Annotated in this window: 52 protein-coding genes, 1 tRNA gene, 1 other RNA gene and 1 pseudogene (2 of these 55 running past the window's edge); 35 read left to right on the forward strand and 20 right to left on the reverse strand. The window is 66.6% G+C overall.

Annotated elements, in window-relative coordinates; genetic code table 11:
- The 3 genes in view from QMG72_RS01470 to QMG72_RS01480 are tightly spaced (each overlapping or abutting the next) and all read right to left on the reverse strand, a layout consistent with a single transcriptional unit that may run on beyond the window.
- Window positions 1-53 carry the beginning of an NAD-dependent epimerase/dehydratase family protein gene (locus QMG72_RS01470; protein WP_283479434.1) on the reverse strand. Its footprint begins 919 nt before the window's first position, so only the first 53 of its 972 coding nucleotides appear in the window; it begins with the start codon at window positions 51-53; its stop codon lies off the left edge, out of view.
- Window positions 50-2776, reverse strand: coding sequence for an alpha/beta fold hydrolase (locus tag QMG72_RS01475; protein ID WP_283479436.1), 2727 nt, complete (start codon window positions 2774-2776; stop codon window positions 50-52). Before QMG72_RS01475 ends, QMG72_RS01470 begins: the two co-directional genes overlap by 4 nt.
- Window positions 2770-3792, reverse strand: coding sequence for a 3-oxoacyl-ACP synthase III (locus tag QMG72_RS01480; RefSeq protein WP_226776181.1), 1023 nt, complete (start codon window positions 3790-3792; stop codon window positions 2770-2772). The genes QMG72_RS01475 and QMG72_RS01480 overlap by 7 nt, the downstream gene beginning before the upstream one ends.
- A 234-nt stretch (window positions 3793-4026) precedes the next feature.
- Here QMG72_RS01480 and smc point away from each other — a divergent pair, with 234 nt between their 5' ends.
- Window positions 4027-7620, forward strand: a complete 3594-nt coding sequence (gene smc / locus QMG72_RS01485) for a chromosome segregation protein SMC (protein ID WP_283479437.1) — start codon at window positions 4027-4029, stop codon at window positions 7618-7620.
- Between the two features lie 76 nt (window positions 7621-7696).
- A complete protein-coding gene (ftsY, locus tag QMG72_RS01490; RefSeq protein WP_226776179.1) occupies window positions 7697-8908 on the forward strand; it encodes a signal recognition particle-docking protein FtsY in 1212 nt (403 codons plus the stop codon).
- Window positions 8909-9006: 98 nt separating this feature from the next.
- Here ftsY and QMG72_RS01495 read toward each other — a convergent pair whose 3' ends face one another.
- Together QMG72_RS01495 and QMG72_RS01500 are read right to left on the reverse strand one after the other, a co-directional pair.
- The gene (locus QMG72_RS01495) at window positions 9007-10698 is read right to left on the reverse strand and encodes a glycoside hydrolase 5 family protein (RefSeq protein WP_226776178.1); all 1692 of its coding nucleotides are present in this window, start codon (window positions 10696-10698) and stop codon (window positions 9007-9009) included.
- Window positions 10699-10802: 104 nt separating this feature from the next.
- Window positions 10803-12050: an MFS transporter gene (locus QMG72_RS01500; RefSeq protein WP_226776238.1), complete on the reverse strand. Its 1248-nt coding sequence runs from the start codon at window positions 12048-12050 to the stop codon at window positions 10803-10805.
- A gap of 247 nt (window positions 12051-12297) precedes the next feature.
- On the opposite strand from QMG72_RS01500, the gene QMG72_RS01505 reads away from it, so the two are divergent.
- Window positions 12298-13665 (forward strand): ammonium transporter, encoded by a 1368-nt coding sequence (locus QMG72_RS01505; protein ID WP_282360328.1) that lies wholly within the window; start codon window positions 12298-12300, stop codon window positions 13663-13665.
- Window positions 13662-14000 carry a P-II family nitrogen regulator gene (locus QMG72_RS01510; protein WP_175320845.1) on the forward strand — a complete coding sequence of 113 codons (339 nt, stop codon included), beginning with the start codon at window positions 13662-13664 and terminating at the stop codon, window positions 13998-14000. Before QMG72_RS01505 ends, QMG72_RS01510 begins: the two co-directional genes overlap by 4 nt.
- Window positions 14001-14098: 98 nt before the next feature.
- On the opposite strand, the gene QMG72_RS01515 is transcribed toward QMG72_RS01510, so the two are convergent.
- A complete protein-coding gene (locus QMG72_RS01515) occupies window positions 14099-15487 on the reverse strand; it encodes a glucose-6-phosphate dehydrogenase (RefSeq protein WP_226773367.1) in 1389 nt (462 codons plus the stop codon).
- Window positions 15488-15639: 152 nt separating this feature from the next.
- Between QMG72_RS01515 and ffh the strand changes: the two genes are divergently transcribed.
- From ffh to QMG72_RS01610, 19 genes are all read left to right on the forward strand, one after another.
- A complete protein-coding gene (gene ffh / locus QMG72_RS01520; RefSeq protein WP_226773366.1) occupies window positions 15640-17226 on the forward strand; it encodes a signal recognition particle protein in 1587 nt (528 codons plus the stop codon).
- Window positions 17227-17284: 58 nt separating this feature from the next.
- Window positions 17285-18034, forward strand: coding sequence for an alpha/beta fold hydrolase (locus QMG72_RS01525; protein WP_282360324.1), 750 nt, complete (start codon window positions 17285-17287; stop codon window positions 18032-18034).
- Window positions 18035-18072: 38 nt separating this feature from the next.
- The gene (locus QMG72_RS01530) at window positions 18073-19155 is read left to right on the forward strand and encodes an amidohydrolase family protein (RefSeq protein WP_283479440.1); all 1083 of its coding nucleotides are present in this window, start codon (window positions 18073-18075) and stop codon (window positions 19153-19155) included.
- A gap of 102 nt (window positions 19156-19257) precedes the next feature.
- Entirely contained in the window at window positions 19258-20133 is an 876-nt protein-coding gene (locus QMG72_RS01535; protein WP_226773363.1) for a VOC family protein, read from the forward strand.
- A 226-nt stretch (window positions 20134-20359) separates the two neighbouring features.
- The gene (locus QMG72_RS01540) at window positions 20360-20797 is read left to right on the forward strand and encodes a hypothetical protein (RefSeq protein ID WP_283479441.1); all 438 of its coding nucleotides are present in this window, start codon (window positions 20360-20362) and stop codon (window positions 20795-20797) included.
- Window positions 20798-21003: 206 nt separating this feature from the next.
- Window positions 21004-21426: a 30S ribosomal protein S16 gene (gene rpsP, locus QMG72_RS01545; RefSeq protein ID WP_104175432.1), complete on the forward strand. Its 423-nt coding sequence runs from the start codon at window positions 21004-21006 to the stop codon at window positions 21424-21426.
- Between the two features lies 1 nt (window position 21427).
- Window positions 21428-21670, forward strand: a complete 243-nt coding sequence (locus QMG72_RS01550; protein WP_283479442.1) for an RNA-binding protein — start codon at window positions 21428-21430, stop codon at window positions 21668-21670.
- Between the two features lie 111 nt (window positions 21671-21781).
- A complete protein-coding gene (gene rimM, locus QMG72_RS01555) occupies window positions 21782-22414 on the forward strand; it encodes a ribosome maturation factor RimM (protein WP_283479443.1) in 633 nt (210 codons plus the stop codon).
- Entirely contained in the window at window positions 22415-23224 is an 810-nt protein-coding gene (trmD, locus tag QMG72_RS01560; protein ID WP_226773359.1) for a tRNA (guanosine(37)-N1)-methyltransferase TrmD, read from the forward strand.
- Window positions 23225-23454: 230 nt separating this feature from the next.
- Window positions 23455-23814, forward strand: coding sequence for a 50S ribosomal protein L19 (gene rplS, locus QMG72_RS01565; protein WP_226773358.1), 360 nt, complete (start codon window positions 23455-23457; stop codon window positions 23812-23814).
- Window positions 23815-23915: 101 nt separating this feature from the next.
- A complete protein-coding gene (gene lepB / locus QMG72_RS01570; RefSeq protein ID WP_282360317.1) occupies window positions 23916-24596 on the forward strand; it encodes a signal peptidase I in 681 nt (226 codons plus the stop codon).
- Complete coding sequence (gene lepB / locus QMG72_RS01575; protein ID WP_283479444.1) at window positions 24597-25442, forward strand: signal peptidase I; 846 nt, start codon at window positions 24597-24599, stop codon at window positions 25440-25442.
- An 11-nt stretch (window positions 25443-25453) separates the two neighbouring features.
- Complete coding sequence (rnhB, locus tag QMG72_RS01580) at window positions 25454-26119, forward strand: ribonuclease HII (RefSeq protein WP_282360315.1); 666 nt, start codon at window positions 25454-25456, stop codon at window positions 26117-26119.
- A gap of 127 nt (window positions 26120-26246) precedes the next feature.
- Window positions 26247-26573 (forward strand): DUF2469 domain-containing protein, encoded by a 327-nt coding sequence (locus tag QMG72_RS01585; protein WP_226773354.1) that lies wholly within the window; start codon window positions 26247-26249, stop codon window positions 26571-26573.
- Between the two features lie 136 nt (window positions 26574-26709).
- Window positions 26710-27066: a YraN family protein gene (locus QMG72_RS01590; RefSeq protein WP_226773353.1), complete on the forward strand. Its 357-nt coding sequence runs from the start codon at window positions 26710-26712 to the stop codon at window positions 27064-27066.
- The gene (locus QMG72_RS01595) at window positions 27067-28614 is read left to right on the forward strand and encodes a YifB family Mg chelatase-like AAA ATPase (protein ID WP_282360313.1); all 1548 of its coding nucleotides are present in this window, start codon (window positions 27067-27069) and stop codon (window positions 28612-28614) included.
- A gap of 67 nt (window positions 28615-28681) precedes the next feature.
- On the forward strand, window positions 28682-29872 hold the full coding sequence (dprA, locus tag QMG72_RS01600; RefSeq protein ID WP_283479446.1) for a DNA-processing protein DprA: 1191 nt from the start codon (window positions 28682-28684) through the stop codon (window positions 29870-29872).
- A 99-nt stretch (window positions 29873-29971) separates the two neighbouring features.
- Window positions 29972-30898 (forward strand): tyrosine recombinase XerC, encoded by a 927-nt coding sequence (locus QMG72_RS01605; protein WP_283479447.1) that lies wholly within the window; start codon window positions 29972-29974, stop codon window positions 30896-30898.
- Window positions 30899-31254: 356 nt separating this feature from the next.
- On the forward strand, window positions 31255-31758 hold the full coding sequence (locus tag QMG72_RS01610) for a DUF3145 domain-containing protein (RefSeq protein ID WP_056426723.1): 504 nt from the start codon (window positions 31255-31257) through the stop codon (window positions 31756-31758).
- A 123-nt stretch (window positions 31759-31881) separates the two neighbouring features.
- Here the strand turns inward: QMG72_RS01610 and fabF are convergent, their stop codons facing one another.
- The 6 genes from fabF to aceE all read right to left on the reverse strand — a co-directional run bounded on the left by fabF (window position 31882) and on the right by aceE (window position 39931).
- The gene (gene fabF, locus QMG72_RS01615; protein WP_282360310.1) at window positions 31882-33117 is read right to left on the reverse strand and encodes a beta-ketoacyl-ACP synthase II; all 1236 of its coding nucleotides are present in this window, start codon (window positions 33115-33117) and stop codon (window positions 31882-31884) included.
- Window positions 33118-33274: 157 nt separating this feature from the next.
- Window positions 33275-33520 carry an acyl carrier protein gene (locus QMG72_RS01620; protein ID WP_018773434.1) on the reverse strand — a complete coding sequence of 82 codons (246 nt, stop codon included), beginning with the start codon at window positions 33518-33520 and terminating at the stop codon, window positions 33275-33277.
- Between the two features lie 129 nt (window positions 33521-33649).
- Window positions 33650-34711: a beta-ketoacyl-ACP synthase III gene (locus QMG72_RS01625; RefSeq protein ID WP_253032544.1), complete on the reverse strand. Its 1062-nt coding sequence runs from the start codon at window positions 34709-34711 to the stop codon at window positions 33650-33652.
- Window positions 34708-35637 carry an ACP S-malonyltransferase gene (locus QMG72_RS01630; protein ID WP_282360308.1) on the reverse strand — a complete coding sequence of 310 codons (930 nt, stop codon included), beginning with the start codon at window positions 35635-35637 and terminating at the stop codon, window positions 34708-34710. Before QMG72_RS01630 ends, QMG72_RS01625 begins: the two co-directional genes overlap by 4 nt.
- Before the next feature lie 87 nt (window positions 35638-35724).
- Window positions 35725-36969 (reverse strand): PucR family transcriptional regulator, encoded by a 1245-nt coding sequence (locus tag QMG72_RS01635; protein WP_282360306.1) that lies wholly within the window; start codon window positions 36967-36969, stop codon window positions 35725-35727.
- Between the two features lie 181 nt (window positions 36970-37150).
- Entirely contained in the window at window positions 37151-39931 is a 2781-nt protein-coding gene (gene aceE, locus QMG72_RS01640) for a pyruvate dehydrogenase (acetyl-transferring), homodimeric type (RefSeq protein WP_283479450.1), read from the reverse strand.
- A 397-nt stretch (window positions 39932-40328) separates the two neighbouring features.
- Here aceE and QMG72_RS01645 point away from each other — a divergent pair, with 397 nt between their 5' ends.
- From QMG72_RS01645 to QMG72_RS01660, 4 genes are all read left to right on the forward strand, one after another.
- Window positions 40329-40748, forward strand: coding sequence for a DUF3052 domain-containing protein (locus QMG72_RS01645; protein ID WP_283479451.1), 420 nt, complete (start codon window positions 40329-40331; stop codon window positions 40746-40748).
- Window positions 40745-41263: a peroxiredoxin gene (locus tag QMG72_RS01650; protein ID WP_502934638.1), complete on the forward strand. Its 519-nt coding sequence runs from the start codon at window positions 40745-40747 to the stop codon at window positions 41261-41263. The genes QMG72_RS01645 and QMG72_RS01650 overlap by 4 nt, the downstream gene beginning before the upstream one ends.
- Window positions 41264-41294: 31 nt before the next feature.
- The gene (locus tag QMG72_RS01655) at window positions 41295-42188 is read left to right on the forward strand and encodes an NAD-dependent protein deacetylase (RefSeq protein ID WP_502934639.1); all 894 of its coding nucleotides are present in this window, start codon (window positions 41295-41297) and stop codon (window positions 42186-42188) included.
- 133 nt (window positions 42189-42321) lie between these two features.
- Window positions 42322-42397, forward strand: a tRNA-Val gene (locus QMG72_RS01660).
- A gap of 112 nt (window positions 42398-42509) precedes the next feature.
- Here QMG72_RS01660 and QMG72_RS01665 read toward each other — a convergent pair.
- On the reverse strand, window positions 42510-43328 hold the full coding sequence (locus QMG72_RS01665; protein WP_283479454.1) for a bacteriorhodopsin-like: 819 nt from the start codon (window positions 43326-43328) through the stop codon (window positions 42510-42512).
- A 168-nt stretch (window positions 43329-43496) separates the two neighbouring features.
- On the opposite strand from QMG72_RS01665, the gene QMG72_RS01670 reads away from it, so the two are divergent.
- The 3 genes from QMG72_RS01670 to QMG72_RS01680 all read left to right on the forward strand — a co-directional run bounded on the left by QMG72_RS01670 (window position 43497) and on the right by QMG72_RS01680 (window position 45975).
- Window positions 43497-43955: a MarR family winged helix-turn-helix transcriptional regulator gene (locus tag QMG72_RS01670; protein ID WP_283479455.1), complete on the forward strand. Its 459-nt coding sequence runs from the start codon at window positions 43497-43499 to the stop codon at window positions 43953-43955.
- Window positions 43956-44112: 157 nt separating this feature from the next.
- Complete coding sequence (locus QMG72_RS01675; protein WP_282360300.1) at window positions 44113-45603, forward strand: HNH endonuclease signature motif containing protein; 1491 nt, start codon at window positions 44113-44115, stop codon at window positions 45601-45603.
- Window positions 45604-45684: 81 nt separating this feature from the next.
- On the forward strand, window positions 45685-45975 hold the full coding sequence (locus QMG72_RS01680) for a hypothetical protein (RefSeq protein WP_226774957.1): 291 nt from the start codon (window positions 45685-45687) through the stop codon (window positions 45973-45975).
- Window positions 45976-46272: 297 nt separating this feature from the next.
- Here QMG72_RS01680 and QMG72_RS17740 read toward each other — a convergent pair.
- Window positions 46273-47327, reverse strand: a pseudogene (locus tag QMG72_RS17740) (D-2-hydroxyacid dehydrogenase).
- A 63-nt stretch (window positions 47328-47390) separates the two neighbouring features.
- Window positions 47391-48119 (reverse strand): FadR/GntR family transcriptional regulator, encoded by a 729-nt coding sequence (locus QMG72_RS01695; RefSeq protein WP_226774955.1) that lies wholly within the window; start codon window positions 48117-48119, stop codon window positions 47391-47393.
- Window positions 48120-48358: 239 nt separating this feature from the next.
- Here QMG72_RS01695 and gnd point away from each other — a divergent pair, with 239 nt between their 5' ends.
- The gene (gene gnd, locus QMG72_RS01700) at window positions 48359-49795 is read left to right on the forward strand and encodes an NADP-dependent phosphogluconate dehydrogenase (protein ID WP_226774954.1); all 1437 of its coding nucleotides are present in this window, start codon (window positions 48359-48361) and stop codon (window positions 49793-49795) included.
- A gap of 120 nt (window positions 49796-49915) precedes the next feature.
- Window positions 49916-50749: an oxidoreductase gene (locus tag QMG72_RS01705; protein ID WP_283479459.1), complete on the forward strand. Its 834-nt coding sequence runs from the start codon at window positions 49916-49918 to the stop codon at window positions 50747-50749.
- A 40-nt stretch (window positions 50750-50789) separates the two neighbouring features.
- Here QMG72_RS01705 and epsC read toward each other — a convergent pair whose 3' ends face one another.
- The 3 genes from epsC to msrA form a co-directional block, all read right to left on the reverse strand.
- Window positions 50790-51374, reverse strand: coding sequence for a serine O-acetyltransferase EpsC (epsC, locus tag QMG72_RS01710; RefSeq protein WP_226774952.1), 585 nt, complete (start codon window positions 51372-51374; stop codon window positions 50790-50792).
- Window positions 51375-51412: 38 nt separating this feature from the next.
- The gene (gene cysK / locus QMG72_RS01715; RefSeq protein ID WP_283479460.1) at window positions 51413-52348 is read right to left on the reverse strand and encodes a cysteine synthase A; all 936 of its coding nucleotides are present in this window, start codon (window positions 52346-52348) and stop codon (window positions 51413-51415) included.
- A 67-nt stretch (window positions 52349-52415) separates the two neighbouring features.
- On the reverse strand, window positions 52416-52940 hold the full coding sequence (gene msrA, locus QMG72_RS01720) for a peptide-methionine (S)-S-oxide reductase MsrA (protein WP_226774950.1): 525 nt from the start codon (window positions 52938-52940) through the stop codon (window positions 52416-52418).
- Window positions 52941-53019: 79 nt separating this feature from the next.
- On the opposite strand from msrA, the gene QMG72_RS01725 reads away from it, so the two are divergent.
- Window positions 53020-53937, forward strand: coding sequence for a Nif3-like dinuclear metal center hexameric protein (locus QMG72_RS01725; protein WP_502934640.1), 918 nt, complete (start codon window positions 53020-53022; stop codon window positions 53935-53937).
- Between the two features lie 123 nt (window positions 53938-54060).
- A complete protein-coding gene (locus QMG72_RS01730; protein WP_283479461.1) occupies window positions 54061-54798 on the forward strand; it encodes a zinc ribbon domain-containing protein in 738 nt (245 codons plus the stop codon).
- Between the two features lie 59 nt (window positions 54799-54857).
- Here QMG72_RS01730 and QMG72_RS01735 read toward each other — a convergent pair whose 3' ends face one another.
- Together QMG72_RS01735 and QMG72_RS01740 are read right to left on the reverse strand one after the other, a co-directional pair.
- Window positions 54858-55622 carry a YaaA family protein gene (locus tag QMG72_RS01735; RefSeq protein ID WP_283479462.1) on the reverse strand — a complete coding sequence of 255 codons (765 nt, stop codon included), beginning with the start codon at window positions 55620-55622 and terminating at the stop codon, window positions 54858-54860.
- A gap of 59 nt (window positions 55623-55681) precedes the next feature.
- Window positions 55682-56599, reverse strand: a complete 918-nt coding sequence (locus tag QMG72_RS01740) for an alpha/beta hydrolase (RefSeq protein WP_283479463.1) — start codon at window positions 56597-56599, stop codon at window positions 55682-55684.
- A 72-nt stretch (window positions 56600-56671) separates the two neighbouring features.
- Here QMG72_RS01740 and rnpB point away from each other — a divergent pair.
- Window positions 56672-56932, forward strand: an RNA gene (gene rnpB, locus QMG72_RS01745) — RNase P RNA component class A (it continues 133 nt past the right edge of the window).

Below are 56932 nucleotides of genomic sequence, written 5' to 3' on the forward strand. Positions count from 1 at the left end.
CGGGCCACTTCCCCGCCGAGCAGGCCGCTCGCGCCGGTCACGAGCACCCTCAAGGTGTGCCTGCCCGGCCGCCGGCCAGGACTCCGGACGCCCACCGGGCCAGGCGGGTGCGGTCGATCTTGGCATTGTGGCGGATGTCCGTCGGCTGGGCCCGGACCACCAGCACGGCAGCGACGTTCACGCCGTCTGCCCGGGCGGCCGCCCGGACCCGCGCTGCCAGTTCCGGTGCCGCGGGGCCGGACCGGCGCGCGGGCGGGACGGTCTCGACGACGGCCACAACGGCCTGCGTTCCCGCCGGGCCCACTCCGACGAGGGCGGCAGGCCCGACGCCGTCCAGCCGTTCAAGGGACTGCTCGGTGCCCACGGGGGTGAGAACGGCATCCGGGCCCGTCACAACGTGTGCGAGGCGGCCTTCCACCCAGAGCCGGCCCGCGGCGTCGAAGTGCCCCACATCGCCGGTGCGGTGCCACCCGGCGGTGCGGGCACTCTCAAGCTGGGTCAGCCAGAGCCTGTCGTAGCTCTCTTTTACGTGCGGGGCGCTGACCAGGATCTCGCCGGTGACTCCCGGTTCCGTGACCGGGTTGTCTCCGGGGGCGGTGCCGTCGGCAGCGAGCGGGATCAGGGCCACCCGGGCGCCGTAAACCGGCTGTCCCACACACACGCCGTTGCCGGCGCCGGCCATGGTTCCGGCAGCCGCGTCCGCCCCGGCGTCGCGGATCTGTTCGAAGCTGATGTCCGTGACGGGCAGCGCTTCGGTCATTCCGTACGGGGTATGCAGCGAGGCGTGCGGCAGCAGCCGCTGCACGCCGGCGAGGAGGGCTTCGGGAACGGGGGCGCCGGCGGAGAGCAGCAGCTCCACACGCTCCAGCGCCCGGTGCCCCGCGGTGCCCAGGCCGTCCCGGGTGGCGAGGACGTTGCGCAGCGCCGCCGGGGAAGCGAAGACCACTGTGGCGTCGATGGCCGCCGCGGCGTGTGCCAGTGCCTGGGCGGTCAGGGTGCCCGGAGCCGTGACGTCCATGGCGGGCGTTACGGAGACGGCTCCCAAGGCTGGTCCCAACAGTGCGAACGGCGCAAAACCCGCCACCAACCGCGCGCCCGGGCGGATCTCCAGCGTCCTGGCCACGGTGTCCCGCATCGCGGCCAGGCGCCGGTGCGTGTAAAGCACGCCCTTGGCGGGGCCGGTGGAGCCCGAGGTGAAGAGCACCGCCGCTGGCGCGTCCGCATCCGGTGCCTGCGGTGCTGGCATCCCGGACAGTGCATTGCCCCGGCGGGTGAGCGCAGGGAGGGAGGTTTCCACGGCGAGGAGCCGGCGGCGGGCAGCCGGCAGGTCACGCACGCTGATCCGCCGTCCAGGCCAGCCGAGCACGGCGGCGGCGGCAAGGGCCTTCTCGATTCCGATCAGGAAATCCGGGGTAGCGCCCTTGACGGCGCGGCTCAGGCCGCGGGTGCCGAGGCCCGCGTCGGCCACCACCACCACGGCGCCCAGCCTCAGGCAGGCGTACAGCACCACCGTCAGGTCCACGCCCGGCGGAACCATCAGGCTGACCCGGCTGCCGGCCCGGACGCCGGTGTCCGCCAGTCCTGCGGCGGTGGCTGCAACATGCTGTTCCAGGTCCCGCCAGTTTAATGCCCGTGCCACGGTGCCGTCCGCGGCCATCTCCGCGACGGCGGTCCCGGCGCCGTCGGGTCCCGCCGCGAGCTCCGTGAGCGGCGCCCACAGGGCCGGGGCCGGGATGCCGTGGGCCGGCGTCGGGGCAGGCTGCGCAGCGCCAGCCCCGATCGTTCCAGCCCCGATCGGGCCAGCCCCGATCGGGCCAGCCGCCTCGGCGTTTGCCGGATCGCTGTTGGCGCAGTGCCCGGCGAGCCACTCGAAGATGGGCGTGGCGATGTCCCGGTCCTCGGCGACCAGGTGGCCGGCGCCCTCGAAGCGGTGGACTTTTGCGTGCGGCAGCCGGCCCAGCAGGTCTTTGAGGTACCGGTCGGAGAAGATCGGGTCCCGGGGTCCCCAGAGCATCAGTGCCGGCACGCTCAGCCCGCGCAGGCCCTCGGCAACCCGGTTGAGTGCGGGAAAGCTGGGATGGGACGCGTCGACGGGAATGTCCGCGACGAAGTTTCCCACGCCGTCGCGGCGGCCGGCGCCGCGATAGGGGGCCAGGTAGGTGCTGCGGACGTCCGCGGCCAGCGGCGGGTGCGCCAGGGAGTGCGTCACCCGCAGGAAGGCGTCCGACGTTGTGGTTCCCCAGCGGTGCACGGCCGGGTGCAGGGCAAGCCGCAGCGCCGGCGGGATGGGCGAGTCCGCGGGCTGGTGCACGGCGGTGTTCGTCAGGACAACGCCGGCGAGCTGCTGCGGATGGGCCAGGGCCCAGCCGAGGCTGATCACACCACCCCAGTCGTGGCCGACGGTGACCACCGGACCGTCCAGGCCGAGCGCGGCGGTGAGGTCGCCGAGATCACTGATCCGGTCCGCCAGCCGCCGGAACGTGCCGGTGCGCTCGGAGAAGCCCATGTCCAGCTGATCCACCGCGACCACCCGCCAGGGGTGCGCGGGGTCAGATCCGGCGGCCAGCAGGGTCCGCCACAGGTAGGACCAGGTGGGGTTGCCGTGCACACACAGCACGGTCCCGGCCGGTGTCAGCCCGCGGCGGGAGAGCTGCGCGCCGTTGTCGAGCAGGTGCCAGCGGCGCACCGTTCCGGGCGGATCAGCAGCTGAGCCGGACGCCACCTCGATTTCGCGCGACCATTCCGGGTCGACGCCGGGCCAGCCGCCGGCTACCAAACGATTTCCACCATCGCGGTGTTGAGGCCCGAACCGACGCCCATGCACAGCACACGGTCACCGGATCCAAGGTTCTGCGCCTCGGCGGCCAGGGTCATCGGGAGGGAAGCCGGTCCCACGTTGCCCCAGTGCGGGAACGTGATGGGCACCTTATCCGGATCCAGGTCGATGGCGTCGATGATGGCCTGGGTGTAGGCGGTGCTCACCTGGTGCGTGACATAACGGTCCATCGAGCCCCAGTCCCATTCCGGCTGCGCCTCATGCCAGGCGTCGACTACCAGCTGCAGGCCGCCGTCGAGCAGGCCCTTTGTATCCGTTGTCATACCGTCGATGCCGCCCACACACAGCTCGTGGTGCTCTGTTCCGGCGCGCATCACGCCGCCAAGGATCCGGTGCGCCCCGGGGTGCTCGTCCGCCGGGCCCAGGACTGCCGCAGCGGCGCCGGAACCGAGGGTCAGGGTGGCAAACTCGCGGTTGAAGTCCGCGCGGGTGGTCTCCGGCCGCTGCAGCCGGGCCAGGGTGGCCTCCTGCGTAGCCTGGGCGTCCTCTCCGTTGACAATCACCGCGTACTTGATCTGGCCGGAGTCGATCATGTTGGCCGCCAGTGTCATGCCGTTGACAAAGCCGAGGCAGGCGTTGGCAAGGTCGAAGTTCATCGCGGACGACGGCAGGCCGAGCCCATGGTGGATTTTCACCGCGACCGACGGTTCGAGGTTCCGCCGCGTCACGGAGGTATTGATTAGCAGGCCCACCTCGGTTGCTTCGATGCCGGACTCGGCCAAGGCCTTTGCGCCCGCCTCGATGGCGGCGTCGTCGAACGATGTCCCGGGGGCCCACCACCGCCGGTGGGTGACGCCGGCAACGCGTTCCAGCAGCTTTGGCGGGAATTTCAACCGGCGCAGTGTGGCGGACAGTTTGTGGTCGAAATCCGTGGAACTGATGATCCTCGGAGCTTCGACGCTGGTCACCGAAAGCAAGGCGGTGTTGCGGTGCCGGAATGTTGCATTCCCTATCAATTCAAGCCTCTGTTCGTGTGTGTCCTGCGCTCAGGCGGGTGAGTGCACCTTCAAGCGCAAGCCCAAGAGCTTAACTACGTCCGGTGTCAATCCATTCCTGCATCTGCAGATTGAGAGGCATCTGCGCCGTGGTTGCGGGCCGCTGCACGGAAATGTCACGGCCCCGCAGTAGATTGTAGGTATCCGCGGCTGTCCCCACCATCCGCGTCCGCCGAGCAGGAGACCCGAAACACCTTGCACCTGAAAAGCCTGACCGTCCGGGGATTCAAGTCTTTCGCTTCGGCGACGACTTTCGAATTCGAGCCAGGCGTCACTGCCGTGGTTGGCCCCAACGGCTCAGGCAAGTCCAATGTGGTGGACGCCCTGGCCTGGGTGATGGGCGAGCAGGGCGCCAAGACCCTCCGCAGCGGCAAGATGGAAGACGTGATCTTCGCGGGGACGTCCGGGCGCCCGCCGTTGGGCCGCGCCCACGTCTCGCTCACCATTGACAACAGCGACGGCGCCCTGCCGATTGAATACAGCGAAGTCACGATTTCGCGCACGCTCTTCCGCACCGGCGGCTCCGAGTACGCCATCAACGGCGCCGGCTGCCGGCTCCTGGACATCCAGGAGCTGCTCTCCGACTCCGGACTGGGCCGCGAAATGCATGTGATCGTGGGCCAGGGGCAGCTGGACAAGGTGCTGCACGCCACCCCGGAGGACCGGCGAGGTTTTATCGAAGAGGCTGCCGGTATCCTCAAACACCGGCGCCGCAAGGAAAAAACGGTCCGCAAGCTCGAAGCGATGCAGGCCAACCTGGCCCGCCTGAGCGACCTCACCGGCGAGATCCGGCGCCAGCTCACGCCGTTGGGAAAACAAGCCGAGGTGGCGCGGCGCGCCCAGACCGTCCAGTTTGAGGTCCGGGACGCGCGCTCCCGGCTGCTCGCCGACGACCTCGTCCAGCTGCAGTCGGCCCTGGCCCGGGATATCGCGGACGAAAGCGCACTGAAGGCCCGTCGGGGCGTCATCGAACAGGAACTCGAGCTCGGCAGGCAGCGGCAGGCCGGCCTCGAACAGCGCGCAGCCGAAGCCACACCCGCGCTCAACGCCGCCCGGGACACCTGGTATCAGCTCTCCGCCGGGCGCGAACGGCTGCGCTCGCTGGGTTCACTCGCCGAGGAACGGCGCCGGCTGCTCGGCGATTCCGACACAGTGCCTGACACCGGGCGGGACCCGGATCAGCTCGACCGCCAGGCCGCCCGCGTCCGCGCCGAACAAACCGGGTTGGAGCACCAGATCGTGGAGCGCCGCAGCACCCTGGACGCCGCCACCGCCGCCAAAATCGGCGCGGAAAGTGCCGCCTCCGTCGAGGACAAACGGCTCGCAGCCTTGCTCCGGGCCGCCGCTGACCGCCGAGAGGGCCTGGCCAAGCTGGCCGGGCAGGTCGGCGCGGCCCGCTCCCGGGTCGAGTCCGCCCAGGCCGAACTCGGCCGGCTCCGCGACTCCCTCACGGCAGGGGAGGAACGCCGCCGGCATGCCCACAGCGAATTCGCCGCCCTGGAATCCCAGGTAGCCGGCGTGGAGGACGGGGAGGAGCGCCTCGACGCCGAGTACGAGGATGCCAGCACAGTGCTGGACAACATCACGGCGGAGATTAACGCCTTGACGTCGGCCGAACGCGACGGCGAACGGGAACGCGGTGCCCTGCTGGCCCGTCGAGAGGCCCTCCAGCTCGGATTGAACCGCAAAGACGGCTCGGCCCACGTCCTCGGTTCGGGAGCCTCCGGGGTGATCGGCTCGCTGGTGTCCATGATCACTGTGGAAGCAGGCTTCGAGACCGCCATCGCGGCCGCGCTGGGCGCCGCGTCCGACGCCGTTGTGGTGCAGGACAGCGTTGCTGCGGCCACCGCCGTCCAGCTGTTGAAGGACGACGACGCTGGCCGGGCCACCCTGCTGCTGGTTGGGGAACGCACCGCCCGCAACGAATCCGACGGGAAGCTGCCCGCGGGTGCCCGGTGGGCGTCCCGGATGGTATCGGCCTCCGGCGCCGCGGACGCCGCCACCGGCCTGCCCCTGACGGAGCTGCTGGCGGGCATCGCCGTCGTCGAGTCCCTGGCGGATGCAGCGCAGTTGATTGCAGGCCGCCCTGAACTGACCGCGGTGACCCTTGCCGGGGACGTCCTCACCGCGCTGACCGTCAGCGGCGGCTCCGCAACGGCACCGTCGCTGATTGAGGTGCAGGCCGCCGTCGACGACGCCGCCGCTCGCCTCGAGAGCGTCACCGCCGAGCTGGAGCGCCAACGGTTCGCCCTCGCCGCCGCGCAGGCCCGGCGGGCAGCGGCGCAGGACCGCGCCGATGCCGCCCTGGAAAAACTCCACGATTCGGACGCCCGGCTGGCGGCAGTCGCCGAACGGCTGGGACACCTGAACTCCGTGCTGCGCAGCGCCGTCGGCGAAAGCGAACGCCTCGCCGCCGCACTCGCAAAGGCAGAGCCCAACATCGAAAGCGAACAACTCGCGCTGGAAGCCGTAGCCGCCCGCCTCGCCGCCGCCCAGGAGGCGCCGGCCGAGGAGGAACCCTCTCCGGCGCACAGGGACGCCCTGGCCCTGGCAGCGTCGCTGGCCCGCAGCACCGAAATGGAGGCCCGGCTTGCCCTGCGCAGCGCAGAGGAACAACTCACGGCCACCGGCAACCGGGCAACGGCGCTCGAACGCGCAGCCGCCACCGAGCGCCGCGCCCGCGAAGAGGCAGCCGAACGGGCACGCCGCCGGCGGATCCAGGCCAAACGCGCCGCCGCCGTCCGCGCCGCGGTCACCCAGGTGATGGGCTTCATCGACGTGTCCGTGGAACTTGCCCGGCAGGAGCAGGACGCCGCGGAGGAACGCAAGGAACAGCTCGACGGCGAACTCGCGGCCGTGCGCACCGGCAACGATGCCCTCGCCCGCGAACTGGCCGACCTGACGGACTCCGTGCACCGCGACGAGCTGGCACGCACCCAGCAGCGCCTCCGGATTGAAGCCCTTGAGCTCAGAAGCGTTGAGGAACTCGGACTCACCGCCGAGCAGCTGGTCGCGGACTTCGGCCCCGGGCAGCCCGTTCCCGCGCCCGCCGGGGAATCGGCGGACAAATGGGCTGCCCTGCGCGCCCCGGTGGACGAGGACGGCCGTGAGATCGTGGCCGGCAAGCCCTACGTCCGCGCGGAGCAGGAGAAACGGCTCAAGCGCGCGGAGCGGGACCTCTCCGCGCTGGGCCGGGTCAATCCGCTCGCACTGGAGGAATTCGCCGCACTGGAGGAACGCCACCAGTTCCTCAGCACCCAGCTCGAAGACCTTAAGTCCAGCCGGAAGGACCTGCTGGACATCATCAAGGAAGTCGACGAGCGCGTCCAGGAAGTCTTTGCCGAAGCCTTCGAGGACACCTCGGCGCAGTTCATCCGGATCTTCGCTCGGTTGTTCCCCGGCGGCGAGGGCCGGCTGGTCCTTACCGACCCCTCGGACATGCTCACCACCGGCATCGAGGTCGAGGCGCGTCCGGCCGGCAAAAAGATCAAACGGCTCTCGCTGCTTTCCGGCGGCGAACGTTCGCTGACCGCGGTGGCCCTGCTCGTCGCGATCTTCAAAGCCCGGCCCTCGCCGTTCTACGTGATGGACGAGGTGGAGGCAGCCCTGGACGACACCAACCTGGGCCGGCTGATCACGGTCTTCGAGGAGCTGCGCGAATCCAGCCAGCTCATCATCATCACGCACCAGAAACGCACCATGGAAGTTGCCGACGCCCTGTACGGCGTCACCATGCGAGGGGACGGAGTCTCCACAGTGATCAGCCAGCGGCTCGGCGCCGAGGTCTGAGCGGCCCGAACCTGAACGGTGCCGGCCCCTTTTTCGGTCCCCGCTGGGGCTGTGGGGTTTGTGAGAAGCTAGGGGAGTGAACGACATCCTCCCTATTCTGTTGCCCATTCTCGCCGCCCTGGTGGTCCTCGGCGGGCTCATTCCGGTCCTGATGAAGACCCGGAAGAACGTCACCAGCTACCCCGGGAAGCGGGATGAGAACGATCCTGTGAAGCCCGGTGCCGGCGGTGGAACCCTCCTCGAGGACCGTCCCGCACCCCCGGCTGAGCGCAGTGCACCGGACTCCGTGGACCTGGCGGGCCCGGAGACGGTCGACGTCCCGGACAACGTCGCCGGGCTGGAAACCGTTCCGGTAGACACCCCCCTGCCGGTGGCAGGCCGCCTGATCCGCCTTCGCGAACGACTGGTGAAGTCCAACAACATCCTTGGCAAGGGCCTGCTGGCTTTGCTCTCCGCCGACAAGATCGATGAGAACGTCTGGGACGAGGTGGAGGAGACCCTCCTGCTCGCCGACCTTGGCACCGAGCCGACCCTGCAGCTCGTGGACGCGCTCCGCGAACGCGTCAAGGTGCTCGGCACCCGCTCGCCGGAGCAGGTCAAAGCCCTGCTGCGCGAGGAACTCATCAAGCTCGTCGACCCGACCATGGACCGGGCGCTCCGCGTCGAACGCCACGCCGACAAGCCCGCCATTGTGCTGGTCGTGGGCGTCAACGGTGTTGGCAAAACCACCACGGTGGGCAAACTCGCCCGGGTGCTTGTGGCCGAAGACAAGGACGTCCTCCTCGGCGCGGCGGACACCTTCCGCGCCGCCGCCGCCGAGCAGCTCGCCACCTGGGGCCAGCGGGTCGGCGTGGCCACGGTAAAGTCCGACGTCGATGGTGCCGATCCGGCCTCCGTCGCCTACGAGGCGGTCAAGGCAGGCATCGACCAGGAAGTCGACGTCGTGATGATCGACACCGCCGGGCGCCTGCAGAACAAGACCGGCCTGATGGACGAACTGGGGAAGGTCAAACGCGTCATCGAGAAGCTTGCCGAGGTCGATGAGGTACTGCTCGTCCTCGACGCCACCACCGGACAAAACGGCCTGAACCAGGCCAGGGTGTTCGCCGAGGTCGTCAACATCACCGGCATCGTCCTGACGAAGCTGGACGGAACGGCTAAGGGTGGAATTGTGGTCGCCATCCAGAAGTCGCTGGGCGTCCCGGTTAAGCTCATCGGCCTCGGCGAGGGAGCGGATGACCTCGCCCCGTTCGACGCCGAGAGCTTCGTGGACGCCATCCTGAACTAGTCCCGCAGCCACAACGCCGCTTAAATCCAACTGGCTCCCAGGTGGTGTCGTCCGGGTTCCGGCAACGACACCAGCTGGGAGCCAGTTTTTTTGTGGACCTAGTACGTGAAGTTCAGGACCGTGACAGTGCCCGCGGTCAGCTTGAATTGCTGGGTCGGTGAGCCGTACGCGAAACCTTCGACAGTGGCGCGCTCTGCAATCGGAACCGGCTCGGACTTGGCGCCGTCGATCACTGTGCTGTCCTCAGCGCCAAAGCTCGGCCCGGAGAGCTGGGTCATGGTTCCGGTCAGCGCCTTCCCGGGCAGGGTGAGGGTGACGGCTGCCTGGGCGGCCTTCTCCGGATTGTTCTCGTTGACCAGGACCACTGTGGTGCTCCCGTCAGCGTTCTGCAGGGCGTAGCTGAACATCAGGCCGCCGCCCGTCGAGTCCAGTTTCAGGAACTTCCCGCCTTCCATCTCGGCAACCATGGACAGGCCAAAGAAGTTGGCCCGGCCGGTGATGACGCCGTCCGGCTTCAGGTAGGGGCCGCCGCTGCAGATGACGGACATGGGCGGACCACCCTTGCACGTCTGAAGCGAGCTGTGGAAACCGATCCGGGTAATGCCCAGTTGTGCGGCGTTCAGGGCATAGTCAGCGGTCCAGAGGGCCGAGCCGTGGGTGCGGGAAGTCTCGTTGGACCCGGGACAGGCGGCAATACCGGTCTCCGGAAGCCACACTTCCAGGCCCGCATCGCGGCCGGCCTTGAGCGCGGCCTGCTGGTAGTCTGCCGCGCGGTCATGCATCAGTTTGTTCATCAGGTTGGCCATGGTGGGCGACGCCAACGGATCCACTTTTCCGTCGCAGCTGTACATCGGATAGTTGTGGAAGGACAGGATCTTCTTCTGTGGAATGTCTGCATCAATGAAGGGCTGCCACCACTTCTGGTCGTAAGCGCCCGGACCGGAAATCGGAACGTTCGGCGCCACGGCGTTCATCGCGTTGGCGTAGGCCTTGAGCTCCGTGACGTACTTCTGAACGTTGTAGTCCCCCGGGCGGACGCCGTTGGAGCCGAAGCCGTTGGGTTCGTTGCCGACAGTAAAGCTCAGCAGCCGGGGTCCGAAGATCTGCGCCGCGTGCTTGGCCATATCCGCAGCGCGGTTCGGGTCGTAGTGGCCCAGATCGACGGTGAGGCTGACTGTTGCGTCTGCGGCCACCAGCAGCGTATTCAGGCGGCTGAGGTCCGCGGGTCCGACGGCACGGACCGGGTGGGCGGCATCGCCCTGGTAGCTGGCGGGAACCGGCTCGTTGCTGGAGGTCCAAAAGAACCGCCGGTCGACGGCGTTGCCGCCAAATCGCAGCACCGGCTGGTCGGCCTCTTTGAACAGCTTGACGATCGAGGCGTTGCTGCCGCTGAGGACGGGATCACCGAGGTCGGTGGCCTCAAGCGAGATGCCGACCAATCCCTTGCTCAGGGACGTGCCCACCTGATCCTTGGCAACCGTCACCTTCAAGGGTTCCACCGCTTCCAGCGGTGACCCGGCGCCGGGTCCGGGTTGTTTGTAGTAGGTGACGGCCGGAGCCGGCGGCAAGCTAGTCGAGGGTGTCGACGCCGAACTGGCTGTCGGGGAAGGTGCCGCCGCCGCGTCGCCGTCCCCAGCCGGCCTGAGGAAGAGCACCAGCGAGGCGATTACGGCCAGGACCGCGATGACCGACACCACGGCAGCGGGCCGGATTTTCCTGTGCTTGCTCCCGGCGCCGGCCTCAGGTCTGTCGTCGGGGGCGTTCTCGGTCGAATGTTCTTGGGGGGGCATAACAAACTTCTCCGGCTTCTGGGTGGGGACTGGCACCAGCCTAACGAAGTCCGCCGGTGAGCGTTGACGCGGACCCGGCAGCGGTCCGGAAGCCCTAGCTGGGATCAGGCGCCGCGCGCCGCCGGCCGCTGGAACGTTTCGCGGGCCAGCAGCCAGCCTGCGGCAGCCGCGATGAGGACACCGCCGGTGACCCCAAACGCCCAGCCGTAGCCCAACCGGTCCGCGAGGAGACCGGCCAGGACCGGGCCGATGATCGCGCCGCTATCGGAGGTCATCTGGAAGATTGCCAGGACCCTTCCGCCGGAGCGCTCGTTGCCGATCACATCGGCCATGGCGGCCTGCTGGGCCGGGCCCAGCAGGCCTGACCCGATTCCGGCGGCCGCGGTGGCGGCGAGGAACCACGGCAGCTCGTGCGTGAACCCGATCGTTGCCGTGGCGGTCCCGGTGACCAGCAAGCCGGCGATCATCATCGGTTTGCGGCCCAGGCTGTCCGCGAGCCTGCCGGAGAACGTCAACGCCACAGCGTTGGCGCCGGCGAACATTGCCAGCGCCCAGCCCGCAGATTCCGGGCCGGCGTTCAGGGCGGCGACAGCGAAGAGCGGCACCGTGGCCATCCGGACGCCAAAGGTTGCCCAGCCGTTCGCGAAGCTGGAGAACAGCCCGGCCCGGTAGGCGCTGTCCCGAAGCGCCGCCCCGAGCTCCATCGCCGGCAGCGCGTTCCCGTCCCGGCGTGCGGCGGCCGGCACATGACTTAGCTGGGTCTGCACCACGAGGGCTGCCAGGATCAGGGCAGCCGCGTAGACCAGAAACGGTACCCGCAGACCAAAGCCGGCCAGCAGCCCGCCCACCACCGGGCCGCACACGTTGCCGATCAGGAACGCCGAGGCGTAGGCGCCGGAAACCCGGCCACGGCTCTCCGGCGGCGCCAGCCTGACCACCAGGGCCATCGAGGCCACCGTGAACATCACCGAGCCGGCGCCGCCGAGGCCCCGGAAAACCAGCAGCTGCCAGTAGTCCTGCGCGAAGGCGCACGCCGCCGTCGACGTTGCAACAATCAGCAGTCCGGCCACATAGACCGGCCGTTCGCCGAGGCGCACGATCAACGCGCCGCCGGCAGGTGCGAAGACCAGCCGCATAAAGGCGAAAATACTCACGATCACCGCGGCCGCCGTCGCGCCGACGTCGAACGTGGTGGCGAACTGGGGGAGTACCGGCGCCACCAGGCCGAAGCCCAGGGCGATCAGGAAAGCGGCCACCAGCATCACCTTGATGTCCCGGGGCAGCACCGCCTTGCCGCTGTTCAGGGTGTCGGCCCGGGGCGGTGATCCCGCGGGGCGGGGGGACTTACTCATGGTGGTGGCTTCCTGGGGATTCGGGCGGGGGAGGGCGCGCGGTGGAACGCGTGAAACATAACCGTAACAAGAAGGATTTGCACCATTTACTTCCGGGAGGTTCTTGTAACGCGCCGGCAATCTAAATCCTCTGCCGGCGAAACACGCTCCCGCCAAGATCTTCTTAGAACGCAAACCGCGTTGAGGCACGCGGAGAATTCCGCAACATTAACTTTCCGACCGCATCCAAGCAAGGAGGACGTGCACCATGGAACTTACCGCAGGTCACGTATGGCTAATGGTGGCAGCAGCACTCGTGCTGTTCATGACACCCGGACTCGCATTCTTCTATGGCGGCATGACGCGCGCCAAGGCCGCCCTGAACATGATGATGATGAGTTTTATCTCCATCGGCATGGTTGGTGTCGTCTGGGTGCTCTGGGGCTCCTCGATGAGCTCCGGCGAGGGCTTCCTGCAAATAGTAGGGAATCCTTTTGCCACTTTCGGTCTGGAGGGCATCAACACCCCTGACGGGCTCATCAAGGTCGGCTACGCAGCCACCTTCGCGATCATTACCGTCGCACTGATCAGCGGCGCAATTGCTGACCGCGCCAAGTTCGGCGCCTGGTCCGTCTTCGTCCCCGTCTGGGTCACCCTGGTGTACGCGCCGCTGGCCTACATGGTCTGGGGCGGCGGGCTGTTCAGCGCGGACGGCGCCATCGGCAAGGCCCTCGGCCCGGCAATCGACTTCGCCGGCGGCACCGTGGTCCACATCAACGCCGGTGTAGCAGCACTGATCCTCGTGCTGATCATCGGTAACCGCAAGGGCTTCGGCAAGGACCCCAACCACCGCCCGCACAACATTCCCTTTGTGATGCTCGGTGCCGCCATCCTGTGGTTCGGCTGGTTCGGCTTCAACGGCGGCGCAGCAACGACGGCGGAACAGGGCGGCCTGATCTGGGTCAACACCCTGGCGGCCCCCGCCGCGGCAATGCTCGGCTGGCTCGTCACGGAACGGATCCGCGATGGTCACCCCACCTCACTCGGCGCAGCCTCCGGTGTGGTCGCCGGCCTCGTCGCCATCACCCCGGCCTGCGCCAATGTCAGCCCGGTTGGTGCGCTCTGCCTCGGCGTTGTGGCCGGTGTGGCCTCCGCGCTCGCCGTCGGTCTCAAATTCCGCTGGGGTTTCGACGATTCGCTTGACGTTGTTGGTGTCCACCTTGTCTCGGGCATCATCGGCACCGTGGCCCTGGGCTTTATCGCCCTCCCGGCTGATGGTGTCGGCGGCGGCCTCTTCTACGGCGGCGGCTTCACCCAGCTCTGGGCCCAGCTCGCAGTGGCCGGCATCGCCATCACCTACTCCGCAGTGATGACTTCGATCATTGCGTTTGCGATCCACAAGACCATGGGTTTCCGGGTTTCCCCGGAACAGGAAGTGGTGGGCGTGGACCTGAGCCTGCACGCCGAAACGGCCTACGAATTCGGAGTCGGCGGGCACGGCGGAAGCTTCACGCCGCTGCACGAACTCATTACCGGCAAGGCCCAGGCCGCAGCGGCCCCCGCCGCCCGGACGGTGGACCCGGCAGCCAACGGCAAAACGACCGCAGCAGCGGGTAAGGAAAGTGTGGAGGCATGAAACTGATCACAGCAATTGTCCGGCCGGAAAAACTCGACACTATCCGTGAAGGGCTTGAAGCCTACGGCGTGCAGGGCCTCACGGTCAGCGCAGCAAGCGGCTACGGCCGGCAGCGCGGCTACACCGAGGTGTACCGCGGCGCCGAGTACAACGTGGACCTGCTGCCCAAGATCAGGGTAGAGGTGCTGGCGACCGACGAACAGGCAGACGACATCCTCGATGTCATCATCGCCAGCTCGAACACCGGCCGCGCCGGTGACGGCAAGGTCTGGACGATGGATGTGTTCGAAGCGGTGCGGGTCCGCACCGGGGAACGCGGAGCGGCGGCAATCTAGCCGGGCGCTCAACGAGAAGCGGGCCGGGAACCTGGAAGGGTACCCGGCCCGCTTCTTCTCTGTCCCGGTGGCTCCGGCGGGAAGCACAGCGGCGGCCCTCAGGCCAGCCAGCCCTCCGGTCCGCCGCTTCCGGCTGCGTACTCTTCAAGCGGTGCGCTGTCCCGGTCCCAGGCCTTCAAGACCGGCCCCAGGATGCGCCAGCAGTCTTCGGCAGTATCGGCGCGGACCGAAAGCAGGGGGTCCCCGGTCAGGACCCCTTCGAGCACCTCCCCGTACGGCAGCAGATCGGAGGCGCTGAGCTCAGCCTTGAGGGTGGCGCGGTCCAGGCTGAGGACGTCGCCGGGGCCGTTTACATCGACGTCGAACTGGAGTGTGTCCGGTCCGAAGCCGATCCTGAGCTGGTTGGGGGAAGCCACCCCGCTGAAGCCCTTGGGCAGCTGCGGGACCGGGCGGAAGGTCACCACGGCTTCCTTGCGCTGAGTGCCCAGGGCCTTTCCGGAGCGCAGGATAAAGGGGACACCCTGCCACCTCCAGTTCTCGATCTGCACCTCGACCTCGGCCAGCGTCTCCGTGCCCCGGGACGCGTCGACGCCGTCCTCCTTGGCATAGTCCGGTACCTTCCGGCCGTCGATCGATCCCGCGGTATAACGGGCGCGGCGGGTGCTTTTCGCGAAGGGCGCCTTGATGCTGCTGGCCCGCAGCACCGTCGCCACGGCATCGCGGAGATCGCGTTCATGTACCGAGGCCGGTGGCTCGATCGCCATCAATGCCATGATCTGCAACAGGTGGCTCTGGATCATGTCGCGCAGGGCGCCGGCGCCGTCGTAGTAGCGGGCCCGGCCCTCCAGCGCGAGGTCCTCGTCGAAGACAATCTCGACCCGTTCGATGTGCTCGCGGTTCCACACCGGCTCCAGGAAGGCGTTGGCGAACCGGAGCCCCAGGATATTTAGAACCGTCGCCTTGCCCAGGAAGTGGTCCACCCGGTGAATGTGGTCCTCCGGGACCAGCGCGGCCAGGGTTTCGTTGAGGTGCCGGGCTGACTCCTCGCTGGAACCGAACGGTTTTTCCATCACCAGGCGGGTCCCCGCGGGCACCTGGCCGGGATCCAGCGCCTCGCACGCCAGCTGGCTGATATGCGGCGGCAGGGCGAAGTAGACCGCCACGGGCCCCTGCAGCTCCGCCAGCAGGCCGGCCAGTTGCCCGGCCGCGGTGACGTCGATCCGGCGGTAGCTGGTGGTGCCGCGGATGCGCTTCAGCTCCCGCCGGCCATCTGCACCGGCCTGGGAGTTCGCGTCGGCGAAGGACTCTTCGAGGCGTTCGGCCCATTGGTCCGGGGTCCAGGGATCCGAGCCGGCGCCCACCAGGGTCAGTCCGCCGGCACGTCCCCGGGAGACGAGCCGGGCGAGACCCGGCAGCAGCAGCCTGCCGGTCAGGTCGCCCGAGGCGCCCAGGATGAGCAGGGTCTTTACTGAATTTTGACTGGTCACCTACGTCAGCATGCCATCATCAAGGCGCGTCTTGGTACCCTAGATAGTCGAGTCCCGTTGTCGAGGCGGTTCGTTCAGGCGAACCTCAGTCGCGACACTGGCGAGCCGGACCGGCCGCCAACTGTAGATCCACTGAAAGAAGTGCACGGCGCGTGTTCAATTCACTCTCTGACCGGTTGACAGCAACCTTCAAGAACCTCCGTGGCAAGGGCCGCCTGACCGAGGCGGACGTTGACGCTACGGTCCGCGAAATCCGGCGCGCCCTCCTGGACGCCGACGTCGCCGTTCCGGTGGTCCGCGAATTCACCGGCAGGGTCCGCGAGCGGGCCCTCGGAGCGGAAGTCTCCGCAGCGCTGAACCCGGGCCAGCAGATCGTCAAGATCGTCAACGAGGAGCTCGTCGAGATCCTGGGCGGCGAAACCCGCCGGATCCGCCTCGCGAAGACCGGCCCCACGATCATCATGCTGGCCGGTCTCCAGGGTGCCGGCAAAACAACGCTGGCAGGCAAGCTCTCCAAGCACCTCAAGGCGCAGGGCCACAGCCCCATGCTGGTGGCCTGCGACCTGCAGCGCCCCAATGCCGTCACGCAGCTCCAGGTGGTGGGCCAGCGTGCCGGGGTGCCGGTCTTCGCCCCGCACCCCGGCGCCACCTCCACCGAGCTGGACCACCCGGCCGGCGACCCGGTCGCCGTCGCCCGTGCCGGCGTCGAAGAAGCAAAGCGGACACTGCACGATGTTGTGATCGTGGATACCGCCGGCCGGACCGGCGTCGACGCCGAGATGATGGAACAGGCACGCCAGATCCGCCGGGCCATCGTTCCGAATGAAGTGCTGTTTGTGGTCGACGCCATGATCGGCCAGGACGCCGTCAACACGGCCATGGCCTTCGACGAAGGCGTCAACTTCACCGGTATTGTGCTCTCAAAGCTCGACGGCGACGCCCGCGGCGGTGCCGCGCTTTCGGTAGCCTCCGTCACCGGCAAGCCGGTGATGTTCGCGTCCACCGGTGAAGGCCTGGACGACTTCGAGCTTTTCCACCCGGACCGGATGGCCTCACGCATCCTTGATCTCGGTGACGTGCTGACCCTGATTGAGCAGGCGGAGAAGTCCTGGGACAAGGACGAAGCTGCCCGGATGGCGAAGAAATTCGCCGACCAGGAAGACTTCACCCTGGACGATTTCCTGGCCCAGATGCAGCAGATCCGCAATATGGGTTCCATGAAGAAGATGCTCATGATGATGCCGGGAGCGCAGAACATCCGGCAGCAGCTCGAGCAGTTTGACGAGCGCGAGATCGACCGCGTCGAGGCGATCGTCCGTTCCATGACGCCGCACGAACGTGTCGCACCCAAAATCATCAACGGTTCCCGCCGGGCCAGGATTGCCCGTGGATCCGGTGTGCACGTGTCCGAGGTCAACGGCCTGCTGGAGCGCTTTATGCAGGCGCAGAAGATGATGAAGAAGATGGCTGCCGGCGGCGGCATGCCCGGAATGCCGGGGATGCCGGGGATGGGTGGCGGCGGGGCCCGCAAGGGCGGAAAGAGCGCGCCCAAGAAAAAAGCCCGCTCCGGCAACCCGGCCAAGGCCGCCCAGGAGCTCAAGGACGCCCAGGCCCGCCGGACCGAGGGTGCCAAGGCACTGCCGACCGGTGCCTCGTTCGGGCAGCAGGGCACAGACTTCGACCCCTCCCAATTGAACCTGCCCAAGGGTTTTGACAAGTTCCTCGGCGGCGGCAAATAGGCGCTGGCGGCAGCGATGTCGGCGGCCCGTTGTCGGACCGGTGCCATAGGGTTAGACCATGTTCAAGCAGCGCGTAGTCTTCGTCCACGGGGCGGGCAGCTTCGGCGCTGCCGCGTGGCCGAAACAGCATGGTATGGCGCTGAGCTACGACGCCCTGTTCCTGCGCCGGCACGGGTATGACCCGGTCGAGGAGCCGCTGGAAACGGACTTCTGCGCCGATGCCGCCATTGTGCTGCGGGCCCTGGCCGACGACGGCCGCGGCCAGGCCGGCGGACACGTTGTGGCACACTCCCAGGGGGCCATCGCCGCGATGATGGCCGCCGTCGAACGGCCTGAGCTGGTGCACTCGCTGACCCTGGTGGAGCCGGCCTGTCTGTCACTCACCGCGGAGCTGCCGGCGACGGCAGCGCACCGGGCGCTGATGCAGCCACTCTTCGAGGTCCGCCAGCACCTAAGCGATGAGGACTTCCACCGCGAATTCGTCCGCCGGGTGTTTGCGGCCCAGAGCCCGGCCCAGGCGGGCCTCGGTGACCCGAACCCGGAAGACCAGCGTGAGGCGTGCCGCCTGCGTCTCCAGGCTCCGGCCTGGGAAGCTCCGCTGCAGATCGTCCCCGGTGTCCCCACTTTGGTGCTGACCGGCGGCTGGGAACCGCTGTATGAAGAGATCGCAGGCTATTTGCGTGACACCGGTGCCGTGCACCGCACAGCGGCGGGCGGGCACAGGCCCCAGGACTCGGCGGAGGGAAACCGGCTGATCCGGGCGTTTATCGCCGATGTTGGCCGGCAACAGCACGCCCATGCCTCCTAGCCGTTTCCGGAAGCGCCCTGCGCAATAGGCTTGATCCCATGACCCGCATCATCGAGTTCACCGGACCCATCCTTACCGGCCCCGACCGGGAACGCCGGGGCCTCTGGTCGGTCGACGGCCTGCTGACCTTTGACCGTCCCGCACTCGCCCCGGACCTCGTTCTCGACGGCTGGGTCATCCCCGGGCTGGTTGACGCGCACTGCCACATCGGACTGGGTCCGGGCGGGGACGTGCCGGCGCAGCTGGCGGAGGAACAGGCCAGGACCGACCGTGACGCCGGCACCCTGCTGGTCCGCGACGCCGGAGCCGTCCACGACACCCGCTGGCTCCAGCACCGGACGGAGCTACCGCGCATCATCCGTTCCGGCCGGCACATCGCCAGGACCCGGAGGTACCTCCGTGGCTTCGCCGTCGAGGTGGAGCCCCGGGAGCTGGTGGAAGCCGTGCGCAAGCAGGCGCGCGCCGGCGACGGCTGGGTCAAGCTGGTGGGGGACTGGATCAACCGCGACGACGGCGACCTCGCCCCCTCCTTTCCCGCGGCGGTGCTCAAGGACGCCGTCTGGGCCGCCCACGATGAAGGCGCCCGGGTCACGGCCCATTGCTTCGCCGAAAGCACCCTGGATGACATGCTGGACGCCGGAATCGACTGCATCGAACACGCCACGGGCCTGCTGCCGCGGCATCTTCCGAGATTCGTCGAACAGGGTGTGCCGATCGTCCCCACGCTCATTAACATCGCCACCTTCCCCGACATCGCCGCACAGGCCGAGGCAAAGTTTCCCCGGTACGCGGAGCATATGCGCGCCTTATGGGAGCGCCGGGCAGAACGTGTCCTTGAGGCCTTCGAAGCCGGCGTCGCCATCTATGCCGGGACGGACGCCGGAAGCGTTATTAAACATGGGCGCATCGTTGATGAAATCCAGGCGCTGCACGCAGCCGGGCTGCCGGCCCTTGCGGCGCTCGACGCCGGCGCATGGGCCGCCCGGGACTGGCTGGGCGCGCCCGGTATCACCGACGGCGCCAGCGCCGACGTCCTGGTCTGCACAGAGGATCCACGCGGCAACCTGGCCGCACTGCAGGAGCTGAGGCACATCGTGCTGCGCGGCGAACCGGTCCGTTAGGGATAAACCCGGCTCACTTGGAATAAGTTGAAGCTTCAAGTACTTTAGATATATATCTAGGTCATCGAGCGTCGGTGGCCCTCAAAGCACCGGAGTGATCACATGACCGCAGAAGCCAGCACCCAGGATCTCCTTCCGGCCGCCCTGACGATGGGCGCCGTGATGCTCAAGGTTGGCGACCTGAAGCTTATGACCGACTACTACCAGCGCGCCCTCGGCCTGGACATCGTGGCCGAGCAGGACGGCGGCCTCTACCTCGGGCGCCGGCAGAAGCCGCTGGTCCACCTCGCGCCGGCGCCCGGACTGAGGGCCGCGTCCCGCGGCGAGGCCGGCCTCTTCCACACCGCGTTGTTGTTCGAGGACCAGCAGTCCCTCGCCGCCACCGTCGCCAGCGCCGCGCAGTACCAGCCGCAGTCCTTCAGCGGCAGCGCCGACCATCTGGTCAGCGAAGCCTTCTACTTCACGGATCCCGAGGGCAACGGGATCGAGCTGTACTGGGACCGCCCACGTGACGCCTGGTCCTGGGACGGCAAAAACGTGATGATGGACAGCCTGGCCCTCCCGCCACAGCGCTACCTGGAAGAGTTCCTCACCGAGGAGTCCGTGGCCGGGCAGCGCGAGGCCAGCGCCGGCGTTGGGCATGTCCACCTGCAGGTCGGCGACGTCCGGTCCGCCGAGGATTTTTATGTCGGCACCCTCGGATTCGAAAAAACGCTGGCCATGCACGGCCAAGCACTGTTCGTCTCGGCCGGCGGCTACCACCACCACATGGCCATGAACGTCTGGAACAGCCGGGGCGCCGGACCCCGCCGGGACACCCTGGGGCTCGGCGAGGTGCTGATCGAAGTACCGGCCGGAGACGACGTCGGGGCCCTCGCGGACCGCCTCAAGGCCGCAGGGGTCCAGTCCCACCACACCGGGGCTGAACTGCGCTTCGAGGACCCGTGGCGGAACCGGATCCGCGTCGCCGTGCGCTGAGCGCGGAAGCGGGCTGGGCAAGGCTCTGGACATGTCCACTGGTGGCCGGCAGGGGAGTTGGACATGTCCACTGGTCGCGGCCAGAAGTGGGCATAGCGGGGATATGTCCAGTGGCTGCGGGCGGCGGAGGGCATGTCCATCCCGGGCGCGGCTGCAGTGAAGCGGTTAGGCTGAAGAGACGCCAGCAATGCGGCCCGGCGCCGCCAGACAACTAAGGACGAGCTCCATGGGATTCACCGAAGTCTTTGTCTCCACCCACGATGAAGCCCTCAAACGTGCAGCCGCACTCGACGGCGGGGCTGCAGCCATTCCCGCGGCGGTGCGGATTGCCGAGATTACCGACTTTGAAATAGAGCGCCTCGGCGACCTGGCAGGAACCGCCGTCCACGCAGCCGGCGCCGACTACGAGCTGGCCATGGTGGACGTCGCCAGCGATTCCCTGCTCGGGGTCCCGCCGGCGATGGTCCGCGCGCTGGCGGAACTGCTCAGCTATGAGACCGAAGGTGAAGGCGAAATCCTCGACGACGTCGCCGAAAGCTGGGCGGCCGAGGAGGACATGCCCTTTGGTGCGGAGCAAGCCGTCCGCTATGTCCGCCAGCTCGCCGACCTTGCCGCCGCCGTCGACCCCGCCAGCAAGTCCGGGCTCTACGTCTGGACGTCCTGACGCGCCGGATGTCCTTTGGCCGGACCGGTTGCGGGTGTCAAGTCGAAATCCCCGCGCTGATCTGGCACAATGGACAGGTACTTGATCTGCGTGGCCCCTCTCTCCGCGTCCGGATCTTGTCCTTTTAGAACCCCCTAGTACGGCCCGCCCCACGGGTGCAGAACGCCGGGCTCGACCCCGTTTCAGAAACAGGAGTGACCACAAAAGTGGCCGTAAAGATTCGCCTTAAGCGCTTTGGCAAGATGCGCGCACCGTACTACCGTATCGTCGTCATGGACGCACGCTCCAAGCGTGACGGCCGTGCCATCGAAGAGATCGGCAAGTACCACCCGACCGAAGAGCCCTCGTACATCGAGGTCGACACGGACCGTGCCCAGTACTGGCTCGGCGTCGGCGCACAGCCGTCCGAGCAGGTCGCCGCGATCCTCAAGATCACCGGTGACTGGCAGAAGTTCAAGGGTCTGCCGGGCCAGGAGGGCACCTTGAAGACCAAGGCTCCCAAGGCTGCCTTCGTTACCCCGGAAAAGGGTTCCGTGATTATCCCGGAAGCCATCACCAAGAAGGCCAAGAAGGACGACGCAGCCGAGGCCCCCGCCGACGCAGCAGCAGAGACCACCGAGGCTGAGTAAATTGCTGGCAGAAGCGCTCGAACACCTCGTCCGCGGGATCGTTGACAGTCCTGAGGATGTTAAGGTCAATGCGAAGAACAACCGCCGCGGGGACACCCTCGAAGTGCGCGTTCATCAGGACGACCTCGGACGGGTGATCGGCCGCCAGGGCCGCACCGCACGCGCCTTGCGCACTGTGGTGGCGGCGCTGACGGACGGCGAACCGGTCAGGGTCGACGTCGTCGATACCGACCGCCGCCGGTAACGCTTTCAGCAGCATTTGTCTTGAGTCCGGCCCCTTCACCAGATAATGGTGGAGGGGCCGGACTGTTTTCCCCCGAGATCCACATCCCCATTTACCCGAACAGAGGAACAGATGCAGCTTCAGGTGGCACGAATCGGCAAGCCCCACGGCATCCGCGGCGAAGTGACTGTCCAGGTGCTCACCGATGCGCCCGGCGACCGCTTCATCCCCGGGACCCAGTTTGTGGTGGAGCCGGCCACAACAGGGACGCTCACCGTCCTCAGTGCCCGCTGGAACAAGGACATTTTGCTGCTTGCGTTCGAAGAGATCGAGACCCGCAATGAGGCGGAGACCCTCCGCGGCGCCAAACTCTTTGTTGAAACCGAAGAACTCGACGATGATGACGATGATGAAGGCTGGTACGAGCACGAACTCGAAGGCCTGGAGGTGCGCGTCGGGGACGCGGTGGTCGGCAAGGTCTCCGGCCTCCGGACCCTTCCGGTCCAGGACCTGCTCGTTGTCACCGCTGCCGACGGCACCGAAGTGCTGATCCCGTTTGTGGAGCAGATTGTCCCCGAGGTCAATGTCGGGGAAGGCTACGTCCTGGTCACCCCGCCGCCGGGACTCTTTGAGGTCAATGCCGAGGACGAGGCCAAGACCGGCGACACGCCGGCGTCCGCCCCCGCGGCGACCAATGCTGCCGGGTCGACCAATGCTGCCGGGTCCGCTGCCGAGGGGTCCGACGACGCAGGAGACGTCGCCTAAATGAGGATCGACGTCGTCAGCATCTTCCCCGAGTACCTGGCACCGTTGGAACTGTCCTTGATTGGCAAGGCCCGCCAGGACGGGCTGCTGGAGCTCAACGTCCACGATCTCCGCGGGTTCACCACGGACCGGCACCGAACCGTTGACGACACCCCGTACGGCGGCGGAGCCGGCATGGTCATGAAGCCCGAACCTTGGGCCCAGGCCTTGGCCGCCGTCGCTGCGGACCGGCCGGTCGGCGCAGCGAAGCCGGTCCTGATCGTGCCATCGCCGGCGGGGGAGCGGTTCAGCCAGGCCACGGCCCACAAGCTGGCGGAGGAAGACCGGCTGGTGTTCGCCTGCGGACGCTACGAGGGCATCGACGAGCGCGTGATGGAATGGGCCGCCGAACACTTCGCCGTACGCCCCATGAGCCTGGGCGACTACGTGCTCAACGGCGGCGAAGTGGCGGTACTGGCGATGGTGGAGGCCATCGGACGCCTGTTGCCCGGCGTCGTCGGCAACCCCGAATCCCTCGTCGAGGAATCGCACTCGGACGGGCTGCTCGAGTACCCCGTCTACACCAAGCCCGCCAGCTGGCGGGATCGTGAGGTTCCGGCGGTGCTGCTCAGCGGCAACCACGGCAAGATCGCCCAGTGGCGCCGGCACGAACAGTACCGGCGTACCGCCGAACGCCGTCCGGACCTGCTTGCGGAGTTCGACGCCGGCAAGCTGCCGCGCGCGGACCGTACCGCTTTCGCGGACCTCGGATACAACGTCGTCGACGGCCGCCTGCTGCGCCGCGCCGACGCCGGCGGCCAATCCGATTAACCGGATTGGCTGGATGGCCCCGGGTGTGGCAAAATTAGTCCTTGTGCCTGCTGGGTTGCGAACCTGCCACAGGGGGAGCGTCACCAACAGCGCGGCACCCCGGCTCCGTCAATTCCTGACAGGGCCGGAGCGACACTTTTTCGGCGGGAATTTCCGGGCCGCTCTTGCGCCCGGGCTTGGCCGCCGTGACCTAACGTGAAGGACCTGTGGCGTTCACCAGGAGTGAATCAATGCATATCCTCGATTCCGTAGACGCAGCCTCGCTGCGCACCGATGTTCCGACGTTCCGCGCGGGTGACACCCTCAAGGTTCACGTGAACATCATCGAAGGCAAGAACTCCCGTGTCCAGGTATTCCAGGGCTTTGTCCTGGGCCGCCACGGCGACGGTCTCCGCGAAACCTTCACCGTCCGCAAGGTCTCCTTCGGCGTCGGTGTGGAGCGTACCTTCCCGGTGCACTCCCCGATCATCGACAAGATCGAGCTCGTCTCCAAGGGCGACGTGCGCCGCGCCAAGCTGTACTACATGCGCAACCTGCGTGGCAAGGCCGCGAAGATCAAGGAAAAGCGCGACTTCCAGCCCGCAAAGTAAGTCCTTCCGGACTACTAGTGGTCCACCGACCGTGTCCGGCCAGCGCCGGAACATCCGTGACAGCGCTGTTTGCGTCATAAATGCGCTGGAGGATACGGATCATGGAACACACACAACGCCAGCCCAGGAAACTCGGCTGGCGTTTTGTGTTGCTGGCCGTGTTGCTGGCCGTGCTCATCAGCGGCCTGGTCCGCTCGGTCTGGCTCGACGTCTACTACATCCCCTCCGCGTCGATGGAGCCGCTCCTGCGCGAGGGGGACAGGATCCTGGTGTCCCGAACGGACTTCCGGGCCGAGCCGGTGGGCCGCGGCGACGTCGTTGTCTTCGACGGCCGCGGCTCTTTCGCCCCGCTCAACAGCGGCAACGGCCCGGTGCTGGACTTTCTCAGCGGCGTGGGGCACTGGGTCGGCGTGTCAGGTGCAGATGAAAGCTACGTCAAACGCGTCATCGGCCTTCCCGGTGACCACGTGGTCTGCTGTGACGCCGGCGGCCACCTCACAGTGAACGGCCAGCAAGTTGCGGAACCCTATCTGTACGGGGGGGACGCCCCAAGCGAACTGAAATTCTCCGTGCTCGTTCCGCCCGGCCGCCTCTGGCTGATGGGGGACCACCGCTCCCTGTCCGCCGATTCCCGCAGCCTTCTGGGTGCCCCAGGCGGGGGCATGGTGCCGCTGGAGCGCGTGATTGGCAGGCCGGTTCAGATCATTTGGCCGCTTGATAGATTTGCAGCAGTAGCTCGGCCGTCCGCGGCCACCACCACGACAGCGAAGAACGGACAGTAGATGCCCGAGACCGGACCCCGGAATCCCGATCCGCAGGGCCAGGACGAGCCCTGGATTGTTTCCTCGGCAATCCCAGCCAGGGAGCACGCTGCGGATCTTCCGGCCGCGGGCGGACCCGCCCATGCGGGTCGCGCGTCGAAGCGTGCACGCAAGGCGAAAGCCCAGGAGCGGCACAGTCCGCTGTTCCTTTGGGTGAAGGAAGTGGCCACCGTGGTGCTCGTCGCCATTGTGCTGTCCTTCCTGATCAAGACCTTCCTCTTCCGGGCCTTCTACATTCCGTCCGAGTCAATGGTCAACACCCTGGACGTCAACGACCGCATCTTTGTGAACCTTCTGGTCCCGGAACCGTTCGCCCTGGAGCGCGGCGACGTCGTGGTGTTCAAGGACACCCAGGGCTGGCTGGTTCCTGCGGCACAGAAGGCGGCTGGTCCGTTCAGCTGGGCGCAGGACAGCCTGACATTCATCGGTCTGCTGCCGGACAACTCGGAGCAGCACCTGGTGAAGCGCGTGGTGGGGCTTCCGGGCGACCACGTGGTCTGCTGCGACGCCGGGGGCCGGCTGATGGTTAACGGCGCGCCGCTGGACGAGTCCTACATCAACCCCGCCGAGGTGCCCCAGGCCCGCGACTTCGATGTTGTGGTTCCCGACGGCAAGGTTTGGGTCATGGGCGATAACAGGAATCATTCCGCCGACTCGCGCGCCCACCCGGACAGCAACGGAGGCTTCGTCAACATCGCCGACATCGAAGGACGGGCGGCCGTCATTGCGTGGCCGCTGAACCGCATCGGCGGCCTCGACAACTACCCCGACGTGTTCCGCGACGTACCCGCGCCGGCCGGAAAGTAGCGGCAGCAGCGATGTCCCAAGCCCCCACCCTCGACTACGAGCGCCGCTTCCGAAATGCGGGCGCCCGACTCGTCGCGGGCGTTGACGAGGTGGGCCGCGGTGCCCTCGCCGGACCCGTCAGTGTGGGAATCACTGTGGTGGACCTCGAGCAGCAGGTGCTGCTCGCCGACGTTAGGGACAGCAAGCTGCTCAAGGTGGCGGACCGTGAGCGGCTGGTGCCGCTGGTCCGGAGCTGGAGTGTGGCCAACGCCGTTGGGCACGCCACAGCGAAAGAGATCGACGACGTCGGCATCGTCGCGGCGCTGCGGCTCGCCGGCACCCGTGCCTGGCTCGCCGTCCTCGCCGCCGGGGTCACCCCTGACGTTGTGCTGCTGGACGGCAGCCACAACTGGCTCTCGCCGGTGGCCCAGCCATCCCTGTTCGAGGACGGCCCGGTGGAACCGGGCTGCGACGCGCCGGTGCACACACTGGTCAAGGCGGACATGCAGTGCCTGAGTGTCGCGGCCGCATCCATCCTGGCCAAAGTCGAACGCGACGGCATCATGCGCGGGCTGCACAGCGAATACCCGGCCTTCGGCTGGGACGTCAACAAGGGCTACGGCACGGCCATACACAAGGATGCGCTCCGAGCCGCAGGGCCCACGCCGTACCACCGGGTGAGCTGGCAGCTGCTCTAGTCACCGCCCCGGCGCCGGTTATCAAACTTGCCGCCGGGGCGACTGTGGGACCGCCGGGGAGGGTCCGGGGCCCGCCGCGGGACGGACCGTGGCGCGCGGGCCACGCCGGATGGTGCAAGATGGAACCATGAGTGCCGAGGACCTTGAAAACTATGAAACCGACATGGAGCTGCAGCTTTACCGCGAATACCGCGACGTTGTCGGCCTGTTCAGCTATGTGGTCGAGACCGAACGGCGCTTCTATTTGGCCAACCATGTTGACCTGCAGGCCCGCAGTGCCGACGGCGAGGTCTATTTCGACCTGACGCTCCAGGACGCCTGGGTCTGGGACGTTTACCGCTCCGCCCGCTTCGTCAAGAGCGTCCGCGTAATTACCTTCAAGGACGTCAACGTCGAAGAGCTCCCGCGCAACGAGGAGCTCGGCCTTCCCAAGGTCGGCGACCTGGGGAACTGACCCGGTTTACCGGCGATGACCGCGGTACTGCCGGGGCGGCAGCGCACTCCTCTGTCCACCGCTTTCGCCGCCGTGGTTTTCCACATAGCGTCCTGACGCCCTAGGCTGCCCCGCGGCGCCGCCGCACGCTGGTTACATGAGAGCTAAAGACGTGCTGGGCCGGCGGGGCGAGGAGTTCGCGGCCGGATACCTGGAAGCCCGCGGCATGCGGATCCTGGACCGCAACTGGCGGTGTTCCGAGGGCGAAGTAGACATTGTTGCCCTCGACGGCGACACCTTGGTCATCGCAGAGGTGAAGACTCGCAGCTCCCTGGACTATGGGCATCCTTTCGAAGCCGTCGGCGTGGACAAACTGGCCCGGCTGCACCGCCTCGCTTCCGCGTGGTGCCGCGACCACAGCCGGCGGGCACCGCTGCGCCGACTGGATGTGATTGCCGTCCTCGACGACGGCATCGGCGAGCCCACTGTCGAACACCTCAAAGGGGTGGGGTAGGTGGCTCTCGGGCGGAGCTACTCCGTGGCGCTTGTGGGGCTCAACGGCTACATCGTTGAAGTCGAAGCCGACATCGGCCAGACCCTCCCGGCGTTCATCATTTTGGGGCTTCCCGACGCGTCCCTGAACGAAGCGAAGGAACGGATCCGCAGCGCCGCCCAGAACTCGGGCATTCCGCTGAGCCGGCGGAAAATCACGGCCAACCTCATCCCGGCGTCGTTGCCAAAACGCGGCTCCGGCTTCGACCTAGCCATCGCCATGGCGGTCCTGCTGGCTTCCAATGATGTGCGTTCCACCGGCCGGACAGTGTTCATCGCGGAACTTGGGCTGGATGGCCGGCTGCGGCCCGTCCGCGGGGTTCTTCCCGCCGTGATGGCTGCGGTGCGGGCAGGCTACTGCGACATTGTTGTGGCGCGGGCAAACGCCGCCGAAGCTGAACTCGTGCCCGGCGCGCGGGTGCATGGTTACGCCACCCTGGCCCGGCTGGCCTTCGATTTCGGTGCTGATCCGCAGGATTTGGCCCTCGACTTCGAGCCCGATCCCGGGACCGGCGAACCTCGGGCCGAAGCAGAGGGGCCGAGCCTCACACCACCGGATATGTGTGACGTTTCCGGCCAGGCGGATGCCCGCAGGGCCCTGGAAGTCGCCGCCGCCGGCGCTCACCATCTGCTCTTGACCGGCCCGCCGGGAGCCGGGAAAACGATGCTGGCCGAGCGGCTTCCCGGCCTCCTGCCGGACCTTGGTGACGCCGAGGCCATGGAAGTCACTGCCATCCATTCGCTCTGCTCACTGGCCTCGTCCTCCCTGCAACTGGTGCGCAGGCCGCCGTATGAGAACCCCCACCACACCGCCACCTCAGCGGCCATAATAGGCGGTGGCTCCGGGCTCCCACGGCCCGGGGCCGCTTCCCGGGCGCACCGAGGTGTGCTGTTCCTCGATGAGGCGCCGGAATACGAGCGCCGGGTCCTGGATGCGCTCCGGCAGCCGCTGGAGAGCGGCGAACTCGTACTGCACCGCTCGGCTGGGACAGCGGCGTACCCTGCCCGCTTCCAGCTTGTTCTCGCGGCTAATCCGTGTCCCTGCGGCAAGGCCACTGGCAAAGGAATTGACTGCATTTGTACCCCGACGATGCGCCGGCGGTATCTGGCCCGGATGTCCGGGCCGCTGCTGGACAGGGTCGACATCCAGCTGCAGGTGGAGCGGGTGTCGTTGGCCGATTTCGGCCAGCCCGGGGTGGAGGAGGATACCGCCACCATTGCGTCCCGTGTCCGGGCTGCCCGGACACGGCAGCTTCAGCGGCTGCTGCCGTTCGGCTTGGAGACTAACGCCCAAGTGCCCGGTCGTGTACTCCGGGGCGCCCTCCGCCTCAGTGCTCCCGCAACCCGGATCCTGGACCATGCCCTGGAGCGCGGAATGCTGACCGCGCGCGGTTACGACCGGGTGTTGCGCCTGGCCTGGACCGTGGCGGATCTGGCCGACCACGACATCCCGGCAGCAGACGACATCGGGCTGGCACTCAGCCTCCGGCAGGCAACCCCTGCTGCCTGAGTGCCCCTGCCTGCCGGCACGGTCAAGCGGCAGCCCCTATCCAGCCATCGTGTAAAAGGACGCCACCATGACAGAGAATGAACGGACCGCCCGGGCGGCGTTGTCGCGGCTTTTTGAGCCGCAGGACTGCACCGGCCTGGCTCTGGTGCGCATCGCCGGCGCTGCGGATGCGCTAAGAATTGCTACCGGTGAGATTCACGCCGGCACGGAACTGGAACGTGACATATTTCTCCTCCTGGAGGAGACCGGGTCCGCCGGCGGCTGGACGGGGCTGGCGACGGCCCGGAAGCGCTGGGCACCGCGAGTCCAGGACCTGGCCCCCGAACGCGACCTTGCCACCATCCTGAGGCTTGGCGGGCGCCTGGTCATCCCCTCCGACGAACTATGGCCCCGCCAGTTGGCAGACCTCGGACTGCAGGAGCCGATCTGTCTGTGGTGGCGAGGAAATGAACAGGAGCTGCCGCCGCCTGCCACATCCGTTGCACTGGTTGGCTCGAGGGACAGCACCTCCTACGGCGCCTCCGTAACAGGCGATCTCGCGTATTCACTGGCGCAGCGGGGGTTCACGATTATCTCGGGCGGCGCCTACGGGATCGATGCACACGCCCACCGAGCCGCCCTCGCCGGCGGAACCGACGGCGGCCTGCCTACCATCGCCGTGATGGCAGGGGGAGTGGACCGCTTCTATCCCGCCGGAAATGAGGACCTGCTGCGGACCGTCGCGAACCAGGGGGCAGTCCTGGCCGAGGTTCCGCCCGGTTCTGCCCCGACGCGGTACAGATTCCTGCAACGGAACCGGCTGATCGCCGCGCTGGCCTCGGTCACGGTTGTGGTGGAGGCCCGGTGGAGGTCGGGGGCGCTGAACACGGCCCACCACGCGGAAGCGTTGGGCCGGGCAGTCGGGGCAGTTCCCGGCTCGGTGCACAGCGCCAACTCCGCAGGTTGCCATCGGCTGCTCCGGGAAGGCGGTGCAGTCTGCGTCACTGACGCGGGAGAGATTGCGGAGCTTGCCTCTCCCAGCGGCGAATCGTTGCCCGAGGACAAGACCGGCCACGCAGCAGTCCAGGATGGGCTGACTCTGGAGGACCTGATCCTGCTCGACGCGCTGCCGCTGCGAACCACAACCTCGGTGGACAAGCTCACCACCGTCGCGGGACTCAGCCTCGATTCCGTCCGCGCGGGCCTGGGCCGGCTCGGGCTCCTGGGACTGGCCGAAGCGCACCGCGGCGGCTGGAAGCGGTCCGGGAAGGCCGGGTGAGGGTCCGGGGACATGGCCGGGAGTGCCACGGAGGGCAGCCGACCAACGGCTCGCCGTCGGGCTCCCTGACCACCGGGCGATTACTGCGAGAGTAGGGGAGTGTCCACTCAGCAGATCCCGGCCGTACTGGCCACCGCCGGCCAGCGCTTCGGCCGTTACCTGGAGGCCGAACGCGGGCGATCTCCCCATACGGTGCGCGCCTACCTCTCCGACCTCGGTTCTCTTCTGGAGTATGCCGCCTCTGAAGGAGTGGAGGAGCTGCCAGGATTGGAGCTTGGCACTTTGCGGCGCTGGCTCGGCGCCCAAAGCGAAGCGGGCATCTCCCGTGCCACCCTGGCCCGCCGGTCCGCCACGGCCCGCGCCTTCACCGCCTGGGCTGTCCGCGAAGAACTCATCGTCGCTGACCCCGCGCTTCGGTTGAAGGCGCCCAAGCGGGAGAAGTCGCTGCCCGGGGTGCTGCACCAGCAGCAGGTCCTTCGGCTGGTTGGAAACGCGGAATCCGCGGCAGCCGAGGGCGGACCCGTACCGCTGCGCAACCGGGCCATGGTTGAGCTGCTCTACGCCACCGGCATCCGGGTCGGTGAGTTGGCAGGCCTAGACGTGGACGACCTCGATCCCGACCGCAGGACCCTGCGGGTACTCGGCAAAGGCAACAAGGAACGGACGGTGCCGTACGGGCTTCCCGCTGCGCTCGCCGTCGACGACTGGCTCCGCCGCGGCCGGCGCGTCCTAGCCACTGACGCCTCCGGTCCCGCGCTGTTCCTGGGTGCGCGCGGTAAACGGGTCGACCAGCGGCAGGTCCGCAGCGTGGTCCACGACCTCTTGGAAGCTCTGGGGGACACCGCAGCCACCGGACCGCACGCCCTCCGGCACTCTGCCGCCACGCACCTGCTCGACGGCGGGGCCGACCTCCGCGCCGTGCAGGAAATTCTGGGACACAGCAGCCTGGCCACCACCCAGATCTACACCCATGTCTCCGTCGAGCGGCTTCGGCAGAGCTATCAGCAGGCCCATCCGCGCGCCTGATCCCGCCGCCGCGTGCCTGATCCCGCCGCCGCGTGCCTGATCCCGCCGCCGCGTGCCTGATCCCGTCGCCTAGCGTCGGCCCGGCTAGCGGGACCGGTCCCTGAGGTTACGCTGCGCGGCGCGCCGGGAAAGACGCGCCGCGGTGCACTGGCGTAATGCGGTAGCGTACGGCAGAATGAGACTCACGCCCGGCAACTTTCAAGTGCCGCTTGAAGCTCTTAGCCTCCAGCAGCACCAGGAACCGGGCCCTAATTTAATAGTCTGGCGAGGACCATCCGCAGCGCGGAACCGAGCAAGAGACACACATCCAGGCAGAGGTCGTTGGGGAAGACGTACCTACAGCTATGGAGGATGGAATGTCTGTTGCACTAACCCGCGGTGTGTTGTTTGTTCACTCTGCCCCAACTGCCCTGTGCCCCCACGTTGAGTGGGCCATAGGTTCCGTTGTGGACAAGCGGACGGATCTTGAGTGGACTGCTCAGCCAGCAGCGCCCGGAATGTTCCGGGCTGAACTTTCGTGGACCGGAAACCCGGGCACGGGGGCGCAATTGGCGTCAGCTCTTCGAGGCTGGGCGCACCTGCGCTACGAAGTCACCGAAGAACCCAGCCAAGGCGTTGATGGCGGCCGCTGGTCACACACTCCCGAACTTGGCATCTTCCACGCCGTCACCGACGTGCACGGAAACATCATGGTCTCCGAAGACCGAATCCGCTACGCCTACGAATCCGGTGCCGGCGACCCTTCTGCGGTTTACCATGAGCTCTCCCTGGCCCTCGGCGAAGCCTGGGACGAAGAACTCGAACCCTTCCGGCATGCCGCCGAAGGTGCACCGGTACGCTGGCTGCACCAAGTCGGCTAAGACCCGCCAGCCAGGAGTCACCGCACCACATCCCCATAGCTCCGCCGAGATGACAGATGGCGGCAACGTTCACTAAGAACATTGCCGCCATCTGTCATTTCGGCGTGCTGCGGGCAGTTGGAGCTAGACGCTCCGCACCGCGATCACGGCGTTGTGGCCGCCGAAGCCAAAGGAGTTGCTCAGTGCCGCAATGCTGCCGGAGGGCAGGTCGCGGGCTGTTGTAACTACGTCGAGGGGGATTTCCGGGTCCTGGTTCTCCAGGTTGATGGTGACCGGGGCTTTGCGGTCATACACGGCCATCACGGTCAGCACGGCTTCCACCGCACCGGAGGCGCCCAGCAGGTGCCCCATCTGCGACTTGGTGGCCGAGACCGCGACACTGTCCAACTGCTGGCCCAAAGCCGCCTTCAGGGCCGCGTACTCGGGCTTATCGCCGACCGGAGTGGAGGTGGCGTGCGCGTTCACGTGAACCACGTCCTCGGGCTGGATACGCCCGTCGAACATTGCAGCTTTCAGCGCGCGGGTGGCGCCGAGGCCCTGGGGGTCCGGGGCGGTGATGTGGTAAGCGTCTGCGGTGACCGAGGTGCCCGCGAGTTCTGCGTAGATGCGGGCACCTCGGGCCAGCGCGTGTTCCTCGGCTTCGAGCACGAGGGCGCCGGCGCCCTCGCCCATCACAAAGCCGTCGCGGTCACGGTCGTAGGGGCGTGAGGCGTGCTCGGGATCGTCGTTGCGGCGCGAGAGGGCCTGCATGGAGGCAAATGCGGCAATCGGCATCGGGTGGATGGCGGCTTCGGCGCCACCGCACACAACGACGTCGGCCTTGCCGGAACGGATCAGGTCAAGGCCCATGTGGACAGCTTCGGTGCCGGAGGCACACGCGGAGACCGGAGTGTGGGCGCCGGCGCGGGCACCCAAGTCAAGGCTGACGGCGGCGGCCGGGCCGTTGGGCATCAACATCGGCACGGTCATGGGCAGTACGCGGCGGGGGCCCTTTTCGCGCAGGGTGTCCCAGGCGTCCAAGAGGGTCCAGACGCCGCCAATGCCGGTGGCGAATGCCACGGCCAGGCGGTCGTGGTCGATTTCGGTGATGCCGGAGTCGGCCCACGCTTCGCGGGCGGCGACAACAGCGAACTGCGTGGACGGGTCCATGCGCTTGGCCTCGACCCGGCTCAGGACCTCCGTGGCGGGGGTGGAGGCGCGGGCGGCGAAGTGGACGGGCAGCTCATACTTGGCCACCCAGTCGTCCTCGAGCGTATGCGCGCCGGAGACGCCCTTCAGCGCGTTCTTCCACATCGTGGGGACATCGCCGCCAATGGGTGTGGTGGCACCCAGACCGGTAATGACTACTTTGCGTGCCATGGGATCACTCTCTGTCGGTGCGCCTGCCGTGTCCGGGACTTGGGTAAGGCTGCCGGGGCCTGCGTTGCGAAAAACGTTGGGGGGGGTGGAGCGGGTGGTGGTGCACATGGCGCGGTCCGGGGGTGCACTTGCGCCCCCGGACCGGCCGGGGCCTGAACTAGGCCTGTGCGTTCGCGATGAAGCTGACCGCGTCGCCGACGGTCTTGAGGTTCTTGACTTCTTCGTCCGGGATGCGCACGCCGAACTTCTCTTCGGCGTTGACGACGATCGTCATCATCGAGATGGAGTCGATGTCCAGGTCCTCGGTGAAGGACTTGTCCATTTCGACAGCCTCGGTGGCGAGGCCGGTCTCTTCGTTGACGATTTCAGCCAGGCCGGCCAGGATCTCTTCGTTGCTAGCCATGATGGCTCCTTTTCTTGTTATTGCCGTGGGCTGCCGTTGTGCCGGCAGCTTCGGGCGGGAATGACTCAAACCGAGGGTTCGGCTTGTTGCGGGATGTGAAGACGGGGGAATGTGGCGGAACCCGGGGGCTCAGGGAAGCACGATGACTTGGGCACCGAAGACCAATCCGGCACCGAAGCCGATCTGCAGTGCCAGGCCGCCGCTGAGCTGCGGGTTTTCCTGCAGCAGCCGATGGGTGGCCAGGGGGATGGACGCTGCGGAAGTGTTGCCGGCGTCGGCGATGTCCCGGGCGATGATGACCGTCCCGGGAAGCTTCAGTTTTTTGGCCATCTCGTCGATGATCCGCATGTTCGCCTGGTGCGGAATGAAGGCCGCGAGATCGTCGGCGGTGATGCCGGCGGCGTCCAGCGCCTGCTGCGCGACTTTGGCCATCTCCCAGACTGCCCAACGGAACACCGTCTGGCCGTCCTGGCGGAGCGTCGGCCAAAGCGCCGGATCCGCGACGGCGGCTTCCCCGGTACCGGGAGCACCGCCCTGCGCTCCCGCCGAGGCCGGACCGCGGAGATCCAGCATGGAACCGGTCATGCCGATTGCGTCCCACTTGCTGCCGTCCGAGCCCCAAACCGACGGGCCGATGCCCGGGGTCTCGGACGGGCCGATCACGACGGCGCCGGCGCCGTCGCCGAGCAGGAAGGAGATGGTTCGCTCGGTGTTGTCGATGACGTCAGAGAGCTTTTCCGCGCCGACCACAAGGACGTAGTCGGCAGCGCCGGACCGCACCAGCGCATCGGCTTGGGCGATGCCGTAGCAGTAGCCGGCGCACGCGGCGGAGATATCGAAGGCGGGGGCCGGTGTGGCACCCAGACGGTCTGCGAGGCTCGCCGCAGCGGACGGGGTGGCATAGGGGTGCGTCACGGTGGAGACGATGACGGCGCCAAGCTGGGAGGCCTCAATGCCGGCCTTCTGCAGGGCTTCTCGGGAAGCGCCCTCAGCCATGTCAATCACGCTGATGTCAGCGGAGGCGCGGTGCCGGGTGATGATGCCGGTCCGCTGGCGGATCCACTCATCGGAGGAATCGATCCACTGGCAGACGTCCTCGTTGGTGACGATCACGTCGGGACGGTAGGCTCCGACTCCCATAACGCGGGTGTTCTCGTGCAGCGGGGCCTGCTTTAATGTGGGCACACTCATGCCTGTCCTTCCAGTTCTGCGAATAGGGCCAGGGCGGCGGAGAGGTCGTCCGGGGTCTTGACGGTCACGGTCTTCACACCCGGCATACCCCGCTTTGCGAGTCCGGCGAGTGTTCCGGCCGGAGCCAGTTCAATCACGCCGGTCACGCCGCGCTTCACGAGTGTTTCCATGCAGAGGTCCCAGCGGACCGGGCGGGAAACCTGTGCGATCAGGCTTTCGACGGCGGCGGCACCATCGGTGATTTCCGCGCCGTCGAAGTTGGACAGCAGCGGCACCTGCGGGTTCCGCGGGTGCAGCGCGGGGCGAAGGGCCCGCAGCGCCGCGACGGCGGGGGACATGTGCGAGGTGTGGAATGCGCCGGCCACCTTCAACTGGATCACCCGGGCCTTGGCCGGCGGGTTCTCCGCGAGGGCCTTGAGCTGGTCCAGGGTGCCGGCCGCGACGGTCTGGCCGGCGCCGTTGACGTTGGCGGCCGTGGCGCCGCAGGCCTCGATCGCTGCCAAGACCTCGGCCGGGTCGCCGCCCACCACCGCACTCATGCCGGTGGGGGTTGCCGCGGCGGCAGCTGCCATGCTGTTGGCGCGTTCCCGGACAAACGTCATGGCTTCGGTCTCCGTGAGCACACCAGCCAGGGCGGAGGCAGTGATTTCGCCGACAGAGTGGCCGGCAAGGATAACCGGGAGGGTGGCCAGCTCGACGTCGAACAGCGACTGGGCCGCCACCAACCCGGCGGCGACGATCAACGGCTGGGCAACAGCCGTATCCTTGATGGTCTCCTCGTCCGACGTGGTGCCGTGGGCGGTGAGGTCGATCCCCGCGATCTCGCTGAGCGAGGCCAGATGGCCTGCGACGGGCGGCAGTTCCAGCCAAGGGGCCAGAAAACCGGGGGTCTGGGAGCCCTGTCCAGGGCAGACGATTGCAAGCACGTATCCAGCTTTCCAAACTACGGCGTGATTATCGGTGTATTCGTGCACCAAGCTCACAGGGTCACTTTGTAGGAAGTCTACAACTGCTCAGGGGCTGTTGCGCGACGGCTGACGTTCGACGGCGGGCTTCGGCGGGGTCGCCAGCCGGCCAACGACCAGAGCCGTCTGGAGCACAAAAGCCTCCCGGGGCAGCAACGGATCCCAGCCGGTGACGTCACAGACGCGCTTGAGCCGGTAACGCACGGTGTTGGCATGGACGAAGAGTTCACGGGCCGTGGCCTCGAGCGAATGCCCAAGCTCGAGGTAGGTCCCGAGGGTCTCGACGAGGCCGTTGGACGCCGCGATCAGGGGACGGTAGATGTTCTTGACGAGGGAGCGGCGCGCCGCGTCGTCGCCGGAGATGACTCTTTCCGGCAGGAGGTCATCTGCAGCAACCGGGCGCGGCGCGGCTGGCCAGGCACGGGCGGCGGTCAGCCCCGCGAAGGCGGACTGCGCCGAGCTGCTGGCCTCCAGCAGGGAGCCGGCTTCGGCGCCGTAAACGACCGGCCCGGGCGCGAAGAGTTCAGCCAGCTTCAGGTACGCGGTCTCCCGGTCGTGGACCCCGCCAAGGATCAGGATAAGACGGTCGCCCTGGATTCCGACAAGGGCGTCTTCGGCGAAACGCCCGGCCGTGCGGCGCAGTTCGCTGACATAGCTGGCATTGGGTTCGGACGGAGTGTTGCCCACCATAACTGTGAAGCGCTCCTGCGCTTTCCAGCCCAAGGCGGCAATCCGGGACCGCAGGGCGTCGGTGTTTTCACCGCGCAGGATGGCGTCCACAATGAGTGCTTCCAGCCGGGTATCCCACGAGCCGCGGGATTCGGCGGCCCGCGCGTAGACATCCGCTGCGGCGAACGCGACCTCGCGGGAGTACCGCAGGACCGCCTCGCGCAGCGCTCCCTGGTCCGCTTCCGGTGCGATCACCGGCACTTGGTCCTCCACCACTTCCACCACAATCCGGATCAGCTGCAGGGCTTTTTGCAGGCTGATGGAGCGGGTGAGCTCGGTCGGCGCGGTGCCGAAAACGTCGGAGAGAATCCACGACGGCGAGCTGGGACGTTCGAACCAGGTGACGAACGCGGCAATGCCGTTTTGCGCCACCATGCCCAGTGCCGAACGTTCGTCCGAGTTCAGCCGGCTGTACCAGGGCAAGGACTTCTCCAGCTGGCGCAGTGTCGTGGTGGAGAGCTGGCCTACACTGGCCCGAAGTTTCTTGAGCGTCTCAACCTTCTCCGGAGACATCGCCCTTGAGGCAGGCTTGCGTTTTGCGGCAGTGGTGATCGGCTCGGACATGCATCGAGCATACGGGGCCTGCCGCCCAAGCTCCATTTGTGCAAAGGCTACAACGGCCTTTGTGCTGGATCACAGTATTGTCCGCCGCCGGGGGTGTCCGGGTTCCCGGGCGTTAGGCATTAACGACGACGGCGGTCCCGCCTTCCGGTGGGGACCGCCGTCGTTCCGTGCTGAGCTGACTCTAGGAGTCGCCGCCCGCGTTGCCGGTGGTGCCGGCATTGACGTTGTGCAGGCGGTATTTTTCGATTGCCTGGGCGGGTGCTTGGGCGTCTACTTCGCCGCGGCGGGCGAGCATCTGCAGGGAACGGACGACCACTGAGTGGATGTCGTTCTTGAAGAAGCGTCGTGCTGCGGCGCGGGTGTCGGAGAAGCCGAAGCCGTCCGCGCCGAGGGAGGCGAACTCGTTCGGGATGAACTGGCGGATCTGGTCGGGCACGGCTTTCATGTAGTCGGTCACGGCGACGATCGGTCCGGTGGCGCCGGCGAGTTGTTCGGTGACGAACGGAACGCGTGCGGGCTTGCCTGGGTTCAGGAACGCATCTTCCTCAGCGGCCATGGCATCGCGGCGCAGTTCGGTCCAGGACGTCACGGACCAGACGTCGGCGGAGACGCCCCAGTCTTCGGCGAGGACTTTCTGGGCTTCCAGGGCCCACGGGACTGACACGCCGGAGGCGAGGATCTGCGTGCGCGGGCCATCGATCTTGGCCGGCGCGAGCAGGTAGATGCCCTTGATGATGCCCTCGACGTCGAGTTCCGCCGGTGCTGCCGGTTGGGAGATCGGCTCGTTGTAAACGGTGATGTAGTACATCACGTTCCGTGACGGATCGTTGTCCGCCGGGCCCGGACCGTACATCCGGTTCAGGCCATCGCGCATGATCACGCCGATCTCGTACCCGTAGGCCGGATCGTAGGTCATCACGGCCGGGTTGGTCGCGGCCAGGACCGGGGAATGGCCATCGGCGTGCTGCAGGCCTTCACCGGTCAGGGTCGTCCGGCCGGCGGTGGCGCCGATGATGAACCCGCGGGTCATCTGGTCCGCGGCGGCCCAGAAGGAATCCCCGGTGCGCTGGAAGCCGAACATCGAGTAGAAGACGTAGATCGGGATCAGCGGTTCCCCGTGGGTGGCGTAGGAGGTCCCCGCGGCGGTGAACGCCGCGACGGAGCCGGCCTCGTTGATGCCGGCGTGCACGATCTGCCCGGAGATGGACTCCTTGTAGGCCAGGACGAGCTCGCGGTCCACGGAGAGGTAGTTCTGCCCGTTCGGGTTGTAGATCTTCGCGGTGGGGAAGAACGCGTCCATGCCGAAGGTCCGGGCCTCGTCCGGGATGATCGGAACGATCCGGGCACCGAACTCCTTATCCCGCATCAGGTCCTTCAGGAGCCGGACGAAGGCCATGGTCGTGGCCGCCAGCTGCTTGCCGGAGCCGCGGTTGGCGACTTCGTAGACCTTCTCCTCCGGCAGGGTGACCTCGGTGTGCTTGGAGCGGCGTTCGGGAACGAAGCCGCCGAGCGCGGCCCGGCGTTCCATCAGGTACTTGATCTCCGGGGAGTCCATGCCGGGGTGGTAGTACGGGGGCCGGTAGAGATCCCCTTCGAGCTGGTCGTCGGTGATCGGGATACGCAGGTGGTCCCGGAAAGCCTTCAGGTCCGCGAGGGTGAGTTTCTTCATCTGGTGCGTGGCGTTGCGGCCCTCGAAGTGGGTACCCAGGCCGTAACCCTTGACCGTGTGGGCGAGGATAACGGTGGGTTTGCCCTTGAACTCGGTCGCGGCCTTGTACGCGGCGTAGACCTTGTTGTAGTCGTGGCCGCCGCGCTTGAGGTTCCAGATCTGGTCATCGGTGAGGTCCTGGACCATTTCCTTGGTCTGCGGAGTCTGGCCGAAGAAGTGCTCCCGGACAAACGCACCGGACTCGGCCTTGTACGTCTGGTAATCGCCGTCGACGGTTTCGTTCATGATCTTCACCAGCGAACCGTCCTCGTCCTTGGCCAGGAGGTCATCCCACTCCCGGCCCCAAACGACCTTGATCACGTTCCAGCCCGCGCCGCGGAAGAACGCCTCCAGTTCCTGCATGATCTTGCCGTTGCCCCGCACGGGTCCGTCGAGGCGCTGGAGGTTGCAGTTGATCACGAAGTTCAGGTTATCGAGCTTGTCGTTCGCGGCGAGCTGGAGCAGGCCCCGGGACTCCGGCTCGTCCATTTCCCCATCACCCAGGAACGCCCAGACCTGCTGGTCCGAGGTGTCCTTGATACCGCGGTTGGCCAGATACCGGTTGGACTGCGCCTGATAAATCGCGTTCATCGGCCCGATACCCATCGAAACCGTGGGGAATTCCCAGAACTCCGGCATCAACCGAGGATGCGGGTACGAGGAAAGCGCGTGGCCCTCCTTGGACTTCTCCTGCCGGAAACCGTCCAGGTCCTCCTCGGACAACCGGCCTTCCATAAAGGCACGGGCGTACATCCCGGGAGAGGCATGGCCCTGGAAAAAGACCTGGTCACCGCCGCCGGGATGATCCTTGCCGCGGAAGAAGTGGTTGAACCCGACCTCGTAGAGGGTCGCGGCACCGGCATAAGTGGAGATGTGTCCGCCGACGCCGATATCGGCGCGCTGCGCCCGGTGCACCATAATCGCCGCATTCCACCGCAGCCACGCCCGGTACTTCCGCTCAATCTCCTCATGCCCCGGGAACGCCGGCTCCTGGTCCACCGGGATCGTATTCACATAATCCGTGGTCGTCACCATCGGAACACCCACGCTTTGCGCACCGGCCCGCTGAAGCAGGCTGCGCATTATGTACTGGGCACGCTCGGTGCCCTGTTCCTGAATCAAGTCATCCAGGGACTCCAGCCACTCGGCGGTCTCTTCCGGATCACGATCAGGCAGCTGGTTAGTCAACCCGCTAAGGATATGGGAGGTCTCTTCTCCTGCAGCCACGTCCAACCTCTCTTTGAGCGCATTCATCGGCGCCCTCAGCTGCGGCAGGGTAACTGCCTGGCGTGAACGCGACGTGTGCGACGTATCGGTTACATCTGCCCGGTCATGTGCGCCGGACAAGGTCCAATCACAACTCTCCCCGCCTTGGTCAGCGGGGCGTTCGCCCTCACAGGCGTAGTCGTCACCAGCCACTCTAGCTCCGACAGCTGGGGGATGCGTAGCCGCCGGGTGGGCGCCGGTTCGGATTTGACCGGCATACTGGTTGTGTGACGATGTGCCGCACCGCGGCGCTAGGATCACCCTGTGTGACGCAGAATATGGCGGATCGCGGGGCCAACAGCTTGAAGCGCAGGCGCAAAGGGTGTTGGCTTGGAGTAATGGAAATCACTAGAGCTATTGAAAACACCAAACATAGGAGCAACACGTGAGCGAGGCCGACGCCGCCACTTCGGTAAATGTGGCGGAAAAACTGGGATTCAAAACCGGGGACCTGATTCAGGAATTCGGTTATGACGATGATGTCGACTTCGATCTGCGCGACGACATCGAAGATCTCACCGGCTCCGAACTCTTCGACGAGGACGACCACGAAGTGGTTGACGCCGTGATCCTTTGGTGGCGCTCCGACGATGGTGATCTCGTGGACACCCTGGTAGGTTCGCGGACCACCCTCACCGAGGGCGGCGTTGTGTGGGCTCTGACGCCGAAGTCCGGCCGGGTGGGGTACGTCTCACCTGCTGACATCCAGGATGCTGCACCTACCGCCGGCCTGCACTACACCACTTCCGCCGGCGTCTCCAAGGACTGGAGTGCCACCCGTTTGGTCACGCGGAAAAACAAGTGACCCAAACCGGCGTCGCGGCCAGCGCCGGGGATCTCGCGGATGAGTCCCTCGGCGTGCCCGCTGTCGGCGAGGCAGCTCCAGACTTTGAATTGCTGAATCAATTCGGCGAGCCGGTGCGGTTATCGGAGCTCCGGGGCCGCAACGTTGTTCTGGTGTTCTTCCCCTTCGCCTTCTCCGGCATCTGCACTGGGGAACTGTGCGAAATCAGGGACAACCTGGCACTGTTCGCGGATGCCGATGCGGCCGTGTTGGGCGTGTCGGTGGACAGCAAGTTTGCCCAGCGGGCGTACGCCGGGCAGGAAGGCTACGCCTTCGACCTGCTCGCGGATTTCTGGCCGCACGGTGCCGTCGCCCAAAAATACGGCGTGTTCGACGCCGGAAGCGGCATGGCCAAGCGTGGAACCTTCATCATCGACTCGAGCGGCATCGTGCGCTACGTGGTGGTCAATCCCCGCGGCCAGGCCCGGGACTTCGGGGCTTACCGCGCCGCCCTGGCGGGACTTGTGGGGAGCTGACCGAGTGCGAACGCGGCGGCCCGGGATCGGCATGACTGGATTTGCCAGCCTGCCTCCGGTGCCCGTGAGCGAACCGGCCGTCGACGAACTCAAGGTCTTGCAGGACATCCGTGGCATCCTCGCGGGGGAGCGTTTCGCCCTCTTGACCGGTGCCGGGCTCAGCACGGACTCCGGCATTCCGGACTACCGCGGGCCGGGCGCCGCTCCCCGGGCACCCATGACGTACCAGGAATTTATCGGCGAAGCGGACAACAGGCGCCGCTATTGGGCGCGCAACCACATCGGCTGGTCCCACCTGCGCCGCGCCGACCCCAATGAAGGCCACGCCGCCGTCGCCCGCCTGGAACGCCGGGGGCTGCTCACCGGGCTCATCACCCAGAACGTCGACCGGCTCCACGAGGCCGCCGGGAGCATCAACGTGGTTGACCTGCACGGACGATTTGACCAGGTCGCCTGCCTCGACTGCCACCGCAGATACAGTCGAGCGCTGCTGGCAGGAGTCCTGACGGAGCTCAACCCCGACTTCCTGGACCGGGCGCTGGCCGCCGGTTCGGTCGAAATGGCACCGGATGCAGACGCCACGGTGGAGGATGCTGCTCTGATCGAAAGTTTCGTAGTGGCGCATTGCCCTGCCTGCGGCGGCACGCTCAAGCCGGATTTCGTCTACTTCGGCGAGAACGTTCCCAAGGACAGGGTGGAACGTTCTTATTCCATCGTGGACGAGGCTGCGGCGCTCCTGGTGGCCGGTTCTTCGCTGACTGTGATGAGCGGGTTGCGGTTTGCCCGGCATGCCGCCAAGCACGGCAAGCCCGTTGTGATCATCAACCGGGGCCAGACCCGAGGGGATGAACTCGCTACCGTCAAACTCGATGCCGGCGTCAGTGCGGCCCTCACCTGGCTGGCTGCCGAACTCCCACCGCTCTGATCCTGCTCCAACCCGCCGCTGCCCCGCAGGGAAAGCTGATCGGCGGCCGCTGTTCCGATTGGCGCCGGGCAGGGTGCATCCGGTAGTGTGATTGTTCGTTGGTTGAAGCGTGCAAACGCGGAATCAACGGTTTGGGTCTTTAGCTCAGCTGGTAGAGCGCCACGTTTACACCGTGGATGTCATCGGTTCGATCCCGGTAGGACCCACCAGCAAAACCCCGTCAGTAGCGAGCCGTTCGGCCGCCTGGCGGGGTTTTTGCCGTGTTCCTCCGGGTTGGCCGCGGCGTTCTCGGGAGCGGCTGGCCGGAGCGACCGAGGAAGGCTACCTGCGGATTGCCACGGCATCTTCCTTCGACATTTCGATCCTGGCAAACTCCGGGTCGTCTTCGTAGGACTTCACCCGAGCAACATAGAAGATAATGAGCCCGTAGACTGCCTTCGCCGCAATGTCAGCGACCGAGTAGCCAACCTGTTTGAACACCCAGGCATCCGAGCCCGCAATGTTCAGCACTGGGAGCAGATACGCGATCGGGTAGACAAGCCAGCTCGCAAGGAGGAGGAAGCGCAGCCGGCTCAGGGTGCCCCGCACCGCGACGGGCTGATTGCCCAAGGACTTGGTGAGTTGGACAAACAGGACGTACAGGATGTAGACGAACGGGATGGTCGAGAGCAGACCGAAGAGTCCGCGAATGCCGTTGTCGCCGCTGATTTCGCCCGGGTAGCCGAGAATGATCATAAGCGCGGCAGCCGGGATGAGTTGCCGGATGAGCCGTTTTTGAGCTGATCGCGCGAGCGCGAGCACGGCAATGAGTTCAAACAGCAGCAGCGGCACCGTCAGCAGCCAATCGACGTAACGATATCCCTCGTTGAACGACTGGCCAACGGCCTGCGTATAGTCTCCCTCGCCGCCCACTGCCTCAGTCACGAACGACGCCCGGAAGGAGTCAAAGATCCTAAAATAGTGGTAGGCAGCGATGCCGCAGACGATGATGGCCACCGTTATCGCTTGCCGGTAACGCGGTAGGATCCGCGGCAACGCGATCAGCAGAAATAGTGCCGTGAACAGCTGCGACGCGATGACCAGAGACAGGAAGTTGTAGACGGTATCGTATTGGCCCTTTGTTAGAGAGTCAGTAATCACGGATCCTCCATCGTTGTGTGGTGTCCGAGCGCGGTATTCGAAAACCCGGCCGTACTATGAATTATAGTTGTCTTAGTCAGTAAGTTACTAGGTCACTTATGTAGATTTTTTTCCACCAAGGAACTAGGCAGAACAACCGAGGCATACAGGCCTCGATCAGGAGGGGCGATGGGACGGGAAACACCGCGCACGACGTACGCCCTCGCGGGCTTTCCCTATGCAGCCGTCAGGTTCGTCCGAGCGCTGGAGCGTAACCGCGAGAAAATCGCCACCGACTACGGCCTGTCGCCCAGTGAACTGCGGGCTCTGTTTTGGATTGCCGAGCAGGCCAGCGTGACACCGAAGCAGCTTGCGGAACACATGGAACTGACCACCGGCGCCATTACGGCGATCTCAACCCGGCTGGTAAATCTGGGGTGGCTTGAACGGCTTGCCCATCCCAACGACCGCCGCAGCTTGTGCCTGGAGCTGACCGATAGCGGACACTCGGTGGTGGCGGACATTCACGCCCAGTTCAATACGATGATCGCTTCATCCACCACGGGCCTCTCCGATAAGGAATTGGCAGCGTTCGAAACGGCCCTCCTGACCGTCGCAGACGAGGTGTCGCGGCGCACAGGGATGTAAAGCCCTCTCCAGCTGTGGGCGTCGCCACCACCCGTGAGAGATTGCAAACATCCCTTAGCCCACGATCGTTCCGGCGCAGGGGTCAGCCATCTGGACTGAGTGATCGGCGTTCGGCGCCGGCCCCTTTTTGTCACACCCCGGTGGCAGCATCGAGTTTATGGAGACCACCGAGGATTTCCTTCCCTTCCGGGAAACTGTCGAGACCGCCGGCCAGCAGACCGCGCCGGACCTGGACCATGTTCTGAGGCTCCTCCGCTCGATGAGTTCGACGGCGGCGGGAGACGCCGCGTTGCTGGGTTTCGCCGGGGCTGCTGACTTTGCACGCCGCGTTGAGGATATCTCCCGGGTGATGGATTACTTTCAGGTCCTCGCGGCAGGCGCCGTGGACCGCGCCCGAAAGGAAGCAGCTGCAGGGGGTTCGGCGGTGACCTCGTGGGCCACTGGATGGTCTGCAGAAGAAGCCGCCCGCGGCCCGGCGGCGCAACCGGCGGACGATGGCTACCGCAATTCCACCGAGTTTCTGCGGGCCAGCTTGAGAGTCAGCGCCGCGGAAGTCCGACGCCGATTGTGCCTGAGCGCGAGCATCCTGCCGCAGACCGGCATCACCGGTCAGCCGGTGCCACCCCGTCACGGGGAACTGAGCGCGGCAGTGGCGGCCGGCTCCGTGGCCTCGCATTCGGCAAGTCTCATCACCAGCGCATTGGATCGGGTCCGTCACCGTTGCACCGCTGAAGCCACGCAGCGAATGGAACACGCCCTGACCCTGACGGCGATCGAGCATGACCCCGACTTTCTAGTCCGGGTAGCCCGCCGATGGACCGACGCCCTGGATCAGGACGGCGCGGAGCCTGCCGAGGAAGTGTTGCGGCAGGTTCAGGGAGCCTTCGTGCGCCGACCGCGTTTTGGGTTGCAGCATGTCGAGATCTTCGCCACCGCAGAGCAGTTCGAGCAGTTGCTGACGGTCATGAACACCGCCACGAATCCACGCACCCAGTCCGGCCCGCTCGGCGGAACCGGCCAGGAGGCGGCAGTGAACGGCCTGGACCGCCGATCCCGGCCGCAAAAGCATCTCGACGGCCTCGTGGGCGCCTGTTCAGTGGCCCTGGCGTCCGGAACGCTGCCTTCCGCAGGTGGACTCCGGCCGCAGGTGATGGTCACCATCGCCTACCGGGACCTGCTCGACGACCTGGAAGGCCGCACCGCCAGTACCGGGGGAAGCTTCCTGCTCACCGGGCCGGTCACCGCATCGACCGTTCGGAAGATCGCCTGCGACGCCGACATCATCCCGGTGGTGCTGGGGGGAGAAGGCAGGATATTGGACGTCGGCAGGGCCTCGCGGGTCTTTCCGCCCCACGTCCGCAAAGCCATCACCGCACGGGACCTGGGGTGCGCCTTTCCGGGTTGCACCATTCCGGCGTCATGGTGCGAAGCCCACCACATCACCTATTGGTCGCGGGGCGGGACATCAGGCACAGAAAATGGCACCCTTCTCTGTTCACATCACCACCACCTGGTGCACAAAGAGAAATGGACCATCCAGGTCAGCGGCGGCATCCCATGGTTCATTCCGCCGCCCCACGTGGATCCCCGCCGTGAACCACGGCGTAACCACTACTTCAGGTATTCCGCTTACTCGGTGGTCGGTTGATCCCGGCCCGTCAGACTGCTTGCATCCCGGCCAGGAGATGCGCACGGAAAATTGTCGCAGCCCCGCCCTATCGTGACATGCATGGAACACGTGATGGTGAAATCGGGTCCGAACGGCCGGCCCAAAACTGTGCTGCGAGGCGGCCGCGAATGGATTGTCGGTGCCGAGCCGGTCCGCTGGTTCGAGCGGGTGAGTTGGTGGGAGGCGGAGCGGCGGATGCCCAAAGGACTGAGCCGGGTCGATGTCGAGGTGTGGCAGGTCCAGGTGCGCCTTGGCCGGAACGCGGGCTCCGCGCTTACCACCATGGAAATAATCCGGGATGGCCTGGGCGGCGGCTGGCGGCTCCGGGAGGCCACTGCGGACGTGGCCTAGACACGGATTGGGGCCGCCGGCTGACTGCGCTGCAGCGGGGCCAATCCTGAAAAGGCGGGCATAGGAGCCGGGCAATGGAAAAGCCTTCCACCGCGACTATTGGGGGATGCCGCGGTGGAAGGCTTGTAATGAATATACCGTGAAAAGTGGGAAATAAAAAACACCTGGATGGCCATGTCGCCCAGCGAAAATGCCCATTCGATGGTCTAATTCATGGCAGCCCGTGGGACGAGACGTTGCCGAGCAGGCCGCCGGGACGGGCCCTCCCGGCGTCGGCCCGCTTGGTACCCGTAGCGCCTAGTAAAAGTGGCCGGGATCCACCAGATGGGGGAGGTCGCCGCCGTCGAGGAAGATCCGCAGATTGGCGCAGAAGCGGTCCGTAATAAGCCGGTTTTCTGCCGCGCTGAGGGCAGAGCTGTGCGGGGAGACCACCACGTTGGGGTGGTCCCACAGCGGGCTGTCCGCCGGGAGCGGTTCCACCCCAAACACGTCCAGGCACGCATAGGACACCTGATCGGAGTCGAGTGCCTCCAGCAGGGCGTCCTCGTCCACCACGCTGCCGCGGCCCACGTTGATGAACACGGTGCCCGGCTTCATGGCACTGAAAATCTTCCGGTCAAACAGCTTCTCGGTGCTGGCAGTACCCGGCAGCGTGTTGACGACGGCGTCGGCGGCCGGCAGCAGCCCGGCAAGGCCCGCGTTGCCAGTTACCTCCGCGATTCCGTCGAGCGCCTCCACGATACGTTTGGTGCCGCCCACGCTCATGCCCAGTGCACGCGCGATCCGGGCCGTCTCCAGCCCGATCTCACCGAGACCGGTGATGACACGACATGAGCCACTGGCCAGCCGGGTGGGGGTGTGCACCTCCGGCCAGAATTTTCCGCCTGGTCCCGGGCGAGGTCCGCGGTGCCTTTGAAGCCGTTCAGGATACCCAGCGCGGAGAACTCCGCCAAGGGCAATGCGTGCACGCCCGCCGAGGCGGTGATTCTCAGTTTCCTGAGGGACTCCTTGTCCAGCCCCTAAGCCTTGACCGCGCCGCCGGCACCGGCCGCCATGGCCTGGATCCACTGCCGATGAGGGTTGCTGGCAGCAATCCGCGCCAGGCCCTCCGGGCTGTCGTTGGGGAAGCCCTACAGCACCTGCGCCCGGTTCAGCAGCTGCCACTACCATTCCTCCTGCTCCGGGGTGCGCCGGAAGGCAGCATCCCCACGATGGTCGGCCGGGTATCGCTCGGGCGGGAGCAGTTCGGGCTCATGCAGCACGGCCACGGACGCGTCGACGGCGCGGATCCGTTCCACATGTTCTGCTTCCAGGGGAACGGCGATGGCAACGACGGTCCCGTCTTCGGTCATGGGACCATCCTGTTGACGTGGAACCCCACACCGGCGTGGAACCCCACGTCCTGCATTTTGTGGCTAGGGCCGCTTCAGGGGTACGAACATCCGGGGCTGATTCTTCCACCCTGGTTCCATCTCCGAAATGGTCTCTCGCATAATCCGGTCAGAAGCCTCACGGGCCGCCGCCGGGTTCCCGGCGGCAATGGCTTCGGCAACGTCCACATGCCACTGCAGCGCCGAGTTGCTTGGGTGGTCCGGCATCAAGCCGTGCACCGTGCGTCCGGTCAAGGTCTCCGCCACCTGGCCCACCATGTTCGCAAACATCTCGTTTCCGGAGCCCGTTAGCAGCAGGGAATGGAAGTGGATATCGAGCTCAAGGAACCGTGGCACGTCCCCGGCGCGGCCGGCGTCGCGCATGGCGTGGGAAACTTCCACGATCTCCCGCCGGATCGACTCCGGGGCGTTGGTGGCGGCCAGCTCGGCGGCAACGGGTTCGACGGCGGTGCGCAGCTCTGCGAGGGAGCGCAGCTGCGCTCCACGGCCCTCGCCGGCAAGGCGCCAGCGGATCACCTGCGGATCGAACGGATTCCAGCGGCTGAATGGGAGGACCCGGATCCCCACCCTTTTGGTTGTTTCCACCAGGCCGAGGGACTGCAGCACACGCACTGCTTCGCGGACCACCGACCGGGACACGCTGAGTTCACCTTCGAGGTGTTCGGCCAGCATAATGTGACCGGCCGGGAGCTGTCCCGCGACGATCCGGCTGCCGAGGTGCTCAATCGCGCGGTGGTGGAGGCTGGTTGACATAGTCGTAAGCATAGTGCGGCGGAAGCTGAACGAACCGTCGTTACGGCGTGGACCGGCGGAGCGGCCGCGGGAATCATAGACTGTTTGTGACGCGCCATATTCAGCCACGTGGGCTCTGCTTTCCAGCAGCCCCCTGAAATACATATGGTTTATTGACAACCACTGATCCTCAGAAGAAAGTTTCCGCCCTACGCGCGGGACGAAGTGCACTCGTTGCACAGAAATGAATGGGAGTTTTGATGTCAGCACACATCGGTGTCACAGGCCTTGCGGTGATGGGGGCCAACCTGGCCCGTAACCTGGCCCGGAACGGCTTCACGGTGGCCCTGCACAACCGGTCGGTCGAGAAGACAGACGCCCTGCTCGAGAAGCACGGCCAGGACGGCGACTTCATCCGCACCGAGACCCTGCAGGAGCTCGTCGACTCGCTGGAGAAGCCACGCCGCGTGCTGATCATGGTCAAGGCCGGCAAGCCGGTCGACTCCGTGATCGAACAGCTCGAACCGCTGCTGGAAGCCGGCGACATCATCATCGATGCCGGCAACTCCCACTACGAGGACACCCGCCGCCGCGAAGCAGCGCTCGCCAAGAAGGACCTGCACTTCGTTGGCATCGGTGTCTCCGGCGGCGAAGAGGGGGCCCTCAACGGCCCCTCGATCATGCCTGGTGGTTCCAAGGAGTCCTACGACGCCCTCGGCCCGCTGCTGGAAAAGATCGCCGCTCACGTCGACGGCAAGCCGTGCTGCGCCTGGATCGGCACCGACGGCGCCGGCCACTTCGTCAAGATGGTCCACAACGGCATCGAATACGCCGACATGCAGGTGATCGGCGAGGCCTTTGACCTGCTGCGCTCCGGCGCCGGCATCGAACCGGCCGAGCAGGCCAAGATCTTCGCAGAGTGGAACAAGGGCGACCTCGCCTCCTTCCTGATCGAGATCTCCGCCGAGGTCCTTGGCCATGTGGACGCTAAGACCGGCAAGCCGTTTGTGGATGTTGTGGTGGACGCCGCGGGCCAGAAGGGGACCGGCCGCTGGACCGTCATCTCCGCCCTTGAACTGGGCTCCCCGGTCTCGGGCATCGCCGAATCGGTCTTCGCCCGGGCACTGTCCTCACAGACGGAACAGCGGAAGCTGGCCCAGGAGCTGCTGGCCGGCGGCGAAGCCGGCGTCGAGGTCCCGGAGAGCTTTGTCGAGGATGTCCGCCAGGCGCTGTACGCCTCCAAGCTGGTCTCCTACGCGCAGGGGCTGGACATGCTCACCTCCGCTGCCACGGAATATGGCTGGGACCTGAAACTGGACGAGATCGCCTCCCTCTGGCGCGGCGGCTGCATCATCCGTGCCGAACTGCTCAAGGAGATCACAAAGGCCTACGCCGCTAACGAGAAGCCGGCCAACCTGCTGTTCGCCCCGGCCTTCACCACGGCGATCGCCGACGTCCTCCCGGCCTGGCGCCGGGTCGTCGCCACCGCCGTCCAGCTCGGCATCCCCGTGCCGGTGTTCTCCTCCTCGCTGGCCTACTACGACGGCCTGCGGCGCAAGCGCCTGCCGGCCGCCCTGATCCAGGGCCAGCGCGACCTCTTCGGTGCGCACACCTACGGCCGCGTCGACACCGAGGGTACCTTCCACACCCTCTGGGGCGAGGACAAGGCTGAAATTGAGGCAGTGGATACCCACTAGCTTCCGCCACTGACCGACGGCCGGTGCTTCCCGCTACTCTGGGAGCACCGGCCGTTCGGTTTTCCCCGGATACCCGGCCGCCAGCCGTGGTCCCCAGTACCCGTCCCAGGAGTGCAGCAGATGAGCCAGCCCGTAGCATTCGTCACCGGAGCCTCCGCCGGAATCGGCTATGAGACGGCATGGAAACTCGCTGCCCGCGGTTTTACCGTGTATGCCGGGGCCCGCCGGGTGGAGAAGATGGCGCCCCTCAAAGCCCACGGTGTGAACGTTGTTGCGCTTGACGTCACCAACGAGGACTCCATGACGGCGGCCATCGAACGGGTGATCGCGGTGCACGGCCGGGTTGATGTCCTGGTGAACAACGCCGGCTACGGCTCCTTTGGTTCACTCGAGGAAGTGGAGCTGGCAGAGGGGCGGCGGCAATTTGACGTCAACCTCTTCGGGCTAGCCCGGATGACCCAGCTGGTGCTCCCTGGAATGCGGGCCGCCGGGCGGGGGCGGATCATCAACGTGTCCTCGATCGGCGGAAAAATGTATGAGCCGCTGGGAGCCTGGTACCACGCCACGAAGTTCGCCGTCGAGGGCCTGAGCGATTCACTGCGGGTTGAACTCAAACCCCACGGCATCAACGTCTCCATCATCGAGCCGGCGGGAACGCAGTCGGAATGGGGCGCCATTTCCGGTGACAGCCTGCTGGCCACCTCCGGCCGCGGACCCTACATGGACCAGGCGAAAGTCGTCGCGGCTGCGCTGGCATCGACCGAGGGCTCCGCCATGTCCACCGCCGCGACCGTCATTGCCGACGCAATCGTCCACGCCGCGACGTCACCAAGGCCCAGGACCCGCTACCCGGTAGGCAAGGGTGCCCGGGCCATCCTGATGCTGCGACGGTTGTTGCCGGACCGGGCCTTCGACGTTGTCATCTGGAACATCTACAAACGGTTTCCCGCGTAGCGCAGGCCAGCTGGCCGGCCCGGGAATCGGTGAGTACCGCCTAGATCCGGTATTCGATCAGGTATTCCGCCGGGTCGACGCCCGGTTTGGTCTCCCGCTGCGCGTCCCGGTGCCGCCAGGTGGCAGGCACTCCCGTGAGGATCGACTCTGCCGGGGCGTCCTTGACCACCACGGCGTTGGCACCCACGGCGCTGTCCCGGCCGATGGTGATGGGGCCAAGTATTTTGGCGCCGGCGCCGACCACGACCCGGTCCTCGATGGTGGGATGGCGTTTGACCTTGGCCAGCGACCGGCCGCCGAGGGTCACCCCGTGGTACAGCATCACGTCCTCACCGATTTCGGCGGTCTCGCCAATGACCACACCCATACCGTGGTCGATGAAAAAGCGACGGCCGATGGTTGCGCCGGGGTGGATCTCGATGCCGGTGCAGAACCTCGCCAGCTGGGAGATCAGCCGCGCCGGGAAGCGCAGCGCCGGGTCCTGCCACATCCGGTGCGTCAGGCGGTGCGCCCAGATCGCGTGCAGGCCGGAGTAGGCAAAGAAGTTCTCAAAGGAACCTCGAGCCGCCGGGTCGTGGGACCTGGCGGCGTCGAGGTCTTCCTTCAGCCTTGCGAAAAAGCTCACAAAGACCTTTCTACAAAAATCGTGGACAGTGGCCGGACTCAGCCGCGGATGTCGTCGTACAGCACCGTGGAAATGTAACGCTCACCAAAGTCGCAGACGATAGCAACAATCAGCTTACCGGCGTTCTCCGGCCGTTTGGCGAGCTCCAGGGCCGCCCAAACGATCGCGCCGGAGGAGATTCCGCCGAGAATGCCTTCCCTGACGCCGAGGTCCCGGGCCACGCGGACCGAGTCCTCAAGGGTGGCGTCCATAACCTCGTCGTAGACGTTTGTATCCAGGATCTCGGGCACAAAGTTGGCGCCGAGGCCCTGGATCTTATGCGGTCCCGGTGCGGCACCATTGAGGATGGCGGAGTCCTTCGGCTCGACGGCGATGATCTGCACGTCGGGGTTGCGCTCCTTGAGTACCTGTCCGACGCCGGTGACGGTTCCGCCGGTGCCAACGCCGGCGACGAAAATGTCCACCTTGCCGTCAGTGTCGGACCAGATCTCCTCGGCTGTCGTCTGGCGGTGGACTTCGGGGTTTGCCTCGTTCGCGAACTGCTGCGCCCAGATGGAATTCTCCGTATTGGCGACGATCTCCTGGGCCTTTTCGACGGCGCCACGCATGCCCTCGGAGCCGGGCGTCAGCACAATCTCGGCACCGTAGGCGCGGAGCATCACGCGGCGCTCGGTGGACATGGTTTCCGGCATGGTCAGGATGACCTTGTAGCCGCGGGCAGCGCCGACCATGGCGAGGGCGATGCCGGTGTTGCCTGAGGTGCCTTCGACGATGGTGCCGCCGGGCTTGAGGGCGCCGGACTTTTCCGCAGCATCGACAATCGCAACGCCGATCCGGTCCTTGACGCTGTTGGCCGGATTGTAGAACTCCAGCTTGACCGCCACTGTGGCGTCAAGGCCTTCGCTCAGCCGGTTCAGCCGGACCAGCGGAGTGCCGCCGACCAGCTGGGTAACGTCGTCATAGATCCGTGCCATGGGTGTCTGCACCTGTCTGTTGAGGGGGAATGCTGAGGTCAGCCTAACGAGGGCCCACAGGCCCTAGCTAAGCATTAAGCCATGAAGAGTAATATTTCCTGGCCTTGGCCAGCTTCGGATTAATGATCACCTGGCAGTAACCTTGCTCCGGGAATTTGCCGTAGTAGTCCTGGTGAATTTCCTCCGCCCGGTGGAACACCGGCAGCCGGCTGACCTCCGTGACAATCGGATGCGCCCACAGCGACTGGTTCCGTTCGATCGCCTCCTCGAAGAGGATCTTTTCCTCAGTCGTTTCGTAGAACATTGAGGAGCGGTACTGAGTGCCGACGTCGTAGCCCTGACGGTTCAGGGTTGTGGGGTCGTGGAGTGCGAAGAACATGTCCAGGATGATCTCCGCCGGGACGATCTGCTCATCGAACGTCACTGCCACCACCTCGGCGTGGCCGGTGGTACCGGAACAGACTGCGTAGTAGTCGGGGTTGCGGTCATGGCCGCCGGAGTAGCCCGAAACGACGGCGCTGACACCCTTGGTTTTCTGGTAGACGGCGTCGAGGCACCAGAAGCAGCCTCCGCCGAGGACAAAAGTTCTCATGTCCTCTTCAATGGTTGAAGGGCCCCGAAGATTCCCGGCACCTGCAGGGGGCGCCGGCCAATAGGGTAAAAATGGGGGTATGGAACCTGTAAACACCGACGTTTCAGCCGGCCCTCCCGAAGGAACCGACGCTGCCGGCCCTGGATCCGGGGAAACGGAGCGGCAGCCTACCCTGGGCATGATCCTGCTGGCCGCCGAGGAGCTGTGGCCCGAATCACTGGCCGAGGACTGGGATGAGGTGGGGCTTGTGGCCGGACACCCCTCCGCCGGGGTGGGCAGGATCCTCTTCGCCGTCGATCCCACTCTTGAGGTGATCGAGGAGGCGATCGAGTTTGGCGCCGAGCTGCTCATCACCCACCATCCGCTACTGCTCAAAGGTGTCACCTCGGTAGCCGCGACCACCGCCAAGGGCCGGGCCGTGCACCGCCTGATCGAAACCGGGACCGCCCTGTTGACGGTCCATACCAACGGCGATTCCGCCGTCGGCGGCGTCTCGGATGTCCTGGCCGATGCGTTGGGCCTGCAGAACGCTGCCCCGCTGTCTCCGGCGTCCAACGGGCTGCCTGAAGAGGGGATCGGGCGGGTCGGCGACCTGGCCGAACCACTCACCTTGGGCGAGTTCGCCGCACGAGTGTTCGGCATCCTCCCGGCGGTCGCCGGGGGAGTGCGGGTGTCCGGGGACCGGGACGGGCTGGTGCGCCGCGTCGCCGTCTGCGGCGGGGCCGGAGATTCGCTCCTGGACGCAGTGCGGGCCTCCGACGCCGATGTTTACCTGACGGCCGACCTGCGGCACCATCCGGCGTCGGAAGCCCGGGAGGAGGCCGTCAACAACAGGCCCTACCTCATCGACGTTTCGCACTTCGCCAGCGAGTGGCTGTGGCTGCCTGCCGCCGCCGAGGCATTGGGCAACGTCCTGGGGGACCAGGGCCACAACGTGCAGATCCGGGTCAGCACCACCAACAGCGACCCGTGGGACTTCATTCTGACTCCGGGCTAAGCCTGGCATGCGCGGGGCCCCGGGTGAGCGTAGCGAGGCCGGGGAGTACGCTAGGCGCTAGAGTCTAGGGAGCGCCGACACGGCGCCCGGCTCCGGCCGGCAGGGATTTAGCGGAGGTAAATAGTGGCCAAGGCAGCACCGGCGGAACAGTTGAAGTTGCTCGAATTGCAGGGACTTGATGCGAAGCTCAAGTCCCTGTCCAACCGCCGCCGAAGCCTTGAAAGCGACCCACGGATCACCGATCTTGAGGCTGCCCTCGGCGTGGCCAACGGGGGACTTGGCGCCGCTAAGGTGGCGGTCCACGACGCCGAACTTGAGCTCAAGCGGGCCGAAGCCGACGTGGAGCAGGTCGCCTCCCGGATTGAACGCGACGAGGCCAGGCTCAACAGCGGCACCGGCCTGTCTAAGGACCTCGTGGCCCTGCAGCGGGACCTCGTGTCACTGAACAAGCGCCGCTCCGACCTTGAGGACATTGAGCTGGAAGTCCTGGAACGGCTGGACTCGCTCCGCCTGCGCCAGTCCGGCCAGCAGCAGATCGTTGACGACATTCAGGGCTCTTTCGGTTCCATCCGCTCCGAACTTGACGAGCGGCTCGCGGAGATCGCAGCCGAGGCAACGGTGGTGCGGGGCGATCGCGCCCAGTTCGCCGAAGGCCTGGATGCCGGCCTCCTGGCGGTTTACGAAAAGACCCTGGCGAAGCGCGGCGTGGGCGCGGCCCGGCTCTTCCACGGAACGTCCGAGGGTTCGGGTATGCAGCTGAGCCCGGGGGACCTCGCCGAGATCAAGGCTGCGGCCGAGGACGAAGTGGTGTTCTGCCCGGATTCCGGCTGCATCCTGGTCCGCTCTTCCGAATGGGTGTAACCACAAACTGACTCGCAGCAGGGGGCGTTTTGAGCGCTCAAAACGACCCCTGCTGCGAGCTAGTTGGGCAGGATCAGGTTGAGGGTGTGCGGCTTCCGGGACGTGCCCTCGACCAGTTCCGCTGTCCACTTTTCGGCCGCGGCTTTCTGCAGCCGGGCGGGAGTCTGCGGTGCCGGACCCCGCCGGCTCAGCAGGTGCCGGGCGAGCTCGCCACGGGTGTGCTTGGCGAAGTGGCTGACGACCTTCCGGACGCCTTTGGCCTCGGTAAACACGTTCACGGCCACGGTCTGCGGCGGCGGCGGAGCCCACGCGGCGGCGTACGTGCTGGAACGGCAGTCCACAAGCAGTTCGCCAGCGGTGACGGTCGCGAGCGCCGCGCTGAGGTGCGGCTTCCAAAAAGATGCCAGGCGTCCGACGTCGGGCAACGCAGCGGTCATTGACAACCGATACGCCGGCACCCGGTCCCCGAAGTGGATGGCACCCCAGAGTGCCGAAATGACCAGCACGGATGCGTCCGCTTTTTTCCGCTGCGAAGGCGTGAGGCTGTTGTAGTCCAAGGCGTCGTAGAGCACCCCTGAGTAGACCTGGTGGGCCGGGGCTGCCGGTTCGGCGTGCAGCCTGGTGTTCCGCTCGACGTCGGCCCAGAGGGAGGCGCCAACGCCCAACAGCGCCAGGGCGTCCTCGTGGGCGCTGACCGTACCAAGGCCCGCCAGCACCTTGGCACGGTAGCTGTTCAATTCGGGGAAGCTCAAGGTGGCCCAGTCGACGGCGTCGCCGGCCGTGGCGGGAGTCTTGCCTTCGGAGGGCGGCAGCAGAATCAGCACCGTCCAAGCTTAGCGGCGCGTCCTGCGCGGGCCGGCCGCCGGCAGCTTCCGACCGAGGTTCAGGCCAGGTTCCGGCCCAGGAAGGACAAGACCTCGGGGAGGACGGAGCGCCAATAGCCGGAGTCGTGGCCGCCGGGCTGGAAGCCGCCCTCGACGGCGCCCGGGAGCCCCTCCCGGTACTGGCGAACCGTTCCGGCAAGGGTGTCCGTGGTCCCGCAGTCGATTCGTTTGGGCAGCGCTGCGAGTCTTGGGCGGAGCGCGAACACGTTATGGGCCGCAAAGTCGTCCGGACCGTCGAAGGCGCTGTCGGTGCGCGGGTCGTAGTGGTCCCAGAGAGCCGGACTCATGGCTGCGACGGCCCGTACACCGGGCAAGCGGCCCTGCGAGGCGAGCAGCAGCGAACCGAAGCCGCCCATCGAGAGGCCAAAGAGGCCGATCCGGCCAAGGTTGTACCCCTGGCCGCCGAGGAACGGAATGAACTCCTGGATCAGCATTGCCTGGGTGTCGCTGCCGTCAGCGCGGGGGTGCCACCAGCTGTTTCCGCCGTCCACGGCGGCTATCCCGAAGGGCAGACCGCCGGCGTCGAGGTGCCGCCGAAGCGCCTCGTGGGCGGCCAGTTCCTCCAGCAGCACCGTGTGGCTGCCGCCGAGACCGTGCAGGAATACCGCCAGCGGCAGATCGGGCTGCGCCGCGCCGGGCGGGGCTTCGGGGGCGGCCAGTGACCAGCCGGTGCTGATTCCGGGGCGGAACACCGAAACAAATGATCCCATCCTGGTCCGGACGGTCAACGGGACAGCAGGCGTCCGGGCCGAACCCGCCGTCGGGTTCGCCGGCCCACCCGCGGGACCCGCAGGCGGCGCGGCCGGTGGCGCGGCAGGGGGTGGGGTTCCGGGAGCGCAGGCTGCCAGGGCGGACGCACCCACTCCGATTCCCGCCAGCTCCAGCAAACGGCGCCGGCTCAGTTCTGGCGCGTCCATTCCCCGATCATAGGCCCGGCCGCCGGAGGTGTTGCCGGGCCGGCCGGCAGTGACCGTAGAATAGACGGCGGATGGGTTGACTAGGCGGCCGCGCGTCACGCAAGTGGCTCGAGGAACGTCCGGGCTCCGCAGGGCAGGGTGGTGGGTAACGCCCACTCGGGGTAACCCGCAGGCCAGTGCCACAGAGAACAGACCGCCTGCGTGCCGGGTGTGCTTGCACAGCCGGCAGGGCAGGTAAGGGTGAAACGGTGGTGTAAGAGACCACCAGCTTCCCGGGTGACCGGGAAGGCTAGGTAAACCCCACCCGGAGCAAGGTCAGACAGGACACGTTTG

The sequence above is a fragment of the Pseudarthrobacter sp. PH31-O2 genome (assembly GCF_030063265.1).
Lineage (GTDB): Bacteria > Actinomycetota > Actinomycetes > Actinomycetales > Micrococcaceae > Arthrobacter.

Bases quoted from the DNA above. Each gene is read 5' to 3' on its own strand.
- dprA (WP_283479446.1), top strand. From the start codon at position 28,682: ATGACAGAGAATGAACGGACCGCCCGGGCGGCGTTGTCGCGGCTTTTT.
- QMG72_RS01540 (WP_283479441.1), top strand. From the start codon at position 20,360: ATGGGATTCACCGAAGTCTTTGTCTCCACCCACGATGAAGCCCTCAAA.
- QMG72_RS01635 (WP_282360306.1), bottom strand. From the start codon at position 36,969: ATGTCCGAGCCGATCACCACTGCCGCAAAACGCAAGCCTGCCTCAAGG.
- QMG72_RS01675 (WP_282360300.1), top strand. From the start codon at position 44,113: ATGGAGACCACCGAGGATTTCCTTCCCTTCCGGGAAACTGTCGAGACC.
- rnhB (WP_282360315.1), top strand. From the start codon at position 25,454: ATGTCCCAAGCCCCCACCCTCGACTACGAGCGCCGCTTCCGAAATGCG.
- msrA (WP_226774950.1), bottom strand. From the start codon at position 52,940: ATGAGAACTTTTGTCCTCGGCGGAGGCTGCTTCTGGTGCCTCGACGCC.
- QMG72_RS01500 (WP_226776238.1), bottom strand. From the start codon at position 12,050: ATGAGTAAGTCCCCCCGCCCCGCGGGATCACCGCCCCGGGCCGACACC.
- cysK (WP_283479460.1), bottom strand. From the start codon at position 52,348: ATGGCACGGATCTATGACGACGTTACCCAGCTGGTCGGCGGCACTCCG.
- gnd (WP_226774954.1), top strand. From the start codon at position 48,359: ATGTCAGCACACATCGGTGTCACAGGCCTTGCGGTGATGGGGGCCAAC.
- QMG72_RS01725 (WP_502934640.1), top strand. From the start codon at position 53,020: ATGGAACCTGTAAACACCGACGTTTCAGCCGGCCCTCCCGAAGGAACC.
- rimM (WP_283479443.1), top strand. From the start codon at position 21,782: ATGCAGCTTCAGGTGGCACGAATCGGCAAGCCCCACGGCATCCGCGGC.
- QMG72_RS01505 (WP_282360328.1), top strand. From the start codon at position 12,298: ATGGAACTTACCGCAGGTCACGTATGGCTAATGGTGGCAGCAGCACTC.
- fabF (WP_282360310.1), bottom strand. From the start codon at position 33,117: ATGGCACGCAAAGTAGTCATTACCGGTCTGGGTGCCACCACACCCATT.
- lepB (WP_282360317.1), top strand. From the start codon at position 23,916: ATGGAACACACACAACGCCAGCCCAGGAAACTCGGCTGGCGTTTTGTG.
- QMG72_RS01535 (WP_226773363.1), top strand. From the start codon at position 19,258: ATGACCGCAGAAGCCAGCACCCAGGATCTCCTTCCGGCCGCCCTGACG.
- QMG72_RS01590 (WP_226773353.1), top strand. From the start codon at position 26,710: ATGAGAGCTAAAGACGTGCTGGGCCGGCGGGGCGAGGAGTTCGCGGCC.
- aceE (WP_283479450.1), bottom strand. From the start codon at position 39,931: ATGAATGCGCTCAAAGAGAGGTTGGACGTGGCTGCAGGAGAAGAGACC.
- trmD (WP_226773359.1), top strand. From the start codon at position 22,415: ATGAGGATCGACGTCGTCAGCATCTTCCCCGAGTACCTGGCACCGTTG.
- QMG72_RS01510 (WP_175320845.1), top strand. From the start codon at position 13,662: ATGAAACTGATCACAGCAATTGTCCGGCCGGAAAAACTCGACACTATC.
- QMG72_RS01670 (WP_283479455.1), top strand. From the start codon at position 43,497: ATGGGACGGGAAACACCGCGCACGACGTACGCCCTCGCGGGCTTTCCC.
- QMG72_RS01585 (WP_226773354.1), top strand. From the start codon at position 26,247: ATGAGTGCCGAGGACCTTGAAAACTATGAAACCGACATGGAGCTGCAG.
- QMG72_RS01625 (WP_253032544.1), bottom strand. From the start codon at position 34,711: ATGAGTGTGCCCACATTAAAGCAGGCCCCGCTGCACGAGAACACCCGC.
- QMG72_RS01740 (WP_283479463.1), bottom strand. From the start codon at position 56,599: ATGGACGCGCCAGAACTGAGCCGGCGCCGTTTGCTGGAGCTGGCGGGA.
- lepB (WP_283479444.1), top strand. From the start codon at position 24,597: ATGCCCGAGACCGGACCCCGGAATCCCGATCCGCAGGGCCAGGACGAG.
- QMG72_RS01530 (WP_283479440.1), top strand. From the start codon at position 18,073: ATGACCCGCATCATCGAGTTCACCGGACCCATCCTTACCGGCCCCGAC.
- QMG72_RS01610 (WP_056426723.1), top strand. From the start codon at position 31,255: ATGTCTGTTGCACTAACCCGCGGTGTGTTGTTTGTTCACTCTGCCCCA.
- QMG72_RS01495 (WP_226776178.1), bottom strand. From the start codon at position 10,698: ATGCCCCCCCAAGAACATTCGACCGAGAACGCCCCCGACGACAGACCT.
- QMG72_RS01680 (WP_226774957.1), top strand. From the start codon at position 45,685: ATGGAACACGTGATGGTGAAATCGGGTCCGAACGGCCGGCCCAAAACT.
- QMG72_RS01655 (WP_502934639.1), top strand. From the start codon at position 41,295: ATGACTGGATTTGCCAGCCTGCCTCCGGTGCCCGTGAGCGAACCGGCC.
- rplS (WP_226773358.1), top strand. From the start codon at position 23,455: ATGCATATCCTCGATTCCGTAGACGCAGCCTCGCTGCGCACCGATGTT.
- QMG72_RS01620 (WP_018773434.1), bottom strand. From the start codon at position 33,520: ATGGCTAGCAACGAAGAGATCCTGGCCGGCCTGGCTGAAATCGTCAAC.
- QMG72_RS01695 (WP_226774955.1), bottom strand. From the start codon at position 48,119: ATGTCAACCAGCCTCCACCACCGCGCGATTGAGCACCTCGGCAGCCGG.
- QMG72_RS01525 (WP_282360324.1), top strand. From the start codon at position 17,285: ATGTTCAAGCAGCGCGTAGTCTTCGTCCACGGGGCGGGCAGCTTCGGC.
- QMG72_RS01705 (WP_283479459.1), top strand. From the start codon at position 49,916: ATGAGCCAGCCCGTAGCATTCGTCACCGGAGCCTCCGCCGGAATCGGC.